Below are 57,237 nucleotides of genomic sequence, written 5' to 3' on the forward strand. Positions count from 1 at the left end.
ACAAAGAAAACATCGTGTTTAATATATTTTTTATCAATGTGACGAAAATGTAAGGTTACGAGATCAAGCTGTAAGTTTATATAAAGGGCAACTATTGTAAAATAAAAACATAAAACAAAACTATTCTGAATGGAGGTTTTAAATATGAAAACTATTGTCGAAGCAAAACAAATAAAAAAAGTCTATGGTGCAAAGGGAAATGTATTTTCAGCTTTGGAGGATATAGACTTAACCGTCATGGAAGGTGAATTCGTCGGTATCATGGGTCCCTCGGGTTCTGGTAAATCAACTTTACTAAATATATTGGCAACAATTGACGAGCCGACTGCTGGTGACATCGTGGTTGATGGAATCAATTTGACAAAGATGAATGAAGAGCAATTATCTGCCTTTCGCCGTGACAAACTTGGTTTCCTTTTCCAAGACTATAATTTATTAGATACTCTAACTGTGAAAGAAAATATTATCTTGCCGTTAGCCTTGGCAAAATTGAACGTTGAGGAATTGGAACGAAGAGCAGATGAAGTGGCAGATAAGTTTGGCATTCGCGACATTTTAAATAAGTACCCGTACCAAATTTCTGGGGGACAAAAGCAACGTACGGCAGCATCACGCGCGATTATTTCAAAGCCAAACATAATATTGGCAGATGAACCAACAGGTGCGTTGGATTCGAAATCAGCAACAGACTTATTAGAAAGTTTAAAGGATCTTAATGAACAAGACAAGGCAACAATTTTAATGGTTACCCATGATGCTTATGCGGCAAGTTATTGTAATCGCGTCCTATTTATTAAAGACGGTAAAATCTTCACAGAACTTGTAAAAGGGAAAAGATCCCGCAAAGAATTTTTCAACAAGGTGTTGGATGTTCTATCCGCACTGGGGGGTGGAGCAAATGACGTTATTTAGTTTAGCAAGGAAAAATATTAAAGGTAATTTCAATAATTATTTTGTCTATTTTGTTACACTCGTCTTCAGCATGGTTATTTATTATACGTTCACTTCCTTGCAATATAGCGAAAAAATTCAGGAAAGCATTGAATTGTCGGATACAATGAGTTTCATGTTTGGGGTATCATCAATTATCTTAATTTTATTCGTAGCAATCTTTATTTTGTACTCCAATTCATTCTTCACAAGAAAAAGGAAGAAAGAAGTCGGATTGTACGCCATACTTGGTTTACGCAAGAAAACCATTGCAAAAATGTTGTTTTATGAAAATTTGATTATGGGAATCATTGCAATAGTTATTGGAATTATTCTTGGAACCTTACTTTCCAAATTATTTGCAATGATTTTAATAAAACTTATGGGTTCAATTGCCGAGGTGGACGTCGGTATTTCCATTTTAGCGATTACCCAAACAGTCATAGTCTTTATGGTCATTATTTTATTCACTTCCGTTCAAGGTTACCGTTTGATTTATCGTTTTACATTAATCGAATTATTCTATGATGAGAAAAAAGGAGAACAAATTCCAAAGGTTTCACTTATTTCGGCTGTTATCGGAGTTATATTGCTTGTCGTTAGTTACTGGCTGATATTAAAACCATTTCCTGACGAATTTACTACGGAATATTTAATAAAAAATTATGGGATTGCTTTTGTTGCTCTCGTCATTGGCACCCATTTATTTTTTCGATCTGTAACGGTCTATTTATTAAGATTATCACAAAAAAATAAGTCGCGTTATTACAGAGGAACTAGAATAATTGAAACATCTCGTTTACTGTTTCGTATTAGGGGGAATGCACGTACCTTTACAGTCATTGCATTGTTGAGTGCTGCCACGATCTGTTTCTTAGGTGCAACTTACAGTGGGTATTACAGCAACGAAAAAAGAGCTAAGGAAGTTGTTCCGTTCAGCTATTCGCATTTGTCAAAAGGTCCAGAATTTGATTCGCAGGTGGAGAGCATAATAAAAGCAGATCATCGACATCCAATAAAAGCCAAACTAGACATACCCGTCATTCAGGTAAAAGGAATACTCTCATTTCAACTGGATTATGACATAAATCCTGTGAAATTAATCTCAGAAAGTACATTTAATAAAGTAGCTAATGCTTTAAATAAGGATGAAACAGTCTCACTATCAGGAAATCAAGCAGCAGTAATCCAGCCAAGGTTTACTGAATATACGAAGTCGGTTTTTAAAGGAGAAAATATAACGATTCAATTGCCTCAAGGAAGCAGCGAACTGCCATTTGTCCATATGGTTGAAAGTAATGTGCTACCTTTCGATTATCCCGATTTCTTTCTCGTAGTCAGTAACGAAATGTTTGCCAAGATAGCCAAAAAAGAGGCACCATTAACTTATAAAGTGTATGAAGTGGAAAATGAAGTAACGGCACAAGCCACTTCAAGGAAAGTAAATAAACTGGTTGGAAACGATTTTCAAGTTTCTTCATCATTTTATACTGAGTATAAGCAAGGTAAAGAAGGAAACGCAATTACTCTCTTTATTTTTGGTTTTTTGGGACTTGTATTTTTAGCGGCAAGTGGAAGTATCATTTATTTCAAACAGTTAACAGAAGCGAATGAGGCGAAAGGACAATATGAAATCCTTAGAAAAATCGGTGTCAATAAAAAGGATATACGTAAATCAATCAAAAGACAGTCATTATTTGTGTTCGGATTGCCACTAACCGTAGGAATATTGCACAGTTGTGTGACATTGTACTTTACTAGCAACTTTATTTCTAATCTAATTGGAATCAATCTTATCTTCCCTATTCTAATGGCTATAGTCTTCTTTGTTATCATCTATGCAGTCTATTACGTATTAACTGTTAATACGTACAATCGCATTGTAAACAAATAAGAGCGAAACATCTCTCGAATGTTCGGTTCGAGAGGTGTTTTGTCATGTATTCCTTTGTTAAAAAAATCCTCATTACTCTGGAATCTAGACCGATTATATTATTGAAGTTCAAATTGAACATCCTTAAATCTTCTAACAACAAAAAATCGAATGATTGGAAATATGATAACTCCCATACAAAATGTATCGCCAATAGAAACACAATTCAGCCTGTAATATCAGAAATGATGCCATATTCTTTCATTAATTTATTTTTAACCATGTAATATTCTTACTCGGTAATTATGTACGGGTTAGCAGTTGTTTTAATATAGTAATTTGCATACCATAAGTAATCAAGTTCTGTTTCAAAAAGCCCCCCCTTTTAATTAATCAATTAAAATCAGACGGCTGTTGGTACAGCTCCACGGGAATTTCACCCCTGCAAGTATTTCTTCCAGCACTACTCATAGCCTGCGACGCTTTGAACGCTCGAACCATGACGGTAGAGGAGTATCATTATCCTAGCTGATGGGTTATCGCCAGCAATCCACCACGATTGCATTAGACTCATAGATAATCGCTCGTTTCTATCGAAAGTCATGGCGTATGAATCAAGTGGCTCATCATCAGTAGAACGTATCTGATTTTTGGTCTATACTGCACGGGGTTATCTTCCGTGCTTTCTTTGTAAAAGAACAATATATGTGAAAGGGAAAACTTAACCATGTAATCAAATCTTGAAAGCTAAAATGCCCTGCATAAGCTTCGAACGTAAACGATCATGTGTGTCTACATCAATGCCCCAATACGTATTACCACGCTCATCATAAAGTTTACGCATAGACAAACTTGCCATATAGCTTCCGTAATGCAAAATAACGTAATTCATCGCTTCTGGATCACCCTTATTTGCAGCTAAAATAATTGGATACGGTAATAAGCCACATTCGTTGTCTTTTGTGTTAGCATCAATCATCCCAGTCATCTGCATGTTCCTCCAAAAATCGCTTTAATCTTTTAAAAGAGCTTGTCCGTCTATACTGAACCGTACTACGAGGAATCTCTAGTAGTTCGGCTATTTCTACATCTGATTTATCAAAAAAATAGTATAGTAGGACTGTCTTACGCTTTTCTATTGGCAAAGTACGCAACGCTTCAGCGAGTAATTTCGGAGTGATTTTCTTTCCAGCCACTTGAAAACTTTGTCCTTCTTCTCCTTCATATTGCTGATCTAAGGTATAGAGTTGATTTTCTACTTGTGGTGTGAGATCAGAAAATGTCATCTCCTTTGCTTGTCGTTGTTGTCTTTCGTTGAAAATATTGATTGCTTCATTCTTCAATACACGTTTACAAAAAGCATTAAATGCACAGCGAACTTGCCACTCGGTACGATCTGGTTCTATCATGCATTTCCTCTCCCTTCGCAACTGCAAAGGTGGGTGATGATTTCCCCTTTCATAACCTTCAACAAGATTTTTTATGAAATGCCAAAAATAAGAGCAATATTTTAAAAAATATTCATTAAATACAAAAAAGCCCAACTGAACATAAGCCAGGTGGGAGTAAAAATTTATACATATTATTAAATGGAAAATTCTATTTCAAAAAGTTGAAAGCCTTAGTTCAAGAAGAAAACAAATTACGACAAAACAAAAAAGTAAAAGTAGTATAAGAGCAAAATCGCGATTATCCTGTGAAGACATTACTCAAAATTTCCGGTATTCCACGTAACACTTATTATTATAAAATTAATACTTTTGAGCACTCAGATAAAAATTCAAAGTGAAAAAGGCTCATTAGTTCTATTTTTGAGAAGCATAAGGGCAGATATGGTTATCGTCGTATCCTCTTTTCTTCTTTAATATTCACCATCCTAAAGAATCTTTGACGCAAAGGGAATCTGCTTAATTATATAACTTAACAAGAAGCAAAGTGGTATCGTGATCAGAATCATAGCTAGAAACATGAAGGATGGTGGAAAGTGGATGACCTTCAATCCAGCAATAACAATAGCGATAATCGGTATATGAATGATGTAAATCACGAAAGAATGGGCTGACAAGAAGCTCCAACCTTTTCCTTGATGAAAAACTCTTTTCCGAAAGAATATGATTAATCCGAGAATGACGCCAACAGAAAATAGAGCTTCCCACAGAGAATAAACCAAAGATGTCCAGTTCCAGCCACCAGAAAACTGTAATCCGTCTACCCCAAATAACAAGACTAAGGGAAGAAGAATCGATGCTCCAATTGCAATTCCAAAACCCGCCCTCCCCATAGAATCAGGAGTATTTCGAAACCAATTACGTTGGTAAGCGATGATACCCAAAATGAATAGCCCGACATATTGCGGGAGATCATAGCCACTTGCTGTAAAAAGTCCAACAAATGATTGAACCTTGGGAGATCCACCGGGTAAATCAAGAGCAGGAACCCACAGTCTTATGGTGAAGTATCCTGCTGCTAATATCATTACAAAGACTGTAAACATCCTGTAGGTGGGTGGTGTACTCTGCCGAACTACTGATAGCTTATTTTTACTCATAAACTTCGCCCAGACTGCGTATAAACAAACGAATACGAAAAGTAGCTCGACGTACCACATCGGGCCATAGGTTAAATTTGAAAAATAGGTTTGCCATGTAAATGGCTCCTGGTTAAGCATATAGACTTCAATTGATTGAACTTGGCTAAGAATGAGAACGTAGAAGATAAACGGAACTAGGAACCGGATGAATCTATCTTTGATAAATCGGGTCGCTCCATTACGTTCAAAAGATGAAGGAACAAAATATCCTGAAATAAGAAAAAACGTCCCCATGAAAAAAGTCTGATTAAAAGCAAGGAATAGAAGGCCCATAACAACCCCAATAGACTCTTGTGATAATATTTCGTTATAGATGGAAAAATACACTAAATGATGTAGCACTACTAACATTGTAAGGGCTGCCCTTAGATTATCAATAAAGTATAACCGACCTTCCTTTTGGAGAGACGAGCTCCCTATATGGCTTGAATTCATAATAATTCTTATGTTCCCCCTATTATTATTTAAAAATATATCTCAACGGAGCAAAGCTGGACGGCTATGTATAATCCGTCCTATTTGCTCATTTTTTTTTACTTTTAGTTGATCCGCCTATTTTCCAAGAGGCTAAACTTATGATCCCGCCAACTACAATAAATATAATGTCCATAACAATTTCAAATCCCCGAAACGTATCAATATAATTTACCAAAAACCAACTTTTCCCACCATTAGTCAAATGATTGATTAATCCGCCTACTCCCTGTATAACGAAAAGCAGACCAAGTCCACTGATAATTTCTTTCATGATGAACACCTCATTAAAAAATTTTTTAATTTAATATGCCTCTAAGACCGATATTAAAAAAAACCGCACCTACTGCTCCTATCGCTACCAAGAGTGAGGAAATCGGAGCTTCATTTAATTTTGATCTAATTTTATTTAGAAATTGTTGCAGTCTCTCTTTAAACATAATATTAACCCCTAACAAAAGAAGAGAAGGAAGCACCATTACAAGATTGTAGCCAATTATAATAGAGATAGAAGAGGAAGGCTCAATTGTTAGGTGATTCATTAACAAAATTGAATAAATGTAAGGCAAAGCAGTTACAAATTCAATTAGAAAAACAATGATACCTAACATGATCATCCCTTTCCTCGTTGTTTTTTTGGGTATAAATGAAATTAAAAGTTTTTTTGTATTATCATTTGGTTTACAGAAGCTAATTAGAGCCATAACTGCTCCAGAAAGGAGATAAAACCAATTGATAAATTCGAATTCAGATAATTTTCCGATTCCTTTCAATAGTGATTCTCCACCAAAGTATAGTAATAAGCCCATGATGAAGTAGCCAAACTGCGTAATAAACAAAAAAACAAGCAAACGAGAAGATAATTGATTAGGCTGTGTCAATAATAAATAGGCTGTTACAGCAAATACACCAGGACTTAATATGTCAATTAATGCGCAAATAGAAATAATTAGCAAAGCTATCGATGTGTCTATTGTTGAAGATGGCATTAATGCTTCAATACTTTCGATCAAATATAGAGTCCCTCCTTTTTATATGTTATAATCTAAATAACACAGTGTGTTAAATTATAATAACACACTGTGTTAATAAAAGGAAGTGATTTTTTATGCCAAGGATTGTTGATCATGAAAAAAAGAGGAAGTCAATTGCTGAGGCCGCTTGGAATATTATTAAGAAAGAGGGAATCGAAAAGGCATCTATAAGAAGAGTTGCTATTGAAGCAGGCATGTCTGCTGGAGCGTTAAGACATTATTTTTCAACTAAGGATGAAATGTTATTATTTATCATGGATTATTACCTGGAAGAAGGGAAAAAACGTTCTCAAAGTAAAAATTGGTCAGACAATCCATTGCAGGCAGTCGCAGAAGTTTTATTGGAGCTTGTACCAATTGGTGAAGAAAAGAAAATCGAAACGAGCGTTTGGTTGATCCTTGCACTTCAGTCACTTACAAGTGATACATTAAAAGAAAAAAATGATGAAATGACTAACGGTATGTATGAATTAGCAAATTCAATGATCGAGATATTAGTCCTACAAGGGATTTTATCTGATTCAACAAATGTAAAATTAGAAAAAAGTAGGCTAGCGGCATTAATTGATGGATTGTCCATTCATGCTCTGTTAAGACCTGATGTTTACACTCCAGAAAAGGTGAAGGAAGTAATCCGTTATCATTTAGAAACACTCTGCGATGAAAGTAAACTGAGTTAATTGATCATGTATCAATAGTATTCTACGAGTTAGTAGATCCGCTGAATCGAATTTAGAACGACTGACCAATTTTTGTTTGACTGCCTAAATCGGTGAATTCCATCGTGACCTCCGGAGAAGGTATGGACTCATTGATATTGCCTTCTGCATCCGAAAAATGCTCGTTATAAACCATCATTTCTGGCTTGATAATTTCTTTATAAATGGTTTTGTTCCAAGATTCCATTCCATGTTCTTCTTGGATTCTTATCAACACATTTCACGCAATAGTGCAATACGCCTCCCGGGCGAAAGTCCATGTTGCAAACGGGCAGTTCCCAACCATCCGTACTCCACCAGCGCTTTAAGTGATCTGGTTCCTTAAATAGTTGAAATAGTGGATCACGTGGCATATCATAAACTCGTTCTAAAACAAGAAACCTTTCGTTCTCTACTCTTGAAACCAATATTTTATATTCATAGCTATTGAGAATATTGGGTAGTGCAGGAGGGGGCTATTTTTTAAAGTAAGGTTGAATCGATAAGGTGAAAGGCGAACGATGTGTTAAAAAAATATCTTTAATGTTCGTTTTATCCATTGTCTTCTTTTCATTATTCCGCTATACTCTTCGTATCATCAAACATAACTTTACCCGTCGTATAATACCGGAGATAGGGTCCGGAAGTTTCTACCGAGCCGCCGTAAATGGCTCGACTACGATCGGGGGCGTGCTTATTTGCTTTCCTGCATTTAGCGCGCCTCCTTTCCGGTAGGGCATGCGACAAATTGTTGCATGCCTTTTCCTGTTTTCGGTGGGGCGGACAAAAATGGAGGCACTCATGAAAAACTTCTTCAATTTCGATGAGCTTGGCACGAACTACCGCCGTGAGATCATCGGGGGCCTGACGACGTTCCTGTCGATGGCATACATCCTTGTCGTCAACCCTCTCACGCTGTCACTCGAGTCCGTTCCGGACCTTCCCGCGGACATGCGCATGGATGCGGGAGCGGTGTTTGTCGCCACCGCGCTCGCGGCGGCCGTCGGTTCCCTCTTTATGGGGCTCATCGCCAAATATCCGATCGGCCTGGCGCCGGGGATGGGCCTGAACGCGTTCTTCGCCTATACCGTCATCCTCACGTACGGCATTCCCTGGCAGACGGCGCTTACCGGTGTTTTATTCTCCGGTATTATCTTCATCATCCTGTCACTGACAGGGTTGCGTGAGATGATCATCAATGCCATCCCGGCGCAGCTGAAGTTTGCGGTCGGGGCCGGGATCGGACTATTTATCGCCTTTCTCGGTTTCCAGAACGCGGGCATCATCGCCAACAATGATGCGACACTCACCGGTATCGGTGACTTGTCCCAGCCTGCGACGCTTCTTGCCATTTTCGGCCTGATTCTCACAGTCGGACTCATGGTGCTGAATGTAAAGGGCGCGATCTTCTTCGGAATGCTGATCACGGCGGTTGTCGGCATGATCTTCAAAGTTGTACCGCTTCCTGACGGCGTCATCGGCGCCATTCCTGACGTGAGCCCGACATTCGGTGCCGCGTTCCAGCCGCTCATGAATGACCCGGCTTCGCTCATGACGATCCAGTTCCTCGTCGTTGTCCTGACGTTCCTGTTCGTTGACTTCTTCGATACGGCGGGAACACTGATTGCCGTCGCACAAAAGGCCGGCCTTATGAAAGGCGACAAGCTGCCGCGTGCCGGCAAGGCGCTTCTCGCGGACTCCCTTGCAACGGTTACCGGTGCGATCTTCGGTACATCGACGACCACTTCCTATGTCGAGTCGACCGCCGGCGTTGCGGCCGGTGCCCGAACCGGGTTCGCGGCCGTTGTCACCGGTGTCCTGTTCCTCGTCTCGCTGCTGTTCTATCCGCTTTTGTCGGTCATCACATCGGCCGTTACCGCACCTGCACTCATCATCGTCGGTGTGCTGATGGTGTCGGCACTCGGCCATATCGAGTGGAACCGGTTTGAAATCGCCGTTCCGGCATTTCTCACGGTCATCATGATGCCGCTTGGCTATTCGATCGCAACGGGGATTGCCGTCGGGTTCATCTTCTACCCGATCACGATGATCCTCGCGGGCCGCCGCAAGGAGATCCATCCGATCATGTACGGCCTGTTCCTGATTTTTGTTGCGTATTTCGTCTTTGTGCAGGGTAGATGAAGAATAAGCCGCTCACTCGCCAGCCGGCGGGGAGCGGTTTTTTTTATCTGTGCCCTTGTCCCTGCCGGACAGTTCCGATAAGATGAGTGGGCATTTGCATGAAGGGGAAAGGATGATTCAATATGACAATGGTGCTGATCATCTTTGCGATCAACGTCGTTTATGTAACGTTTTATACAATCCGGCTCATACTGACCATGAAGGGTTACCGCTATGCGGCTGCCGGGCTCAGTGTGATCGAGATGGTCATTTATGTGGTCGGACTCGGCCTGGTTCTGGATAACCTGAATGAAATAGAGAACCTGATCGCCTATGCATTGGGCTTTGGGCTTGGCGTCATCATCGGTTCCATTATTGAAGAAAAACTGGCACTCGGCTATGTCATGGTCAATGTCATCACGGAAGACATTGAGCGCAAGATGGTCCGGGCAATCCGGGAGAAAGGCTATGGCATCACCGACTGGGAAGCGAACGGGCGCGATGGAGCACGCCACGCGATGCAGATCCTGACGCCAAAGCGCTACGAGCTGAAGCTATACATGCTGATCAAGGAACTGGACCCGAAAGCGTTCATCATCACATATGAAGCCCGCAACATCCACGGCGGCTTCTGGGTGAAGCAGGTCCGGAAAGGAAAGTTGTTCAAATGAGCAAAAAGACCGTCTGGTACGAAGTGCAGGAAGGCGAGACGATCGGGCAATGCCTGGAACGCATGCAGAAAGAGGGCTATATGGCAGCCGGCCGCAAGGAAGAGCCGGTCTTCGAGGAGCGGGACGGGGAACCCGTCCCCGTCCGTCAGCGCATCCGTTTCAAGGGTGTCCGAATGGAAGAATCATAAACAGAAGGGCTGTCCGAAAAGTCGGATTCAGCACATGATATAGCAAACGGCACGGACGCCGGCCCGCGGTAAGCGACCGGAGTCCGTGCCGTTTGCTTTTTTTATCGTATTAATGACTTATTGGACAGCCCCTTTTTTGTGTCCAAAAAAATTCTATAAGATGGATAGCGCTTTCATGCAAGTTGGTGAATAAATACGAACGATTATTATGGAATTAAATTTTATTGTTCGGTTATTGCGTTGACTTCATGAAAAACGGCTGTTAAAATGAAACACGTAAAGAACATTCCCCATATATCCCGAGGAATCGGCCTCGGAGTCTCTACCCCGGCACCGGAATGCCGGGACTATGCGGGAAAGCGGATTTCAGGACTCGGAACGGAAGGTGTGCGATGCATGGAAACGATCATGACGCTACCGTCTTATCTGAACACGTTCAGGTCCCGGATCGACTGCTTTCCTCCTATTAAATAGGAAGCAGTCTATTCGGGGCTTTTATTTATTGGCGGCAAACTGCCGGAAGGAGCGATTGCAATGGACGTGAAAGTGGGCGTCATCATGGGAAGCAAAAGCGACTGGGAGACGATGAAAAAGGCGTGTGCCATCCTCGATGAACTGAAAGTCGGATACGAGAAGAAGGTCGTCTCCGCGCACCGTACGCCGGATGAGATGTTTTCCTATGCTGAACAGGCACAGGAGCGCGGCATTGAAGTGATCATCGCGGGAGCTGGGGGCGCCGCCCACCTGCCGGGAATGGTCGCGGCGAAAACGCTCGTGCCGGTCATCGGCGTGCCGGTCAAGTCCCGGGCGCTGAGCGGCATGGACTCGCTTCTTTCGATCGTCCAGATGCCGGGCGGCGTCCCGGTCGCGACGATGGCGATCGGCGATTCCGGCGCAACGAACGCCGGCCTGTTTGCGGCACAGATGCTCGCAGTGCATGACGAAGCGCTCCGCGGACGCATCCAGGAGCGCCGCAGCCGGCTTGCAGAACAATCCATGGAAAGCACAGGTGATCTCGTATGACGACCATTCTTCCCGGACAGACGATCGGTATCATCGGCGGCGGACAGCTTGGCCGGATGATGGCCCTATCCGCCAAGGAGGCGGGCTTCCGAATCGCGGTACTCGACCCGGCGGAAGACTCTCCGACGGGCCAGGTGGCCGACGTGAAAATCGTCGCACCATATGACGACGAGGAAGCGCTCGACCGCCTGGCGGAAGTGAGCGACGTCATCACCTTTGAATTTGAAAATATCGACTACGAAGGCCTCAAGCGCCTAACCGAGAAGGTATACGTGCCACAGGGTGCGGAAATCATCCGCATCACCCAGGACCGGATCGCGGAAAAAGCGGCGATCCGCGAAGCGGGGGCACCGGTCGCGCCTTATGTGGAAGCAAAGACTTTCGCGGAGCTGGAGGAACGCATCGGGGAGATCGGCTTCCCGTGCGTCGTGAAGACCGCCCGGGGCGGTTACGACGGCAAGGGACAGGTCATTCTGAAAGAGGCGTCCGAACTTGCCGAAGCGGAAGAACTGTTCGTCCATTCCGCATGCGTGGCCGAGAAGTTCATTCCGTTTCAGATGGAGATCTCCGTCATCGTCCAGCGTGGAACGAACGGGGAGTCCCGCTGCCTGCCGGTACAGGAGAATATCCACAAGAACCACATCCTGCACGAGACGATCGTCCCGGCACGGATTGCGGATGCTACGGCCGAAGCCGCCATCACGGCAGCCGGACAGATCGCGGATCATCTGGACCTGATCGGGACACTGGCTGTTGAGATGTTCGTCCTTGAAGACGGCAGCATCCTTATCAATGAGCTTGCACCCCGCCCGCATAACTCGGGCCACTACTCGATCGAGGCGTGCACGGTCTCGCAGTTTGGCCAGCACATCCGCGCCATCTGCGGCTGGCCGCTCCGTACCCCGGAGCTGCACCGCCCGGCGGTCATGGTGAACCTGCTCGGCCAGCACGTCGCACCGGTCCTCGATGCGATCCCGCAACAGCCGGACTGGTCGATTCATCTATACGGCAAGGCCGAGGCCAAGCACAACCGCAAGATGGGTCATGTGACCATCCTTTCAGATGATAATGAAGAAACACTTCGCCGGATTGACGAAAGCGGAATCTGGAACTAATGGAGGCAAAACCTGAATGATTGAACGCTATACACGCCCCGAGATGGGCAATGTCTGGACAGAACAAAACAAATACAATGCGTGGCTGGAAGTCGAAATCCTCGCCTGCGAGGCATGGGCTGAGCTCGGCGACATTCCGAAAGAAGATGTGAAAAAACTTCGCGAGAATGCGTCGTTTGACGTGGCGCGCATTGAAGAGATCGAGAATGAAACCCGCCACGACGTGGTCGCATTCACCCGCGCGGTATCCGAAACGCTCGGAGAAGAGCGCAAATGGGTCCACTACGGCCTGACTTCGACCGACGTCGTCGACACAGCGCTTTCGTACCGCATCAAGCAGGCGAACGAGATCATCCGGAAAGACCTTCACAACTTCATCGATATCCTCGCTGCCAAGGCGAAAGAGCATAAGTTCACCGTCATGATGGGCCGCACGCACGGCGTGCACGCGGAGCCGACAACATTCGGCCTGAAGATGGCTCTCTGGTACGAGGAAATGAAACGAAACCTCGAGCGCTTTGAAGCGGCAGCATCTGTGATCGAGACGGGCAAAATGTCCGGCGCGGTCGGCACATTCGCCAACATCCCGCCATTCGTCGAGGAATACGTGTGTGAGCACCTCGGTCTCGCAGCTGCGCCGGTCTCCACGCAGACCCTTCAGCGCGACCGCCACGCACAGTACATCTCGACACTTGCGCTGATCGCAACATCGATCGAGAAGTTCGCAGTCGAGATCCGCGGGCTCCAGAAGTCGGAGACGCGCGAAGTCGAAGAGTTCTTCGCGAAGGGCCAGAAAGGTTCGTCCGCGATGCCGCACAAGCGCAACCCGATCGGCTCAGAAAACATGACCGGGCTGTCCCGCCTGATGCGCGGCTACATGGTCACCGCTTTTGAGAACGTAGCACTCTGGCATGAGCGCGACATCTCGCACTCCAGCGCGGAACGCGTCATCATTCCGGATGCAACCATCACGCTGAACTACATGCTGAACCGCTTCGGCAACATCGTGAAAAACCTTACCGTCTTCCCGGAAAACATGAAGCGCAACATGGACCGCACGCTCGGACTCATCTACTCCCAGCGCGTCCTCCTGTCGCTCATCGACAAAGGCATGGCGCGCGAAGCGGCCTACGACACCGTACAGCCGCTCGCGATGCAGGCCTGGGAAGAACAGGTCCCGTTCCGCGGCCTCGTCGAATCCGACCCGATCATCTCCGAAAAGCTGTCCAAAGAAGAGCTCGACGACGCCTTCGACTACAACCACCACCTACAGCGCATCGACGACATCTTCGAACGCTGCGGACTGAACGACTGACAGAGAGTAATCCGGAGGGCAATAAATTTTCATGAAATTGATTAAACGCAGCGCAGGGCTCGAAGACTCCTGCGGGAAAAGCGGGACAGCCGAGACCCCGCAGGCGGAACGCCGAGGAGGCTTGGCGCCCGCCCGCGGAAAGCGAAGAGCCCGGAGCGGAGTATCTCCGCACTTCATCTAAACCACCACACACTCACCAATTGGGAGGCCAACCAAAATGAAAAAAGCAAATGTGTACGTGACGCTCCGTGAAAGTGTAATCGACCCGCAGGGGACTGCAGCCATCAACGTCCTCCACGCAACAGGCCATGACAACGTTAAAGACGTCCGCATCGGCAAGTACATCGAACTGACGATCGAAGACACGGGGCAAGATCTCGACACGGCCGTGAGAGAAATGTGTGAAAAGCTATTCGTAAACGCGAACGTTGAAGATTACCGATACGAAGTGCTGGAGGTTGAAGAGGCATGAAATTCGCCGTCATCCAGTTTCCGGGAGCCAGCTGTGACCTCGACCTGTACCATGCCGTAACCGATGTCCTCGGCGAGCAAGCGGAATATGTCCATCACCAGGAAACCGATCTGTCCGCCTATGATGCGATCCTTCTGCCGGGCGGCGCTTCCTACGGCGACGCAGTTCGTGCGGGAGCACTTGCACGCACAGCACCTGTCATGGAAGGCATCATCGGCGCGGCTAAAGACGGAAAGCCCGTCCTTGGCGTGGGCAACGGCTTCCAGGTCCTGACGGAAGCGGGCCTGCTGCCGGGCGCTTTCCTCAAGAACCGTGACCAGAAGTTCATCTGCCGCACCGTCAAGGTCCAAGTCGTGAACAACCGCACGATGTTCACGAGCGAATACACCGAGGGCGAGGAAATCGAAATCCCGATCGCCCACGGTGAAGGCAACTTCTACTGTGACGAAGAGGCCTACGGCAAACTCAAAGAAAACAACCAGATCGTCTTCGTATACTCTGACGGAAACCCGAACGGGTCCGTCGGCGATATCGCGGGACTCATCAGCGAAAAGGGCAATGTCCTCGGCATGATGCCCCATCCTGAGCGGGCTGCAGAGTCTATCCTGGGCTCCAAAGACGGACTGAACGTATTCAAATCGATCGTGAAAGAGTGGAGGGAATCCCATGCCAACCAAGCTTGAGCCGACGGCGGAACAGATCCGCGATGAAAAGATCTATGCACAGATGGGCATGACGACGGAAGAATTCGAAATGGCGGTAAAACTTCTCGGACGCCTGCCGAACTACACGGAAACCGGCCTGTTCTCCAGCATGTGGTCGGAGCACTGCTCGTACAAGAGCTCCAAGCCCGTCCTCCGCAAGTTCCCGACCGAAGGCCCTCAGGTTCTCATGGGACCGGGAGAAGGCGCCGGCATCGTCGATATCGGCGATAACCAGGCCGTCGTCTTCAAGATGGAGTCGCACAACAGCCCGTCGGCGATCGAGCCGTACGAAGGCGCGGCGACAGGTGTAGGCGGCGTTCTCCGTGACGTCTTTTCAATGGGCGCCCAGCCGATCGCTGCGGTAAACTCCCTCCGCTTCGGCGAGCTTGACAACGATCGCGACCGCTGGCTGTTCGAAGAAGCCGTCGCGGGAATCGCCGGCTACGGCAACACGATCGGCATCCCGACGGTCGCAGGTGAAATCCAGTTTGACCCATCGTACGCAGGCAAACCGCTCGTCAATGCGATGGCGATCGGCCTCCTTAACCACGAGGACATCCAGCGCGGCTTGGCTGCCGGCGTGGGCAACACCGTCATGTATGTCGGTGCTAAGACAGGACGCGACGGCATCCACGGCGCGACCTCTTCATCGGAAGAAATTTCGGATGACCCGGGCAAGGAACGCGCGCCGGTCCAGGCGGGCGATCCGTTCACGGAAAAGCTCCTCATGGATGCATGCCTTGAACTCGTCAAATCCGACGCGCTCATCGGCATCCAGGACATGGGTGCGGCGGGACTGACTTCTTCTTCCGCCGAAATGGCTTCGAAAGCGGGCTTCGGGATTGAGATGAACCTTGACCTCGTTCCTCAGCGCGATGAAGACATGACTGCCTACGAAATGATGCTTTCTGAATCCCAGGAGCGCATGCTGATCGTTGTACAGAAAGGCCGTGAGCAGGAAGTCATCGACCTGTTCGCCAAATATGATCTTGAAGCGGTCTCGATCGGCCATGTCACGGACGACAAGATGCTGCGCCTGTTCCACAAGGGCGAAGTCGTCGCGGAAGTCTCTGCTGATGCATTGGCGGAGGATGCGCCGGTCTACAACAAGCCGTCGCGCGAGCCGGAATACTTCCGTGAGTTCCAGGAGATGGAGCAGCAGGAGCCGGAAGTGGACAACTATACGGAAACACTCGTCTCCCTTCTGAAACAGCCGACGATTGCGTCCAAGGAATGGGTGTACAGCCAGTTCGACCACCAGGCCCGTACCAACACAGTCGTTGCCCCGGGTTCGGACGCAGCCGTCGTGCGTGTCCGCGGTACGGAGAAGGGCCTCGCCATTACTGCTGACTGCAACTCCCGCTACATCTACCTTGATCCGGAAACAGGAGGGAAGATCGCTGTCGCGGAAGCGGCGCGGAACATCGTCTGCTCTGGCGGCAAGCCGCTCGCCATCACGGACTGCCTGAACTTCGGCAGCCCGGACAATCCGGAAATCTTCTGGCAGCTGGAAAAGTCCGCGGACGGTATCAGCGCTGCATGTCTCGCACTTGATGCACCGGTCATCAGCGGAAACGTCTCGCTCTACAACGAGCGCGGCGGCAAGCCGGTCTATCCGACACCGACAATCGGCATGGTCGGCCTCGTGGAAAACCTGAAGCATGCCACGACTCAGACGGCAAAAGCGGCAGGGGACCTCGTTTATCTGATCGGCGAGACAAAGACCGAATTCGGCGGCTCCGAGCTTCAGAAGATGCAGAACGCCGGCAAGATCTCGGGCAAGGCGCCTGCCATCGACCTTGATGTGGAAGCAGCCCGTCAGGAATCGCTCCTCGCAGCGATCCGCGAAGGCGTCGTTAGCTCCGCGCACGATGTCGCGGAAGGCGGTGTTGCGGTCGCCCTTTCCGAGAAGCTGTTCGGTACGAAGTTCGGCGCAGATGTTTCCCTTGAAGGATCGGCGGTCTCGGCACTTTTCAGTGAAACCCAGTCCCGATTCCTCGTTACGGTCAAGCCGGAAAATGCAACGCGCTTTGAAGCTCTCGCAGGCGATGCCGTGAAGATCGGCACCATCACAGAAAGCCCACGTCTCGTGATTCGCGGGAAGGACGGCAGTTCATACATCGAAGAAGACGTTACAGCCTTGGAATCTGCCTGGAAAGGGGCTATCCCATGCTTGGTGAACTCAGCGGACTAAACGAAGAATGTGGTGTCTTCGGCATCTGGGGGCATGACAATGCTGCCCAGATGGCGTATTACGGCCTCCATGCCCTGCAGCATCGCGGGCAGGAAGCGGCGGGCATCTGCACGGTGCATGACGACCATCTGCTTGTCGAAAAAGGTGAAGGTCTCGTCAACGACGTGTTCCATGGCGACCGGCTCAACAAGCTGCCGGGCCATGCGGCAATCGGGCACGTCCGCTACACGACGGACGGCGGCCGCGGCATCGAAAATGTCCAGCCCCTTGTGTTCCGCTCGACGACGGGCAGCCTGGCGATTGCCCACAACGGCAACGTCACGAATGCTTCCGAGCTGAAGCGTCACCTGGAGCGTCAGGGGAGCATCTTCCAGTCGACATCCGATACGGAAGTGCTTGCCCACCTCATCAAAAAGAACATCAGCTATCCTCAGAACGAACGCCTTAAAAAAGCACTTGCACAGCTTCAGGGCGCTTTCGCTTTCGTCCTGCTGACCGAGGATGCCCTCTACGTGGCACAGGACCCGAACGGCATGCGCCCGCTGTCCCTCGGCTGCATCGGCGGGGAAACGTGGGTCGTCGCATCCGAGACGTCCGCGTTCGACCTGATCGGCGCGGAGACAGTGCGCTCGGTCGAGCCGGGTGAGCTTGTCATCATCGATGACAGCGGCATCCGGAGCGACCGGTTTGCCCCGAAGGCACAGCGGGCAATCTGCTCGATGGAATACATCTATTTCTCCCGTCCCGATTCCGACATCGACGGCATCAATATCCATATGGCCAGGAAGCGCCTCGGCAAGCGGCTGGCCCAGGAAGTCAAGATCGAGGCGGACGTCGTCACGGGCGTGCCGGATTCCAGCATTTCCGCTGCGATCGGATTTGCGGAGGAAAGCGGCATCCCGTACGAAATGGGCCTGATCAAGAACCGTTATGTCGGCCGGACATTCATCCAGCCGTCCCAGGAACTCCGGGAGCGCGGCGTCAAGATGAAGCTGTCCCCGGTCCGCCAGGTTGTCGAGGGCAAGCGGGTCGTCATGGTCGACGACTCGATCGTCCGCGGCACCACCTCGAAGAAAATCGTCAAAATGTTGCGTGATGCAGGAGCGAAGGAAATCCACGTTGTCATTAGCGCTCCGCCGCTGATCGCCCCGTGCTTCTACGGCGTCGACATCAGCACTGATTCCGAGCTGATCGCAACAGGGCGCACTACGGAGGAGATTTGTGAACTGATCGGGGCGGATTCGCTCCAGTTCCTGTCGACGGAAGGGTTGGTAGAGGCGGTCGGCCGGAACGATGAAGATCCGAACCGGGGCCACTGCCTCGGCTGCTTCACCGGCCAATACCCGACGGACATCTTCGGCGATACCAAACTGCCGCACGAAAAGGAACTCGTATAATAGGAGGCCACTTGCATGTCAAAAGCATATGAACAGGCCGGCGTGAACATCGAAGCCGGATATGAATCGGTCGAGCGGATGAAATCCCATGTCGCCCGTACAGAGCGAAAGGGTGTTATGGGCGCGTTCGGCGGATTTGGCGGGATGTTCGACCTGTCCGAGCTCGGCTACAGCGAACCGGTCCTCGTCTCAGGGACGGACGGAGTCGGCACGAAGCTGAAAGTCGCCTTCATGGCGGACAAGCACGACACGATCGGCGTCGACTGCGTCGCCATGTGCGTGAACGATATTGTCGCGCAGGGCGCGGAGCCGCTTTATTTCCTCGATTATGTTGCACTCGGCAAGGCCGTTCCGGCACGGGTCGAGGCCATCGTCAAGGGTGTCGCGGACGGCTGCGTCCAGGCCGGATCGGCGCTGATCGGCGGCGAGACGGCTGAGATGCCGGGCCTCTATGCAGAAGATGAATACGACCTCGCGGGATTTGCGGTCGGAGCGGCCGAGAAGAAGGATATTGTGACCGGTGAAAAGGTTGCCGAAGGCGACGTCCTCGTCGGCATCGCATCCAGCGGCGTCCACTCCAACGGCTACTCGCTCGTGCGTAAAATCGTCTTTGAACAGTTGGGCGTCAAGGCGGACGAGCCGGTTTCGGGCTATGAGGAACTCGGTAACTCGGCCGAAGCGCTGCTCACACCGACAAAGATCTATGCAAAGCCGGTGCTGGAGATGGCCCGCAGCCTGGACGTGCACGGCATGGCGCATGTGACGGGCGGCGGTTTCTACGAGAACGTTCCGCGCATGCTGCCGGAAGGCCTTGCCGCGGAGATCGATCTCGGCTCCTGGGAAGTGCTCCCGGTGTTCCGCATGCTGAAGGAAAAGGGACAGCTTGCCGACCGCGATCTGTACTCCGTCTTCAACATGGGCGTCGGATTTATCGTCGCACTGCCAGAATCGGAAGCGGCGGAAGCCATTCGGATTGCGGAAGCTCACGGTGAGAAAGCGTCTGTCATCGGTCGTGTCGTGGCGGGCGAAGGCGTCCGGTTCAACGGCGAACATGACGGCACGCTTGCGGGAGGTCCGAAGGCATGAGCCGGAAACCTCGCATCGCCGTCTTCGCGTCCGGAAGCGGCTCGAACTTTGAAGCGATCGCCCAGGCGGCTACAGCCGGTGAACTGGAAGCGGAAGTCGTGCTTCTCGTCACCGACAAGCCGCTGGCGAAAGTGATGGAACGGGCGGAACGTTTCCGCATTCCGTCCGTCGCCTTTAATCCGAAAGCCTACAAGGACAAAGCGGATTATGAGCGAACCGTCCTCGGCAGGCTACGTGAAGAGGGTGTGGACTGGATCGCCTTGGCCGGCTACATGCGCCTGATCGGCCCGACGCTGCTTGATGCCTATCCAAACCGCATCGTGAACATCCACCCGTCGCTCCTCCCGGCATTCCCGGGCAAGGACGCGATCGGCCAGGCGATGGACGCCGGCGTGGAAGTAACCGGAGTTACAGTCCATTATGTTGACGAGGGCATGGACACCGGCCCGGCGATTCTTCAGCGCGAAGTACCGGTCGTCGCGGGAGACCGCGAAAAGACCGAAGCGGCGATCCATGCGGTGGAACACGACCTTTATAAGGAAGCCCTGCGGAAAGTGTTGGCGGAGAGCGCGGTCACGGAATAAGGGAGCGTGTCACGGGCGAAAGTGACGAATTAGCGTCTGAAAGTGACGAATCGCCCTGTGAACGTGACGAATGCAGCCCTGAAAGTGACGAACCGCCATCCGAAAGTGACGAACCGCTCCGCTTCTGAATCAAACGACTTTACAACAGCCGCCGGCACCCAAACAGCCGGCGTTCTGATTTACATAAGGAGGCTCCAACCGTGAAAAAACGAGCACTGCTCAGCGTATCGGACAAATCCGGCGTCCTCGAGTTCGCAAAGGAACTTGAAGGCCTCGGCTATGAGATCCTGTCGACCGGCGGGACGATGAATCATCTGAAGGAAAATGGCGTTGCCGTCACCGCGGTCGGTGACGTGACCGGCTTTCCGGAAATCCTCGGGGGACGCGTCAAGACGCTCCATCCGTATATCCATGGCGGCCTGCTCGCCAAGCATGATGACCCGGCCCACCAGGCCGAGCTGGAGGAGCACGGCATCCTTCCGATCGACATCGTCTGCGTGAATCTGTATCCGTTCAAGTCGACGATTTCAAAACCGGACGTGACAGTCGAAGACGCCATCGAAAACATCGATATCGGCGGCCCGACGATGCTGCGCGCATCTGCGAAGAACCATGCGTATCTCACAGTGCTCGTCGACTCGGCGGATTATCCGGCTGTTCTCGAAGAGCTGAAGAATGACGGCGCGACCACACTTGAAACCCGCCGCCGCCTTGCGGCAAAAGTGTTCCGGCACACGGCAGCTTATGATGCACTCATTTCCGGCTACCTCACTGATCTCGCAGGAGAGGAATTCCCGGAAAGCGTCACAACGACGTACGAGCTCAAGCAACCGCTCCGCTATGGTGAGAACCCGCACCAGAAGGCAGCCTTCTACAGCCGACCGCTCGGCGGGGAGTTCTCGATCGCCCGCGCAGAACAGCTTCACGGCAAGGAACTTTCCTACAACAACATCCAGGACGCCAATGCCGCAATTGGCATCGTCCGTGAATTCAGCGACCCGGCAGCCGTAGCGGTCAAGCACATGAACCCTTGCGGAGTCGGAACGGCGGCAACGCTCTCCGATGCGTTCAAGGCAGCATACGATGCTGACCCTGTCTCGATCTTCGGCGGAATCATCGCCCTTAACCGCGAAGTCGATGCGGCAACGGCCGAGCAGCTGGCCGGCATCTTCCTTGAGATCATCATCGCGCCGGGCTACACGGACGAAGCGTTCGAGATCCTTACACAAAAGAAAAATATCCGCCTCCTGAAACTGGACGGGGCGGATGGCAAACGCGACGAGTATGCAACTGTCTCAGTCGAGGGCGGCCTCCTCAGGCAGAACCCGGACATCGCTTCTCTGGATGATGCGGAGATTAAAGTTGCGACGAAGCGCGAACCGACGGAAGAAGAATGGGAAGCGCTGAAACTTGGCTGGAAAGTCGTCAAGCACGTGAAGTCAAACGCCATCGTCGTATCGGACGCCAACCGCACACTCGGCGTCGGTGCAGGCCAGATGAACCGTGTCGGTGCGGCGAAGATCGCACTTGAGCAGGCAGGCGACCGCGCAAAAGGCGCAGGCCTCGCATCGGATGCCTTCTTCCCGATGGACGATACTGTCGAAGCGGCTGCCAAAGCCGGCATTACGGCGATCATCCAGCCGGGCGGTTCCAAGAAGGACGAAGACTCCATCAAGAAGGCCGACGAATACGGCATCGCGATGGTGTTCACCGGCATCCGCCACTTCAAGCACTGATTGCTGCCGAATATGAAGCAAACACCACCATCAAGAAAACAACCTGCCGGATGTGCAGGTTGTTTTCATAAGGAGTGAACCCAAATGGATGTACTCGTCATCGGAAGTGGCGGCCGCGAGCACGCGCTTGTCCGCCAGTTCGCTAAATCCCCTTCAGTCGGCAAAGTCTATGTCGCACCGGGCAATGACGGCATGCGGGATAACGCTGAGGTCGTCCCCCTTGGCGTCATGGAATTCGAAAAACTTGCCGAGTTCGCTAAAGCAAAGGACATCGCTCTTACTTTCGTCGGACCGGAACAGCCGCTTGCCGGCGGCATCGTTGACCATTTCCGTCAGGCAGGTCTCCGCGTCTTCGGACCGGACAAAGCGGCCGCCCAGCTGGAGGGTTCGAAGGCGTTCGCCAAGGAACTCATGAAGAAATACAACATCCCGACCGCCAAGTACGAGACCTTCACCGATGCGGAAGAGGCCAAGGCTTACATCCGCGAACAGGGCGCACCGATCGTCATCAAGGCGGACGGACTTGCCGCAGGCAAAGGTGTCGTCGTAGCGATGACTATTGATGAAGCGCTTGAGGCGGTTGACGATATGATCGGCGCAAGGAAGTTCGGCGATTCGTCCGCCCGTGTCGTCATCGAGGAATTTCTCGACGGGGAAGAGTTCAGCTACATGTCCTTTGTTCACGGCGGCAAAATCTTCCCGATGCCGATCTCACAGGATCATAAACGCGCGTTCGACAACGATGAAGGCCCGAACACGGGCGGAATGGGTGCGTATTCCCCGGTTCCTCATCTGCCGGAAGAAGCGATCCGGCTCGCACATGAACAGATCGTCGCAGCGACTGTCCGTGCGATGGATTCGGAAGGCACACCGTTCACCGGAATTTTGTATGCCGGCCTGATCCTGACCGAAGACGGCCCGAAGACGATCGAATTCAATGCCCGGTTCGGCGACCCCGAAACCCAGGTCGTCCTGCCGCAGCTGAAATCCGATCTGGCGGAATTCCTGGTCGGTCTGCTTGATGGCAATCCTGCAGAACCCGTGTGGGAAGAAGGCGCCCGACTTGGTGTCGTCATTGCAGCGGACGGATATCCCGGAGATGTCCAAAAGGGGAATATGCTGCCGGATCTCGAGCAGATCGATGGGGAAGGACTCGATGTCTTCCATGCGGGCACTAAAGCGAAAGGTGACCGCTTCGCAGGAAACGGCGGCCGTGTGATCCTCGTTTCCGCGGAAGGCGAAACGCTCCGGGAAGCAAGCAAAAAAGCATATGCCGCGCTCGACTCGATTGAATGGAACGGATTCTTCTACCGCTCCGACATCGGCAGACGCGCGATGCAATAACAAAGAAGCCGTCCCGTGTTGGGGCGGCTTTTGTATTTATGTGGAATTATTAATTTCTCCACTTACAACATTCAGAAAAATACGATAGAATAGGTCTAACGGGGGAGCAGGGGAAAAGAGGACGGATCCCGGGAGTCAGATGGATTGCATCGGATCTTTTTTCTGAGTCTGACCGGATTCACCGCTATTTTTGTAAGCGGATTCATCCTTGCCGGACGGGATGTTCTTTTCCGATCCGGCTCCGTCAAAGCCGCCGTACGAGAACGCCTGGATTTTCTCTCCTTCATCGCCGGAATTCCCGGAGCCGTGCCCGCCTTCCGATGCAGATGCTGGCAGCATGCCGCCGCTTACTTCCGGCTTCAGCATGGCATCCATGCCGCCATTCATCATTTCCTTCATCGGGCAGTAGCGGGCGATGCCTTCGGCCGTCTTGCAGGCGCCGGACAGAACAAGAATCGGGCCGGCCATGCTCTGCGGGTCCCGGACCATGCGGGAAGTTCCCCATGCAAGCATTGCCAGGCCGGAGCTGATGCGGAGATAGGCGCTTTTCGTTCCGACGTTGATCGTTTGGTCAGTTGGTTTCATATGGAATTCTCCTTCCGAACACACGGTTTCGGCCGCGTGTCTTTTTTTCACTTTCACACTGTGATAAGATGAAGTAACAGATAGATAAGTCAGGGGGCAGCGACGATGGCTCACGCACCATGGAAAATCAGAGAGCTCCGTAACCACACTGCAGTCATCGACGGCAGACGTGCGCCGGATCTCCTCATTACGAATGCTACATACCTGCACGGAATCCTGAAAAAATGGATCTCGGGAAATATTTGGATCTCCGGTGACCGGATCGTATATGCGGGCACGGACATGCCGAAAAACACGGAAGGCACAGAAGTTGTCGATGCCTCCGGCAAAGTGATCGTGCCGGGCTATATCGAGCCGCATGTGCATCCATACCAACTATATAATCCCCTCTCTTTCGCGGATTATGCATCCCGTCGGGGAACGACGACCTTCATCTCAGACAACAGCGTGCTGTTTTTGACGATGGAGAATTGGAAAGCGTTTGCAATTCTCGATCAGTTAAAGGAATTGCCGTTTTCATTTTACTGGTGGTCCCGGTTCGACTCGCAGACGCAGATGGACCGCGAAGAGGAACTGTACACAACGCAGTCGGTCGGCGAATGGATTGCGCGTCCGGACGTCATTATGGGCGGCGAACTTACCGCGTGGCCGAAGCTTCTTGCGGGTGATGATCAGATGCTTTACTGGATCCAGAACGCCAAGCAGGCCGGTATGAAAATCGAGGCTCATCTTCCGGGTGCTTCCGAGCGTACGCTCGCTCGGCTTCGCCTGCTCGGGGCGAATGGCGACCATGAAGCGATGACGGCAGAAGAAGTGGAAAGGCGCATCCTCCAGGGATACGCAGTAACACTCCGCTATTCTTCGATCCGTCCTGACCTTCCGGAGATGCTGAAAGGGATCCTCGAGAAGGACCTCGACATCTTCGATCACCTCATGATGACGACAGACGGCTCGACGCCTTCTTTCCATGAAGATGGTGTGATGGATAAGTGCATCCGTGCCGCGCTGGATGCCGGCGTGAAAACGGAAGACGCATACGCGATGGCGACCTACAATATCGCGCGCTACTACGACATGGAAAACCTTCACGGCCTGATTGCGACGGGCCGCTATGCCGATCTTAATTTCCTCGAGAGCCCGGACAATCCGGTTCCGACAGATGTCCTGTCCAAAGGTGTCTGGCTTAAACGGGACGGAGAAGACGCCTATGAATTCCCGGAAATCGACTGGTCGTGGATTGAGCCTTACAACCCGCCGTACGAGCTGGATGAAAACGACTTCCAATTCTCATTCCCGTTCGGGGTCGAGATGGTGAACGATGTCATCACGAAGCCGTACAGCGTGGATGTTGATCCATCCGATCAGAAACTGCCTTCCGGTCAGGACCAGAGTTTCCTCATCCTGATTGACCGTGAGGGGAACTGGCGGGTGAACACACTCATCAAAGGCTTTGCGGACAATGTCCTGGGCTTCGCTTCCTCCTATTCGAACACGGGCGACATCATCATGATCGGCAAGAACATGGCCGATATGAAGCTGGCCTTCGACCGCCTGAAGGAGATCGGCGGCGGGATGGCGCTTACGGAAAACGGCAAAGTCGTCGCGGAGCTGCCTCTCCCGCTTGGCGGTATTTTATCCAATGCACCGATGGAACAGCTGATCAGCGAAGAGAAAAAGATGAAAGAGGAACTGAAAGTGCGCGGCTATAAGCACGGTGATGCCGTCTACACGCTCCTGTTCCTCCAGGCGACTCATCTTCCATATGTGCGCATCACCCAAAAAGGGATTTACGATGTCATGAACGGCAAAGTGATGTTCCCCGCACTCATGCGATAGGACAAGGCCTGCATATACATGGATGAGAGTGTACATGTATAGGGGGAACTGATTTGAAAAGAAGGAACTGGATCGCGGCGGCAGCCGTCGCGGTCCTGCTCGCAGGCTGTGCGGAAAGTACGGCTGAAGAAAATGATGACCGGGATGTCCCGGTAACCGAAAAAGAAGAAAAGCCGGATGAGGCGATTGCGGAAATCACGTATACCGAACCGTTCACGGGTCTGGAATCTGAAGATATCCCGGACATGAGACCGGTGATCGCGACTATCAATAACCACCCGAAGGCCCGGCCGCAATCGGGCCTTTCGGAAGCGGACGTCGTCTATGAGATGCTGGCAGAGGGGGACATCACACGTCTCCTGGCGCTTTACCAGTCTGAGCTTCCGGAGTCGATCGGTCCCGTGAGGAGTGCCCGCGATTATTTCGTGGAACTTGCCGCGGCCCACGATGCGCTGTACTTGGCACACGGCTACAGCCCGGATGCGGAGGCTCTTCTCGGGACGGGCGTTGTCGATCATCTGAACGGCATGCGGTATGACGGCACGCTGTTTATGCGCTCGGCCGACCGTGTTGCGCCTCACAACTCATACATTACCGGCGACGCAGTGATGGAGGGCGCGAAGGACAGCGGCTTCCGGATGGACCGGCCTGACCCGCCGGATTGGGCGTTCGATGCAGCACCACAGCCCGGCGGAGAACCGGCCGGGGTGGCGGAAGTTAGCTACGGGGGAGATGCCGCTTTCACGAGCCGCTATGCATTCGACCCCACAGAGGCCTTGTATTCCCGGGAGTCGGGCGGAGCAGAGACGGAAGATTTGGATGACGGCGAGGCGGTCCGCCTGTCGAACATCCTGGTGCTCAAGGTCCCACACCGCACCGTCGACGGCAAGGGACGCCGCGCCCTTGATTTCGGAGCGGGCGGCATAGCGCTCCTCTTCAGGGACGGCAAGGTCTATGAAACCCAGTGGGAAAGCCGCGACGGGATCCCGACCGTCATGGACGGGACAGAGCCGTTCCCGCTTGCCCCGGGCAAGACCTGGATCCATTTCGTACCGGAATCACCTGTTTCACATGTCATCTATACGCCGTAACCAATACAGTAGAAATAAAGGAGGTGCCGACCATGGCACTCGAAAAACTGCGCGGCCCGCAGACCGACGCCCTGTTCGAGGCGATTCTCGAACTGCGCGATCTGGATGAATGCTACCGCTTCTTCGATGACCTCGCGACGATCAGTGAGGTCCAGTCGCTCTCGCAGCGGCTGAACGTGGCGCGGATGCTGAAGATGGGCTACACATACGAAAACATCAAAAACGAAACCGGCGCTTCCACCGCCACCATCTCGCGTGTCCGCCGCTGCTTTGATTACGGCTCCGGCGGCTACGTTGAGATTCTGGCACGCATGGAGGAAGAGGATAAAGAAGAGGAGAAGGCGTGACAGGTACGCCCACGCCCCGACTCTGTGCATTGGGAGATGAACAATGAGTAAGCCATTACTTTTTCCGGAACTAGAAACGGAAAGGCTGATCTTAAGAAATATTAGGGAAGAAGATACGGATTTTATATACAAACATTTCAGTGATGAGAAGGTTTGTGAGTATCTTTACGATGAAGTGAATTTCACAAGTAGAGAAGAAGCGGCCGAGCTGGTGGAATTCTTTTCCAACCCCGAAATCAACGGGTACAACAGATGGGTGCTGGTAAAGAAAGATACTGGTGAACGGGTTGGAACTTGCGGCTTTCATTTATGGGATAAGACCAATCATATTGCTGAAATTGGTTATGACTTATACCCGGAATATTGGGGCAAGGGATACATGAAAGAGGCACTGACCGCAGCGATCGGGAGCGGTTTCCGGAATCTGCAGTTGAACCGGATAAATGCGTTTGTTGCTTTGGAAAACCGCAGGTCATGCCATGTATTGACGGGCCTCAATTTTAAAAATGAAGGAATTTATAGAGACAAGCACTTTTATAAAGGGAAATACTATGACCACTATTCTTTTTCGCTGTTAAAAAGAGAGTGGAAATAGAGTCCAGTTTTAAGGGCGGAGACCATGTCTTCGTCCTTGTTTTTTTCGAAGGAGGAACAGCCATGCGGAACCTTGAAATGGTCGCATACCGGAGAGAATGGGCAACAGAGTTTAAGGAAACAGCCCGCAAGCTTAAAAAGATTCTGGGAGAGAATCTGACGGACATCCATCACATTGGCAGCACATCTATCCCGGGAATGGCCGCCAAGCCGGTGATCGATATTCTTGTGGAAGTGCGTGACATTGGGGAAGTGGAGACATTCAATGATCAGATGGAGCTTGAGGGATTTGTGGCGAGGGGAGAGCACGGGGTATGCGGAAGACGTTATTTTGTCAGGGCAGAGGGGAACGTCCACACCCATCATGTCCATATGTTTGCCAACGGCTCGGACCAGGTAAAGCGCCATCTGGCATTCAGAAACTATCTCAGGAAACATCCGGTTGAAGCGGAGCGATACCGCAGCCTGAAGATGCGGATTGCTGAAGAAGGTGTGAAGGATGTGAAGCTCTACCAGGAGCGGAAGGCACCGCTGATCCGGGAATTGCAGGCAAGTGCGGAGAAGTGGATGGAAGCCCGCAACGCCAAGACGCCCTGACTCAAATCGGTCGGGGCGTCTTTTTCTCGATATCCGCAATGACTGAATTCACAATATGAAGCGAATCCCATTCTCCGCCTGAAACGCTGATGATCGGATAGTCTTTCGGGTACAGCGACTTCCGGATGTCTTCAGCCGGAAGGCCTTTTTTGTGGAGGATTTCAATCTCGCTATAGATGTACTCAAGATGGTCCAGCTTTTGTCGAAGTTTCTCTTGGCCGTCAGCGACATAGCCCGCATGGCAGCAGAACAATGCCCCGAAGTCGAGCGCAAGCAGCCTGCGGATGGAATCCATCCGATCGGGAATCGATTCGTCCGCCATGATCACCTTCGTCTTTGGCGCCACGAACAGGTCGCCGGAGAAGAGTGTTCCTGTCTGCGGATCAAAGAGGCTGATGTGGTCCTCTGCATGCCCAGGCGTTTCGATCACCGTCCACTGACGCGTGCGGGAACGGATCGTTTTTGGAACTGGCCGAGCCGTGAAGGGCTTGCGCTTTCCCCATACTGCCTCGCGGTACGCCGGATACGGGGTGTCCTCTGCGCATGTGGCAATTCCTTTTTCATCGATAAAGACGGGGACGTCCCGATGTTCAAGCAGCGCCGGCACATTTCCGGAATGGTCTTCGTGGCTATGGGTCAGGACAATCTGGTCGAAAGATGCCTGCTGCAGATAGGGCAAAATATCGGCTTCAAGGGACTGCGGGCCCGTGTCGATCAGCATACCGTCGGTGAGGAAGGAAAAGACTTTCCCCATGATCGGGTGTGTCAGTTCGAGGCAGGTAACGTCGTCATGCTCATATGTTTGGAGCAAACTAATCACGACTCCTTTTTGATGAATAGTCATTCATTTTTTATTGATTCGGGAAAGTTTGACGGATTCCTGCTTTAATAGAGGAAGTAGGAGTTAAAGGGGGACATGGAGGATGAAGATTGCAGGGAAGACAGTTGACGAATGGACAGGGGAACATCCGGTCATCGGTGAAATTGCAAAGGCGGAGGAAGTGTTCTGGGAAAACCCGATATACGGGTCTGTTCATGAGAGAGAGACAGGCCTATCGATCAGTGATGTAAAGGACGCAGAGGCACGCCTCAAACGGTTTGCACCGTACATCGCAAAGGTGTTCCCGGAGACGGAGGCTTCCGGCGGCATCATAGAATCGCCTCTGAAAGAGATTTCTGAAATGAAGAAGTGGCTGGAAGGGCAGGCCGGAGTAGAGATTCCGGGACAGCTGATGCTTAAGTGTGACAGCCATCTGCCGATTTCCGGTTCCGTGAAGGCGCGCGGCGGCATCTATGAGGTGCTGAAGCATGCGGAGGACCTGGCTTTGGAGCATGAACTACTCAAGGAGTCGGATGATTACTCGGTGCTCGCCGAACCCCGCTTCCGCGAGTTCTTCTCCAAGTATTCGATCACGGTCGGCTCGACCGGGAACCTGGGCCTCAGCATTGGCATCATGAGTGCCAAGATGGGGTTCCGCGTGACTGTCCATATGTCGAGTGATGCGAAAGAGTGGAAAAAGAACATGCTCCGCGAAAAGGGCGTAAATGTCGTAGAGCATCCGGATGATTACAGCAAGGCGGTCGAAGAAGGGCGCCGCCAGTCGGAAGCGGACCCGAACGACCACTTCGTCGATGATGAGAACTCGAAGACCCTGTTCTTCGGCTATTCGGTCGCAGCTTTGCGTCTGAAGGGGCAGCTTGAGGATCAGGGAATCGAAATCGGCGAGGAGCGGCCGCTGTTCGTTTATCTGCCGTGTGGTGTCGGCGGTGGACCGGGAGGCATTGCGTTCGGGCTCAAGCAGGTGTTCGGCGACCATGTCCACTGCTTTTTCGCGGAGCCGACCCATGCGCCTTGCATGCTGCTCGGCCTCGTTACCGGAAAGCATGACGAAGTGTCGGTCCAGGAATTCGGCCTGGACAACAAGACGGATGCGGACGGCCTCGCGGTCGGCCGCCCGTCCGGGTTCGTCGGCAAAGTGATGGAGCGGCTGCTCGCCGGTTCGTTTACCGTGGATGACGACAAGCTTTACCGCCTCCTCGCGAAGATGAGCGAACTTGAAGGAATCCGGCTGGAGCCGTCCGCATTGGCGGGGGTGCCGGGAGCGGTGCATGTCACCAAGTCCGGATTCGAAGTCCCGGTTCATCCGGGGATGATGGATCGGATGGACCGTGCCGTCCATATCGCCTGGGCGACCGGCGGGGGGATGGTGCCGGAAGATGTGATGGAGTCGTATATTAATAAGGGAAGATGATGGATGTAACGCCGGCTGAGTGCCGGCGTTTTTTACATTCGGCTTGGGGAAAGCGCGCATGAAACCTATGCGGGGCCATACGTTCTTTTAACAATTTCCCCAAATATGATGAAGCCGCTTAACATCTTTGTAGGCTGTTTTGAATACAATTCTCGGTAGAGGTGATGTAAAGTGCCGAGAGTGAAATATAGGGAAAAGGACATTGATTTAATTGCACGAATGATGCGGGCAGAGGCTGAGGGTGAAGGGCAGCTTGGGATGCTTATGGTTGGGAATGTCATTGTAAATCGAACTGTGGCTGATTGTTTGGATTTTAGGGATGTAAGAACCATAGAGGATGTAATTTTTCAGGTTCAAGGTGGAAATTATTCCTTTGAAGCAGTACAAAAAGGTAATTTGTTTTATAGTCCGGCAAGAGAGGTAGAGAGGAGATTGGCACGACAAGTAGTAAACTATTGGGGGCAACATCCTTCTAAGTATGCTCTTTGGTATTTTAATCCGTATGCCCCGTGTCCACCTTCATGGTATGGTCAACCATTTTCAGGACAATTTAAACAACATTGTTATTATGAGCCACAGGCCAATACATGCGAAAGTGTTTATAGATACTAAAAAAAGCCTGGTGAGGTTGTTACTTGTTCTTCACACTTACGAGAAGTTATATGTAGTATGATTTTGGCTGTATACGTGATATCGAAGTTCACCAAATCACTCCTCTAGAGACGCATGCAATATCTGAATCAACCACAAGTGAAATATGTTGGATTCGAAAAGACAGCTCAATCCCTTATGGCTCAGGTGGATCACTTTTTCATTATCTAATGGGAGTTTGACCTGGCCCGGGACGCATTTGAAAGCTGCTGATGCGCCCAGCTGGCTCTTAACAGAAAGATCCGGCTGGGCTTCTCTTTTTGAGGAAGACGGGCTAGCGGGGGCATTGAACCCCCGCCATCCCGACATCAGGCGCTATGTCGCTTTGCTTTCGGACGAAAGATCTCTCTCCCGTCTCACTCCACAAGAATACCCATACTGAAACACTCCTTTCAGCGGCACCCCAAAACAGCCGCCGGATGGAGTCTTTTTTGTTATAATGGGGGGACGCAAACTATAGACAGGTGGTACTGCATCATGGAGTTTCTAGAATGGCGGCATGTGTTTAAACTGGACCCGGCCAAGGAGATCAGTGACGAAGCACTTGAGCGGGTGTGCGAGTCGGGCACGGACGGCCTGATCGTCGGCGGAACCGACAATGTGACACTGGATAATGTGCTCGCGCTCCTTATGCGCATCCGCCGGTATTCGGTGCCGGTCGTCCTCGAAGTGTCGGACCCCGAGGCGATCACCCCGGGCTTCGACGGTTTCCTCATTCCGACTGTCCTGAACACCGACGACGCCTCCTGGATCAAGGGCCATCAGTTCGAAGCGATCCGCGAGTACGGCGACCTTATGGACTTCAGCGAGATTCTCTCAGAGGGCTACGTCATCCTGAATCCTGACTGCAAGGCGGCCAGGCTTACCGGGGCAAAGGCGCCCCTCGAGACGGAGGACGTCATCGCCTATGCGCGACTCGCGGAGCATTTCTTCCGCCTGCCCGTCCTATACCTGGAGTACAGCGGCTCGTACGGCGATCCCGAGACGGTGAGCCGCACGGCGCGGGTGCTGAACAACACCCGACTCGTCTATGGCGGCGGCATCCGCGGAGCAGAACAGGCCGCCGAGATGGCGCGATACGCAGACACGGTCGTCGTCGGAAATATCATCTATGAAGACCTGAAAGCGGCTTTGAAAACCGTCCGCGCAGTGAAAGAAACGGAAAAGACTATTTGATATAAAAATAGAGCAGACTGGAGGCGAACTCCCGTCTGCTCGCACGCTTCATCAGAAAGGAGCCACCCATGGAAACCATTTCAAACAATCTCCTCAATGGCATGAACCCGGAACAGGCGAAGGCGGTCCGCACCACCGAAGGGCCGCTTCTCATCATGGCCGGAGCGGGATCTGGCAAGACGCGGGTCCTGACTCACCGGATCGCCTACCTGATCGTCGAAAAACAGGTGTATCCTTCGAAAATCCTCGCGATCACATTCACGAACAAGGCCGCACGCGAAATGCGCGAGCGGATCGACGGCCTGCTCGGGCCTGGCACGGGCGAGCGCATGTGGGTATCGACATTCCACTCGATGTGCGTCCGGATTCTGCGCCGCGAGATCGACCGGATCGGCTACTCCAAGAACTTTTCGATCCTCGACGGCTCCGATCAGCTGACCGTCATCAAGAACATCCTGAAAGAGCAGAACCTCGACCCGAAACAATACGAGCCGCGCTCGCTTCTCGGGACGATTTCAAACGCGAAAAATGAACTGATCGATGCAAAGACGTTCCAGGAACAGGCGAATGCGTTCAACCCGTTCGAGAAAACGGCCGGCGAAGTGTATGCCGCTTATGAAAAGCGCCTCAAAAAAAACCAGTCGCTCGACTTCGATGACCTGATCATGGTCACGATCAAATTGTTCGAACAGATGCCGGAAGTGCTTGAGTTCTACCAGAACAAATTCCAATACATCCACGTGGACGAGTATCAGGATACGAACCACGCGCAGTACAAACTGGTCCGCATGCTTGCCGACAAGTTCAAGAACCTGTGCGTCGTCGGCGATTCCGACCAGTCGATCTACAGATGGCGGGGGGCCGACATCGGCAACATCCTGTCGTTCGAGAAAGACTATCCGGCCGCAAAAGTCATCATGCTCGAGCAGAACTATCGTTCCACACAGCGGATCCTGAAGGCGGCCAACGACGTCATCAAGAACAACTCGAGCCGTTATGACAAAAATCTCCGGACGGAAAACGCCGAAGGGGAGCACATCTACGTCTACAAAGCGTCCGATGAAAAGGACGAGTCCCAGTTTGTCGTCTCGAAGATTCTCGAACTGCAGGAAAAGGAGAACCGCAAGCTTACCGACTTCGCCGTCCTCTACCGGACAAACGCCCAGTCCCGGATGATCGAGGAATACCTCGTCAAGTCGAACTTGGATTACACGATCGTCGGAGGCACGAAGTTCTACGACCGCAAGGAGATCAAGGATCTGCTTGCCTATCTCCGGCTGATCGCGAACAACGACGACGATCTGTCGCTCGCACGCATCATCAATGAGCCGAAGCGGAGCATCGGTGCAACGACGTTCGATAAGATCGCGACCTATGCGATCCAGAACGACCTGTCGATCTTTGATGCGCTCAAGGAAGTCGACTTTATCCCGGGCTTACAGCCGCGCGCCATCAATCAGGCAGCCGATTTCCGCGACCTGATCGCAGGGTTCACGCAGATGCAGGAGTTCCTGTCGGTCACCGAACTCGTTGAGGAAGTGCTTGAGAAGTCCGGCTATCGCGCGATGCTGAACAATGAAAAGACGATTGAGTCGGAAAGCCGCCTCGAGAACATCAACGAATTCCTGTCTGTCACTGAGTCGTTCGAAAAGCGCGCGGATGAGGACGAGGGCGACAAGTCGCTCGTCGCATTCCTGACCGACCTCGCGCTGATTGCGGACATCGACTCCCTTGATAAGGAAGAAAATGCGTCGAACGAGCAGATCGTCCTCATGACGATGCACTCTGCGAAGGGCCTTGAGTTCCCGGTCGTCTTCATCATCGGGATGGAGGAAAACGTCTTCCCGCACTCCCGCTCGATCGGGGACGAGGACGAGATGGAAGAAGAGCGGCGGCTGGCCTATGTGGGCATCACACGGGCGGAGGAGAAGCTTTACCTCACGTCCGCCCAGTATCGCACGCTTTACGGACGGACAAGCTATAACAGCCCGTCCCGCTTCATCAATGAAATCTCCCAGGATATCATCGAAACTGTCGGCGCCGGCGGCTCACAGCCGGACTACAGCCGCACGCCGATTTCCGGCGGATTCGGCGGCCGTCCTGCGGCACGCCCTGCCGTCCGGCGACCGGCAGCCCGCAAAAACGGCGCATCCGTCGGCTGGAAAGCCGGCGACAAGGCGAAGCACAAAAAGTGGGGCGAAGGCATGGTCGTCAGCGTCCGCGGCGAAGGGGAAGACAAAGAGCTCGACATCGCCTTCCCGGAACCGGTCGGCGTCAAGCGCCTCCTCGCCAAATTCGCCCCGATCGAAAAGGCTTAATTAGGCGCGGAGCTGCCAATAGGGGGTCTGGAGTTGTCACATGGCCTCCGGATATGCCGCATAGCTGGCCGATTTGCCGCATGGCATGCCGAATTGCCCTAAGGCCGCGTGATTTGCCGCATGGCTGGCAGATTTGCCACATGGCATGCCGAATTGCCACATGGCACCCGAATTTGCCACATGGCTGCTCCGCCAGCTCCACTTTGCATCAGATCGATTTCTTATATCGTCGTTCCGGAGGGATCCGTTATGGAAGATCAACTTCAACTTGAACAGCGCGTGAAGGAGCTTCATAAGCTCCTCAACGAATATGGCCATGCCTACTATGTCCTCGACAAACCGCTCGTGCCCGACTCGGAGTATGACGCTCTGATCAACGAGCTTATCGAACTTGAGGAACGCCACCCGGACCTCATCATGCCGGACTCTCCGACGCAGCGGGTGGGCGGAGATATTCTGCCGGGCTTCAGCAAAGTCGTCCATGATACGCCGATGCTGAGCCTTTCCAATGCATTCAACGAGGAAGACCTCCGCGAATTCGACCGGCGTGTACGGGCGGATGCGGGGGACGTCACATACGTGTGCGAACTGAAAATCGACGGCCTGGCCATTTCGCTCAAATATGAGAACGGCCGTTTTAAACAGGGCTCGACCCGCGGCGACGGAACGGTCGGAGAAGACATCACGGCGAACCTCCGGACCATTCGGGCCATCCCGCTGAAGCTGTCAGAAGACGTCACCATCGAAGCCCGCGGCGAAGCGTACATGCCGAAGAAAAGCTTCATGAAGCTGAACGAACACCGCGAGGAAGAGGGGCTGGATGTGTTTGCGAACCCCCGGAACGCAGCAGCCGGGTCGCTCCGGCAGCTTGATCCGAAAATCGCCGCCAAGCGAAACCTCTCCGTCTTTATGTACGGTGTCGGCGGCGACGGAGCGGCGTACGGGCTGGATGCCCATTCCGAGGCGCTCGACTACCTCGACAGGCTCGGTTTCCGGACGAATCCGGAACGCCGCCGCTGCAAAGACATCGATGAAGTCATCGCCTACATCGAATCCTGGCAGGACCGCCGCCAGGACCTCTCCTATGAGATCGACGGCATCGTCATCAAGGTCGACAGCTTTTCCCGGCAGGACGATCTGGGCTTCACGGCCAAAAGTCCGCGATGGGCGACCGCCTACAAGTTTCCGGCGGAAGAAGTTGTCACCGACCTTCTTGATATCGAGCTGACCGTGGGCCGGACGGGGGCCGTCACACCGACAGCGATTCTCGAGCCGGTTCGCGTCGCGGGGACGACCGTCGCGCGTGCTTCCCTGCACAACGGCGACCTGATCCGCCAGAAGGACATCCGGATCGGTGACCGGGTCGTCGTCAGGAAAGCCGGCGACATCATTCCGGAGATTGTCATGTCACTCGCCGACCAGCGTGACGGCGATGAAGAAGAGTATCAGATGCCGACGGAGTGCCCGGCCTGCGGAAGTGAGCTTGTCCATCTTGAAGATGAAGTCGCACTCCGTTGCGTGAACCCGCAGTGTCCGGCACAGCTCCAGGAGTCGGTCATCCACTTTGTCTCGCGCAATGCCATGAACATCGAGGGCCTCGGCGAGAAAGTCGTCGCCCAGCTATTTAACGAAGGCCTGATCAAGGATGCGGCGGACCTTTACAGCCTGACAGAGGCACAGCTGCTGGAACTCGAGCGGATGGGTGAAAAGTCCGCGTCAAACCTTGTTTCCGCGATCACCCGCTCCAAGGAAAACTCGCTCGAGAAGCTGCTGTTCGGCCTTGGAATCCGCCACGTCGGGCAAAAGGCCGCACAGACTCTTGCCCAGGAATTCGGGACGCTTGACGCGCTGAAGGAAGCGAACGAGGAGCAGCTGACCGCCATCCATGAGATCGGCGACAAAGTTGCGGATTCCGTCGTGTCCTACTTTGACAATGAAGATGTGCACACCGTTCTCGATAAGCTCACGGCGGCGGGCATCAACACCACCTATAAAGGGCCGCGCAAGCAGGACATCCCGGAAGACGGGCTGCTCGCGGGCAAGACCGTTGTCCTTACGGGCAAGCTTGAACACTTCTCACGGAGCGAGGCGAAGGCGGCGCTGGAGTCCCTCGGGGCGAAAGTGACCGGCAGTGTCAGCAAAAAGACCGACCTCGTCGTGGCGGGTGAAGACGCCGGATCCAAACTTGAGAAGGCGGAAGAACTCGGCATCGAAGTGTGGGACGAAGCGGCCCTCACCCAAGCAATCCAGTGACCAAAGGGGATTTCCACCATTGAAGATCAAGACAATCACCGCGGCCGCAATCGCCGCGCTCCTGCTTTCTGGCTGTATGCCGCAGAGCGAAGAGCCGGAAGAAGCCGAGGTAAAAGAGGAGCAGGAGACCCGGGTCATCATTCCGACCCATCAGCTGAAGGATGAATACTACCGGATGCTCCTGCCATACAAGAAAAGTGCCTCATACGGCCTTGTCGTCAGCATGCTGAATTCGCAGTACAACATCGCGGAAGTCGAGGGCGGCCTCATGCGCCTGTCGCAGCAGCAATTCCCGACCGACGAGTACTATTACCAGGAAGGCCAGTACCTCGACCAGTCGACGATCCTTTCCTGGATCGGCGGCAAGGACGAGGAAAACAATCCCGAGGGCCTGAACCCGGCCGGCAATGAAGCCCCGCGCTACATCGCGCATGTTCTTGAGCAGAACTATCTGAAGCGGACATCCGAGGACAAGATCCGTCTTGAAGGGGTATCGATCGGGATCGCCCTGAACACGGTCAATACGATCACCGGGGATACGCTGCCGGCCGCGCAGGTCGAAGAAAACGGGAAAGTCGCAGCTGCGACTATCGTCAAGCGGATACGCGGCATCGAAGGCCTGAAGGAAGTGCCGGTCGTCGTCGGCCTGTTTAAGCAGAGCCCGAAAACATCGATCGTCCCGGGCAACTACTTTGCGGTCGGCATCGCGGAAAAAGGCAAGGACGTGCTGTCCGGCTGGAATCCGATAGATGAAGAGTTTGTCCTGTTCCCGACAAGCTCCAGCGAAGACCGCTACCGCAACGTCGACACAAGCTTCAGGAACTTCAAGCAGGATGTCGAAAAGTACTTTTCATCCTTCGTCAACGTGATCGGGACCGGTTTCTATAAAGACGGGCAGATCGTCTCAATGGACATCGATGTGCCGATCGAGTTTTACGGCAATGCGGAAATCATCGGATTCACACAATATCTGACCGGATTGCTCGTGGACCACTTCCCGGACATCCATATCGAGGTGAGCATCACCTCCACGAAAGGGCCCGAAGCGCTCATCGTAAAAGAGCGCGGAGAAGCGGAGCCGTACACCCATATTTATCACAACTGATGCAGCCTTTCATGATATGATAGCGGAGGCATAGACTAAGGACATTTGCACGATTGGAGGAGACAGTTATGGCAGCGATCACGAAGGATCAGGTGAAGCATGTCGCGAATCTCGCGCGCCTCGCCATTACCGAGGAAGAAGCTGAACACTATACAGAAAAACTTGCATCGATCATCGAGTTTGCCGAGCAGCTGAACGAAGTGGATACATCGGGCGTTGCACCGACGACGCACCCGGTGCCGCTTGTCAACGTGCTCCGGAAAGACGAGCCGGCCAAAGGGCTCGACCGCGACCTGATGCTGAAAAATGTACCCGAGCATGAAGATGGCATGGTCAAAGTGCCATCCATCCTGGGCTGACGGACAGAGGAGGAAACCAGAAAGATGACGCTATTTAATCATTCCGCTAAAGAGCTCCAGCAGCTCCTACATAGCAAGGAAGTGTCCGCCGTTGAACTGACGGACGAAGCGTTCCGCCGCATCGGCAAAGTCGACGGCGACGTCAAGGCATTTCTTGCGCTCAACGAAGAGCAGGCGAAGGCGCGCGCCGCGGAGCTCGACAACACCCCTGCGGACCAGCGCGGCCCGCTCCACGGCCTGCCGGTCGGCGTGAAAGACAACATCGTGACCGAAGGCCTCGAGACGACATGCGCAAGCCGCATGCTCGGCGGATTCGACCCGATCTATAATGCAACGGCTGCGAAAAAGCTTGACGATGCCGGCCTGATCACAGTCGGCAAAGTCAACATGGACGAGTTCGCCATGGGCGGATCGACTGAAAACTCGTACTACAAAAAGACGGCAAACCCTTGGAACCTCGACTACGTCCCGGGCGGCTCGTCCGGCGGTTCCGCCGCTGCGGTGGCAGCAGGGGAAGTTCCGTTCACACTCGGCTCCGACACGGGCGGCTCGATCCGCCAGCCGGCAGCATACTGCGGCGTCGTCGGCATGAAGCCGACCTACGGCCGCGTTTCGCGCTACGGCCTGGTCGCATTCGCTTCATCGCTTGATCAGATCGGCCCGATCACACGCACGGTCGAGGACAACGCGTTCCTCCTGTCGGCGATCTCCGGCCATGACCCATATGACTCCACATCGTTCGATATCGATGTACCGGACTTTGCATCGGCTCTGACAGGCGACATCAAGGGACTCAAGATCGGCATCGCTTCCGAATACCTCGGCGAAGGCGTCGGGGAAGCGGCCCGCAACGCCGTCAAAGACGCCATCAAGGTTCTGGAATCGCTCGGCGCTGAAGTGGAGGAAGTATCGCTTCCTTACACGAAGTACGCGCTTCCTGCCTACTACCTGCTCAGCTCGTCCGAAGCGTCCTCGAACCTCGCGCGCTTTGACGGAATCCGCTACGGCTACCGCGCGGAAGACACTGCCAACCTTGAAGAGATCTACAAAAAGACGCGCTCCGAAGGCTTCGGCGACGAAGTGAAGACACGGATCATGCTCGGCACGTTCGCCCTCAGCTCCGGCTTCTACGACGCGTACTACAAAAAGGCGCAGAAAGTCCGCACGCTCGTGCGCGATGACTTCACGAATGCATTCGAGAAATACGACGTCGTCATCGGCCCGACTTCGCCGACAGCTGCGTTCAAGCTCGGCGAGCAGATCGATGATCCGCTCACGATGTACGCGAACGACATCCTGACAATTCCGGTCAACCTTGCCGGCGTCCCGGCGATCTCGGTCCCTTGCGGATTCGACAATGGCCTGCCGCTCGGTCTCCAGATCATCGGCCGCCACTTCGATGAGTCGACCGTCTACCGCGTCGCGCACGCGTTTGAGCAGGCGACCGACTTCCACAAGCGGATGCCGGAAATTCGGGAGGGATTGGAACAATGAACTTTGAAACCGTCATCGGACTTGAAGTCCACGTTGAACTAAAAACAGACTCGAAGATTTTCTCTCCGGCCCCGAACCATTTCGGCGCGGGACCGAACATGAATACACACGTCATCGACCTCGGCTACCCGGGTGTCCTCCCGGTGCTCAACAAGCGCGCCGTCGAGTTTGGCATGAAGGCCGCATTGGCCCTGAACTGCCAGATCAACCAGGAGACGAAGTTCGACCGGAAAAACTATTTCTACCCGGACAACCCGAAAGCTTACCAGATCTCCCAGTTCGACAAGCCGATCGGCGAACACGGCTGGATCGAGATCGAAGTCGAGGGCAAGAAAAAGCGCATCGGCATCACGCGCCTCCATCTCGAGGAAGATGCAGGCAAGCTGAACCATACCGACAAAGGCTACTCCCTCGTCGACTACAACCGCCAGGGCACGCCGCTGATCGAGATCGTTTCCGAGCCGGACATCCGGACGCCAGAAGAGGCTTACGCGTATCTCGAGAAGCTCAAGTCGATCATTCAGTACACAGGCGTTTCCGACGTGAAGATGGAAGAAGGCTCGCTCCGCTGCGACGCCAACATCTCGCTGCGCCCGTACGGCCAGGAAGAATTCGGCACGAAGGCGGAGCTGAAGAACCTGAACTCGTTCAACTTCGTCAAGAGGGGCCTCGAGCACGAACAAAAACGCCAGGCGGAAGTTCTTCTTTCCGGAGGCATCATCGAGCAGGAGACCCGCCGCTTCGACGAGTCGACCGGCAAGACGATCCTCATGCGCGTCAAGGAAGGCTCCGATGACTACCGGTACTTCCCGGAACCGGACCTCACCGATATCGTCATCGACGATGAATGGATGGAGCGTGTCCGCGCGGAAATTCCGGAACTTCCGGATGCCCGGAAAGAACGCTACGTGAGCGAACTTGGCCTCCCGGCATACGACGCGATGGTCCTGACGCTCACAAAGGACATGTCCGACTTCTTCGACGCGACGGTACAGGCCGGAGCGGACGCGAAGCTCGCTTCCAACTGGCTCATGGGCGAAGTCTCCGCCTACATGAACACAAACCAGAAGGAACTCTCGGACACAGGCCTCACGCCGAACAACCTCGCGGGCATGATCAAGCTTATCGAGGAAGGCACGATCTCCTCGAAGATCGCGAAGAAAGTGTTCAAGGAGCTTGCCGACAACGGCGGCGAAGCCGAAAAGATCGTTAAGGAAAAAGGCCTCGTCCAGATCTCCGACGAAGGCGAACTCCTGAAAGTCGTCACTGAAGTGCTGGACAACAACCAGCAGTCGATCGATGACTTCAAGGAAGGGAAAGACCGCGCCGTCGGCTTCCTCGTCGGCCAGGTCATGAAAGCGACGAAAGGCCAGGCCAACCCGCCGCTCGTCAACAAACTCATCAACCAGGAAATCCGCAAACGCTGATTCCGGAGACCGTCCTTTGGGGCGGTCTTTTTGTTATGGATAGGGGGCGGCAGCATGGGGTGAATGTGCAGACTCGGGGTCGGAATGTGCAGACTGGGGGACGGAACATGCAGACTCGGGGGCGGAACGTGCAGACTCAAGCGGGGATCGTGCAGACTCGGGAACGGAACATGCAGACTCGGGCAACCAACGTGTAAACTCACGGGCAGCATATGGATTCACGCCTCTTGGGTCATATCTATTAGTCTTTATCAAGTTCGCGGGAGCCTTGGTGTACTTTCGGAAGAGGATGGTGTACTTTCGCGCCGGCTTGATGTACTTTCCGGCGGGCTTACTGTACTTTCACGGCCTGATTGTGTACTTTGATGGCCGAAAATCCGCCGCAGCAAACACTCCCGAGGGGAGCTTTTCAATTGGGACAAATCTCTTAGTCTTGAAGGCGTCCTCAAAGAAATCCTGACCATAAACAGCCCTTCCGTCACGGTTTAACCTCACCGCCTTGGTCAATAGAGAAGGAGAGGCATTCTTTGAAAGGAGAGGTTCACATGAAGAAGCTATGGTACGGGGGAATGGCGAGCGGGTTGCTGGCGGCAATCTTGGCCGGCTGCGGAGGACAGGACCAGGGGACGGATAACGGAGAAACGGACACGGGTATCGAGGACACCGAAAACACGGAGACCGTCCAGGAAGATACAGGTTACAATCCGGCAGATGATGTCATTGTCGAGTTGGAAGATGTGGAAGGGGAGCCGGTGGGCCAGGTAACCCTAAGTGAAGTGGACGAAGGTTCTGTCCATGTGGAACTCGCAGTCGAGAATCTCCCGGCCGGGACGCACGCGTTTCATGTTCATGAAAAGGGAAGCTGTGAAGCACCGGACTTTGAGTCAGCGGGCGGCCACTATAATCCCGGCGACACTGAGCACGGCAAGGACAGCGAAACCGGCCCGCATGCCGGTGATTTCGACAATATAGAAATCGGTGAAGACGGTACGGCAAATGTAGAATTTGATACGGACCAGATCTCCCTGCAGCAAGACGCTGACAACACACTGTTCACTGAAGAAGGCACATCGCTTGTGATTCACGCAGGGGAAGATGATTACTCTTCGCAGCCATCCGGGGATGCGGGTGAGCGGATTGCCTGCGGCGTCATCCAGCAGTGATTCAGAAATTAAAACGGAATGATGGTTCCTTTGACTGAAATTCAGTAAACTGGATTCAGGAGGGGATGTCAGATGAAAACCGAACAGCAGTACTTTGAAGAGGGCAAAACGCTCGCCGACTATATGGAGGGCATGACGACCCACAAGGAAAACAGCGAAAAAGTATACGAAGGATTCAAATTGCCGCAGGATGACGAGTTCATCAGTCTCCTCAATGAAAAGCAGCCGCATATTCTGGTCATCACCGAAGACTGGTGCGGGGATGCGATGATGAACAACCCGATACTCCGTCACATCGTCGAGGCGGCCGGCATCGAGGCACGCATCGCTTATCGTGATGCGGACACGGAACTGATCGACCGGTGGCTCACAAACGGCGGCCGCTCGATTCCGGTTTACCTTCTTCTGGACAAGGACGGAGATGTCCTTGCCAAGTGGGGCCCGCGCGCGCCGCAGGTGCAGGAATACGTGATGGAGCAGCGTGAGTCACTCCCGCCGAAGGATGCTCCGGACTTCGAGGAAAAGCAGAAGGAACTGTTTAAGAATCTCTACGTCGAGTACACGTCCAACGCGGATTATTGGCTTTGGGTGTACGAAGATATCCGCCGTACGTTCATGGGCGCACTCCAGAAGCAGGACTGAACATCAGGCTTGCACGTTCAGCCGGACAGGCATATGATGGATGAAAGAAAGGGGAGTCGGCTGTTGCCGGCTTCTTTTTGGTGACCAACGCAACATTTGACGGCACCCGCCGTCATATCCTATATAAGAACCCAAGAAGCGAGAGGACAACCATGACCAAACGTGCACGAATCATTTATAATCCGACATCCGGCCGCGAAGTCTTCCGAAAACACCTTCCGGAAGTGCTTGTCCGGCTGGAGGAGGCAGGCTATGAGACGTCCTGCCACGCCACGACCTGCGAAGGCGATGCGACAGAAGCTGCCAAGACCGCTGTCGAGCGCGGCTTTGACATCATCATCGCTGTCGGTGGCGACGGCACCCTGAACGAAGTCGTGGCAGGGGTGAGCTGCTACGAGAAGCGTCCGAAAATCGGCCTGATCCCAATGGGAACGACAAATGATTTTGCCCGCGCCGTCCATATCCCGCGCGACATCGATGACGCGCTTGATATCATCATCGCCGGCGATACGATCCCTGTCGACGTCGGGATCGTCAACGACCGCCATTTCATCAATATTGCAGGGGGCGGCAAGATCACCGAGCTGACTTACGAAGTGCCGAGCAAGCTGAAGACCGTTCTCGGACAGCTTGCCTATTACCTGAAGGGCATCGAGATGCTGCCTTCCATTAAAGCTTCACGCGTCCGGATCGAATACGACGGGGAAGTGTTCGATGATGAGGCCATGCTCTTCCTCGTCGGCCTAACCAACTCCGTCGGCGGATTTGAGAAGCTGTCGCCCGATGCCAGCATCAACGACGGCCGGTTCAGCATGTTCATCCTGAAAAAGTGCAATCTGTATGAATTCATCCGTGTCGTCAGCCTCGCACTCCGCGGCGAGCACTTAAGCGACCCGCTTGTCATCCATGCGAAGCCGACGAAGATCGAAGTCACATCGGATGAGAAAGTCCAGCTGAACCTCGACGGCGAATTCGGCGGCATGCTGCCAGCCCGGTTTGAAAACCTCCACCGCCACATTGAAATGTTCGTCCCGATCAACGAGATTAAAGAACAGGACAGAGTGTAATTGGATGACCCCCGCTTCGGCGGGGGTTATTTGTTTGGGTAGTTCCATCCACACAACAAAAAAGATCCGGCACCCGGCCGGATCTTTTCGTTTCTTTTATAGCGCGTCAATCGCCATGTCCTGTTTTTCCGCGAGATCGGGGATATCGTTGACGGCAGCCCAGCGGATATGGAGCGTAAGTCCCTGGTCCTTGCCCTCGCCGGTGACGGTGTGTTCCCATTCATTGGGGCCGTCTCCCTTGTATTCCAGCTGGAAGATCGTGCGCTCGTATTTCCGGTCGCGATGACGGGGGAAGTACGTGTTTTTCGCGAGCTTGCCGATGAGGACCAGGTCATCCTTCTGGATACCTGTCTCTTCTTCGATTTCGCGATAAAGCGCATCCATCAAGAGTTCGCCGCGATCGATCGTTCCGCCCGGCACTTGCATACCCGACTCGGGATTGTCCTTCATCGTGTAAACGAGCAACTGCTGGTCCGGCCCGTCTCCGCGAGTAATATAAGCCAATACTTTCTTTCTGAGTTCAACCATCATAACGGCCGGCACCTCCTGTAAGTAGTTCATACATTGTACCTAATTCTTAGAAATTTCGCAACACTAAGTGTCATGATTCTGTCACTTGACCTTAACTGAATGTTCATAGCAAGCTCGAAAAACTGCCTCATTCATCGCGTTATTCCCTCATAAACCAAGGGTATACTGGATGAAGAAAGAGAGGGATGCCCCGTGTATAAGAAACAGGAACGCTGGCTAATGTGGCTCGCATTCGCCGTGGCAGCCATTATGCTGCTGTCAATTGCGGGCAGAATCTTCGGGGGATGACTATGTGTACATACCCTAATTCAGTGCATTTGAAACGAGGGGGGAAACAGGATGGGAAATGAAGAATCGGTGTTTTTTTCGAGGGTGCTCACAGAGCTGACCCTGAGCTTCCACATCATCTACGCCACGATCGGCGTCGGCGTACCGCTTATGATCATGATTGCCCAGTGGGTGGGCATAAGGAAAAATGACGAACACTACATTCTCCTCGCACGCCGTTGGGCGAGAGGATTTGTCATCACGGTTGCCGTCGGGGTCGTGACCGGGACCGCCATCGGTATGCAGTTGTCCCTGCTATGGCCGAACTTCATGGAGCTGGCGGGACAGGTCATTGCACTGCCGCTGTTCATGGAGACGTTCGCCTTCTTCTTTGAAGCGATCTTCCTTGGGATTTATCTCTACACATGGGACCGGTTCGATAACCAGAAAAAGCACTTGCTGCTGCTTGTCCCGGTCGCGCTCGGGGCCTCTTTCTCGGCAGTCTTCATCACGATCGTCAATGCATTCATGAACGCACCGCAGGGCTTCGACCTGGTGGACGGCGAACTCGTCAACATCCAGCCGCTTGTCGCGATGTTCAACCCGGCGATGCCGACAAAGGTCGCGCACGTCGTCATCACCGCCTATATGACATCTGCATTTATCCTGGCGGCCATCGCGGCGTTCCGGTTGCTTAAGGGCTCGGATCACGTGTACCACAAGAAGGCGCTGTTCCTCACAATGAAACTCGGCCTGATCTTTTCGATCGGCGCTGCCGTCATCGGCGACTTCTCGGGGAAATACCTTGCCGAATACCAGCCGGAAAAGTTGGCTGCCGCCGAATGGCATTTTGAAACCGAAGGCGAGGCGCCGTTGATGCTGTACGGTGTACTCGATGGCCAGGAAGTCAAATACGCCATCACGATCCCGTATGCCCTCAGCATACTTGCGCACTCGGACCCGACGGCCGAAGTGATCGGGCTGAACGACTTCCCGGAAGATGAAATCCCGCCGCTGTATATCCACTATCTGTTCGACACGATGGTGACGATCGGTGTGCTCATGATCATGGTTTCCGGCCTGTACTGGCTCGGCAAGCACATGAGATGGCGGTTTATCCACTCACGTTTGTACCGCTGGCTGATCGTCGCGGGAGGACCGCTGACAGTCATCGCAATCGAAGCCGGCTGGTGGTACGCGGAAGTCGGGCGCCAGCCGTGGATCCTTCGTGACATTATGAAAGTGCCGGAGGCCGCCACAACAAGCGGCCATGTCGACACGATGCTTTACCTGTTCGCAACACTCTATCTCATCCTCGGTGTCGGCAGCGTCGTCGTGCTGAGGCGGATGTTCCGCAACAACCCGGTCGAACGCGAAATCGCCGACCGAGAGGCGGAAGTCCGTGAAGGAACAAGGAAAGGCGGTGATCACCGATGAGCCTTGAAGTGCTCGGCATCACGGTCCTTATGACGTTCCTGTTCGGCTATATCATCGTCGGCGCCATCGACTTCGGAGCGGGATTCTTCAATGCCTACAGCCTGCTGACGGGGAAGGAGCACATCCTGACAAACGTCATCCAGCGCTACCTGTCCCCTGTGTGGGAAGTGACAAACGTCTTCCTCGTGTTCTTCTTTGTCGGGATGGTCGGATTCTTCCCGTCGACGGCGTTCTACTACGGCACGACGATGCTCGTCCCGCTTAGTATCGCGCTGATCCTGCTTGCGATACGCGGATCGTATTACGCGTTTGAAACGTACGGCGCCAGTGGACATAAGGGTTACTCATTTATGTACGGCCTTGCCGGCATTCTGCTTCCTGCGTCACTCTCGATCGTCCTGACGATCTCTGAGGGCGGATTCATCGACATGGTCGACGGCCAGCCGGTACTGGACTACGGTGCACTGTTCACGAGTCCGCTCACCTGGTCGATCGTCTTCCTGTCAATTGCGGCAACACTCTACATCTCGGCGGTGTTCCTCACCTGGTACGCCGACAAGGCGGGTGACCGCGAGGCGACGGAACTTCTCCGGAAGTACGCGCTCATCTGGTCGCTGCCGACGATCATCACGGCAGGCGGCATCGTCTGGGAGCTCCGCAGCCACAACGCCGAACACTACAACCAGCTGCTCGGCCTCTGGTGGATGTTCGCACTGTCCGGCGCGCTCTTTATCGGCACGGTCTACCTGCTCTGGAAACGGCACAACTACGGCCTCGCGGTCTGGCTACTGATCGGCCAGTTCGCGCTCGCCTTCTACGGATACGGCATCGCGCACTACCCGTACCTGCTGTATCCGCACCTGACGATCCACGACAGCTTCACGAACCCGGCGATGGCGACCGCACTCATCATCGCCTTCATCCTCGGGCTCGGGCTGCTCATCCCGTCGCTGTACCTGCTCCTGCGACTGTTCCTGTTCAACAAGGACTACGTGAAAGGGCGCAAAAAAGACGAACACGCCTAAAGGGCGAAGGAGGCAAAACCAATGGATGAATTCCTCATGTTCTACGCACCGTTCATCGTGCTGATCGGCGCGATTATCCTCGCCTTCATCGTCGCCCCGATGGACGGAGCGGCGACAAGGCCACCGAAGGTAAAGAAGAAGTGAGAAGAAGCCGTCCCGTGGTATGGGGCGGCTTTCGTTGTGGAGAGAAGGGGAAGGGGACGGTTTTTCTCCCTACCCGTCGGACAAACTGACTTTCTCTAATAAAAACTGCCACACTCTGATAAAATAAACCCAACTGTATTGAATCGGAGGAAATTAATTATGGCTTACGCAGTCCAACAAAACGACCGTCTAATCGGCGAAATCACCGACCTGACCCATGACGGCTCGGGTGTGGCAAAGATCGACGGCTATCCGCTTTTCATTCCAGGGGCGCTTCCCGGCGAAACCGTCGAATTCAAGGTCACCAAAACCCTCAAGAAATATGGCTTCGCCAAGCTCCTCAACATCGTCGAGCGGTCCGAAGACCGTGTTGAGCCGCCGTGCCCGGTATTCCCGGAGTGCGGGGGCTGTCAGATCCAGCATCTGTCCTATGAGGGGCAGCTGGAGCGCAAGCGCAAGATGGTCCGAGACGTCATGGACCGGATCGCGAAGCTTCCGGACGTCCCGGTCCATCCGGTGAAGGGCATGGAGCATCCGTGGCGCTACCGGAACAAGTCCCAAATCCCGTTTGCGGAGCGGGACGGCAAGGTCGTCGCAGGATTTTTCCGCCGCGGCACCCACACGATCATGGACACCGAGACATGCCTGATCCAGTCGACCGAGGCTGACGTCGTCATGCGCACGATCAAGCACAGCCTGCACGAGCTCGGCATCAAGGCGTATGACGAACAAAAGGACAAAGGCTTCCTGCGCCACGTCGTCATTAGGAAAGGGAAGGCGACCGGCGAGACGATGGTCGTTCTTGTTACCCGGAACCGCAAATTAAAGAAAAAGGACGAGGTCGTCGAACTCATCCGCAGCGTCGTGCCGGATGTGACATCGATCGTCCAGAACGTGAATGACAGAAAAACGAACGTCATCATGGGAGACGAAACGATTTCGCTCTACGGACCGCCCGTCATCACCGACAAAATTGGCGGTGTGACATTCGAAATCTCCGCCCGCTCGTTCTACCAGATCAACCCCGACCAAACGGAAGTCCTGTACTCACAGGCACTCGATTACGCCGACCTCAGCGGGAATGAAACGGTTATCGACGCCTACTGCGGCATCGGTACAATCTCGCTGTTTCTCGCGAAGCAGGCGAAGGAAGTGTACGGCGTCGAAATCGTCGCGCAGGCCATCGAAGACGCCAAGCGGAACGCCGAGGTGAACGGCTTCACGAATACCCGGTTCGAAGCAGGAGCGGCCGAAGACGTCATCCCACGCTGGTACAAGGAAGGCAAACGGTTCGATGTCCTCGTCGTCGACCCGCCTAGGAAAGGCTGCGACGAGCACCTGCTTCGTACAATCCTAGAATACCGCCCGAAACGCCTCGTCTACGTCAGCTGCAACCCGGCCACACTCGCCCGCGATCTTCGCATCTTGGAAGATGGCGGCTACAAAACGAAGGAAGTCCAGCCGGTGGACATGTTCCCGCAATCGAGTCACGTGGAAGCCGTCACATGGCTGGAGCTATAAGTTTTGTGACCATATCAAACATTTCGGGTCTCCTCATGAGGAGCCCGTTTTTTTAATGCAATTTAGTAATTGAGAAGCAGCTTCCGAATCCGGAGGCTCTTTTTTGAGATGATTTTTAAAAAGGGTTGTAAAACAGTCCCTCAAGTGTATAGAATGTATATATAGTATATAAACAATATGAGTTAAGAGGTATTTGCATGCAAATTGTTATCACGAATCATTCCAAGGAACCGATTTACAAGCAAATCTATGATCAAATCAAGACACAGATTTTGACAGATGAACTGACTGGGGGGCAGCCCTTGCCTTCAATGCGTGCGTTGGCCAAGGAGTTGGATGTCAGTGTCATTACGACGAAACGGGCCTATGAGGAACTTGAAAAAAGCGGGTTCATTTATTCCGTAGTCGGAAAAGGTTCATTCGTTTCTGAACAAAGCAATGAAATGATTGTAGAGCGAAAAAGAAAAGTAATTGAAGAACAACTGATCACCGCCATTCAAAACAGCAAAGAAATAGGGATCGGACTTTCTGAGTTAACTGAACTGCTTGCGATCCTGTACAAGGAGGAGGATGAAGGATGGAAAATGTAATTGAGCTGCATCAGGTCAATAAGTCGTTAAAGGGGTTTGCTCTAACAGATCTGACCATTTCGGTCAAAAAAGGATTTGTAACTGGGTTCATTGGTGCGAATGGGGCCGGGAAATCCACTACGATTAAATTGATGATGAATTTGTTGCAGCCGGATAGTGGGGACATTAAGATTTTTGGATTGGGTTATAAAAAACACGAACAGGAAATCAAACAGCGGATTGGGTTTGTTTATGACAGCAATGTTTTTTATGAGCATCTTACCCTTAGTGAGATGAAGAAAATCATCAAGCCATCTTATAGAAATTGGGACGATGCTGTTTTCCGCAATTATGTTGAGAAGTTTGAATTGCCCCTACAGAAGAAGTTGAACACTTTTTCGAAAGGGATGATGATGAAGGCTTCTTTAACATTCGCCTTATCGCACCATGCAGATTTAATCATCATGGATGAGCCCACGTCCGGATTGGACCCGATCTTTCGCAGGGAGCTATTGGATATTCTGCATGACCTGATGCAGAGCAGTGAAAAAACAATCCTGTTCTCGACGCATATCACAACAGACCTGGATCGGATTGCGGATTATATTACCTTCATTCATCAGGGAAAGCATATATTCTCCAAAGAGTTTTATAAAATCGAAGAAGAATATGTCATTGTAAAAGGGGACAGAAGTTTGCTGGATCCGGATACAGAACAAGATTTCATAGGAATCCGAAAGTCGAATTACGGATTTGAGGCATTATCCGCCAATAAAACACGTGTTGAATCTCTGTTTGGCGATCTGGCTGTTCTGGAAAGGCCGACCTTGGAAGAGATTATGCTATTTACAATGAAAGGGACAAAAAAACATGCTGAAGCTTATTCGTAAAGACTTGTTACTGCAGAAAAACATGTTGGTGGGCATGCTGTTGTTGCTGGTGGCAGCGATTAATTTCACTCCCTCAACCATCTGGGTAGGGATTGTGTTTTGTGTTGCGATTATCATGCAGATGTTTTCCGCAGATGAAAAGTCTTCTATTCACCTCTTGCTAAATTCCTTGCCCTATAGCCGAAAACAAATTGTCGGTTCTAAGTACGCTGGCGCAGTCGTCATCATGGCTCTTTTCTTAATGACTACGTTTTTGGGTCACTTCATGATTTACAGGGAAGTCTTTCCTTGGTCTCAGCTATTATTTATTGCTTGTGTCGTATTCTTGTTTATTTCATTTGCTTTTCCGTTTTCGTATCTGTTTAAAAGCCAGTATCTATTTATAGCTTCCGGGGTTCTATTCGTTTTGTATTTAATTATTGCCAATCAATTTGTTCCTAACCTAAATGATATCCTCAGAAATTTCACCGGAAGTATCGTTTCGATTGATAACCATATCATTTACTTATTGGTGGGTCTGGGCGTGTTGCTGCTTTATCTGTTTTCTTGGTTGCTGTCGATCCGTATTTACAGCAAAAAGGTATTCTAGGAAACTTCATTAAAAAGAAATCAAATAAGCGGCCTCAGCCTGACGAACTCAGACTGAAGCCGCTTGATCATTTTTTACTGAGTCTCCGGGAAAAACACCTGCGCCGTTTTGATATCAACAAGCGAAGGCCCGCCCGTATTCAATGCTTCTTCCATCACCGATTCAAGCTCCCCATCAGACTCAGGCCGCAACCCTTTCCATCCACACGCTTCCGCAAGCTTGACGAAGTCTGGGTTGGTCAGGTCGGTTCCGATGTCGATCGTTCCGCTGACTTTGATTTTGTCTTTCTCCATCTGCAGGGATTCGTTGTTCAGGACCACGACTGTGATATCGAGTCCATAGCGGATGGCGGTCATCAAATCGGCGAGCACCATCTGGAGTCCTCCGTCACCGACAATCGCGATGACCTGTTTATCCGGATGGATCAGTTTGGCGGTCATGGCGGCAGGGAGGCCGAAGCCCATGGTCCGCCAGTAGCCGGAGAAGACGGTCGTCTGGTTGGTCTGCCGGAAGTTGCGGTTCGTCCATACGGTGTTGTCTCCTGTATCCAGCGCGAGGATGGCGTCCGGCGCGACGGTGCGGTCAAGCGCACGAATGATTCGGGACGGATGGACGGGGTACCCTTCGGAATTGCCCTCATCTTCGTTGTCCTGAGCCCATTTTTCTTTGACTTCCTGGCATCGTGCCACCCAGTCGTCGGAACGGGAGAAGCCTTCAAGATGCTCGTTTAATAAAGGAAGCACCTCTTCTGTCGTACCGGCGATCCCAAGTTCAACCGGGATGTTCTTCTCAATCTGGTTAAAGTAGCGGTCGATCTGGATCACGCGTGCATTGGTAGGGACATGCCCTTCAGGCCACCAGGTGGTGCCTGCGAGCAGGACCACATCGGCTTCTTTGAATAACTCGGAAGCATACGGATTGCCGCCTTCGCCGATGCCTTGCAGCATGTGTGGAGCGGACTCTTCAATCAGGCCCTTACCGCCGAGGCTCACCAGGATGCCGGCTCCCCATAACTCGGCAAGTATCTGAAGTTCTTCTGCAGAACCGGCCGCTCCTGACCCGGCAAGAATCATTGGCCGTTTAGCCGACTTCATGATGACGGCTGATTTTTCCAGGCTTTCCTTTGTAAAGACAGCGGTGCCTTCGAGAACTTGGGCGAGTGGGCGCGGTGTTTCTGTCGTCTTTTCCATGAACAGATCCTTCGGTACCGACAGATGGGTGACGTCCCGTTGCCTGAGCGCGGTGCCGACCGCTTTTTCGAGGAGATCAACTGCGGCATCTGGGCTCGCCAGGTTCGCGGAATAGGCGGCGAATGGTTTTACGAGGTCCTGCTGGTTGATGAACTGCGGAGTGGCCGTGCCGAATTTGTCTGTAGGGGCCTGTCCGGTAAGCGCAAGGACAGGGGCGCGGTCGGCATGGGCGTCTCCCAGACCGTTGAGCAGGTTTGCCGCTCCAGGCCCCATTGTTGCTGTACAGACACCCAGACCGCCTGTCAGCTTCGCTTCAGCAGAGGCCATGAAGGCCGCCGTCGACTCGTGTTTGGTTGTAATGAACTGGATCTCATCCTGTTTGGCCAGCGCGTCGATGAACCCGATCGTGGCATCACCCACGACCCCGTAAATCCGCTTCACACCGTACATGGACAATTGTTCAAGCAACAGCTCTGCAACGGTCCGTTCTGTTTTTGTCATCATTATTAACCTCCCTAAAGGTACAGGCATACTTGTAACAGGATTCCACTAATGGAACCAAGGCAAACTTGTCCCCAATGCACGCTGTGTGGAGTATAGAAGCGCCAATCTAAGAAATTCCGGACCAAGAAAAATCATGCTACACTATATGAAATCAATAAATAATGAGGAGCATCAGCATGACACAACATCAGATGGCGGTACTGCGCATAAACGGCAAGGCAAAAAAGGGCTTGGAGAATACGGTCAATGTGAGGGATCTCCCGGCTTTTTCTGTCGATGAGCCCGAGCGTCTCGGCGGCACGAACACAGGTCCGAATCCGCTCGAGTATTTCCTCGGCGCGCTTTCGGCCTGCACGTCCATCATGACCTCCTATGTAGCCAAGGAGCAGAACTTCAACTATGAGGGGCTCGAGTACGATGCTTCCGGAACACTGGATCCGCGCGGTTTCCGAGGCGTAGAAGGCGTCCAGACTTATTTCCAGTTCGTCGAGCTGAATATAGTGGTCGAGACCGGGGAAGATGAGGATGCTTTGGAACGTCTTAAAGAGGCGGTAGAAAAAAGATGTCCCCTATACAATCTTCTAAAAGACGCTGGTGTTGAAGTGAACAGCCATTGGACGATTAAAAATAACGGCTAACATTGATGCATGTAAATTAGCCGGATAAGTGACCGGCCTATCCGGTCGCCTGGCTGGAATTTTCGGTAGTTATTTTCGGTAGTTAATTGATACGATTCAACAATAATTGATTGGATTGTATCTGCAATGAGAGGACTGGAGTAAGAAATGAAAGAGAATTTCTGGCGTGATTTACCACGTCCATTTTTTGTGCTTGCCCCGATGGAAGATGTGACGGATGTCGTGTTCCGCCACGTCATCGCTGAAGCCGGCAGGCCGGATGTGTTTTTCACCGAGTTCACGAACTCGGACAGCTATTGCCATCCGGAAGGGATCAACAGTGTTCGCGGCCGATTGCTTTTCACTGAAGACGAGCAGCCGATGGTGGCGCATATCTGGGGGGACAAGCCCGAGTATTTCCGCCAGATGAGCATCGGTATGGCGGAAATGGGATTCAGCGGTCTTGATATCAATATGGGCTGCCCGGTGCCGAATGTTGCCACGAGAGGGAAGGGCAGCGGACTGATTCTGCGACCGGATACTGCAGCGGAGCTGATCCAGGCGGCCAAAGCTGGGGGACTCCCCGTCAGCGTGAAGACCCGCCTCGGCTTTAATGAGGTCGACGAGTGGCAGGAATGGCTGACCCATATCCTCGAGCAGGATATCGCGAACCTTTCGATTCATCTGCGGACGAGAAAGGAAATGAGCCAGGCCGATGCGCACTGGGAACTCATTCCGGAAATCAAGAAACTGCGTGACCGTGTGGCACCGGATACGTTGCTGACGATCAACGGGGACATCCCTGACCGCCAGAAGGGCCTGGAGCTCGTCGAGCAGTACGGGGTGGACGGCGTCATGATCGGCCGCGGTATCTTCAAGAATCCATTCGCCTTTGAACAAGAGCCGAAGGAGCACAGTACGAAAGAGTACCTCGATCTCCTGAGGCTACACCTTGATCTGCACGATCAATATATCGGCCAAATACCACGTTCCGTCACCGCCCTTCACCGCTTCTTCAAGATCTACGTCAAAGGATTCTACGGAGCCGGAGAGCTGAGGAACCAGTTGATGCAGACGAAATCGACAGACGAGGTTCGGGCACTGCTGGATCAGTTTGAATCAAAAGACTGAAACACAAAAGAGCCTTTTCTCAATGAGAAGGCTCTTTTGCCATTATCGGCATGAAAGGCAGAGGATTTACCTATGAAACAGTACGATGTGATTTTATTCGATGTGGACGATACGCTAATGGACTTCGACAAGTCCGAGCAAGCGGCATTCGGCAGTGTGTTCGGGAAATATGAGCTGCCGGATGGACTTGAGCGATACAGGAAAAGCTACCGGACCATTAGCGAAGTCCTGTGGCGCGATCTGGAAAACGGGAAACTGGGCCTGGGGGAACTGGGTTCAGAACGGTTCAGGAGATTATTTCTGGAGCATGAGCTGGATATGGATGCAGTCGTTTTTAATCAGGATTACTTAGGTTTCCTTGGAGAACAGATGCATCTGGTCCCGGGAGCCGAGAAGGTCATCGAAGCCCTATCCCACAAACGCCTGGCCATCATCACAAACGGGTTCAAGAATGTGCAGACCTCCAGAATCGGGCGTTCTCCATTTAAAGATTCGTTTGAGCAGATCATCATCTCGGAAGCCACGGGATTTAGAAAGCCGCAAAAAGAAATCTTTGATTATGCGTTTGAGCAGCTGCATATCACGGACCGTTCTTCTGTCCTGATGGTCGGCGACTCTCTGACTTCTGATATTCAGGGCGGACTGAACGCCGGGGTGGACACGTGCTGGTTTAATCCGGCCAACAAGGAAAACCAAACACCGATCGTTCCTACGTATGAAATCAGTAGGCTAGAAGATCTTTTGGACATTGTCATCTGATGCGAGCCCCAGCAATGGGGTTCGTTTTTTTATTGGTCCGTCTTCAACTGGATTTGTGGTTGTGTGATAATTGGAATAGATTACTAGAGAAAAGGGGGTGCCGGTTTGAATAGCGTTACGGAAACCATCAAAACAGAGTCCATCCAATCCTTCCAATCAACCATTGGGAAGATGGAGAAAGGCCTGGCGCAGATGAAGGAGAAAGGCGCCAATACAACACTGATCGAGAAGCGGCTCCATGCGATGAGGATCGGGCTGGCCGTGTTGGAGAACGTCTGGTACCGACAATCCCATTCATACGGGCAAGAGGCATTAACAAAAGCCCGAGATGTGCTCCGCGGTCTGATTCCATCCCTCGAAAAGGCATATGCTAATTCCAAGACCGGCAGCCCCCAGCGTACATTGCTCGAACGCAGGCTGAAATCACTGGAGCTTGCGATACAGGCAATCGATGAACAATGCAGAGAATGTGATGTCTAAATAAACGATAGGAAATCGTATCAGAAAAGAGGGGGAACCGGATGGAGGAAGAAGTCAGGCACTTGCCGCCACCGCATAGGTATGCGGTCTGTTCAAATGATGAGGTCCCGATCAAGTCGTTCTATCAGGATATTTTCAGTGATGTCTTTATCTTCTTCCATCCGTTCATCAAGCCAGTGACCTTACCGCTTGAACAGTATTTTTCAGACCCTCGACTGGGAAAGCAAGAGATCATGCGGCACTGTGAAGCTGTCGGGTGGCAGGAGTTTCTTTCGCTGTCCGGAATCAAATCGGTTCGCCAACTGGATATCGGCCTTCGCACTGGGATCAGCGGACTAAAAGAAAAATATGCTGACGAACAGCTTGCTGAAAGAGTCTTTGCAGTGTGCGCGGAGCACCGTCTGGTTCCGCCAACTGAAGGGTTCTTGCCGGAGCTGCTGATCAATGACGTATTGGGTGCCGTGAAGAAAGAGGGGTACGAGTGGCTCTGGGTTGGCGACGAATTTTGCACGGAGCGGAAACTTGAATATATTGATGACCTGATCACGGGTGACATGATGGAAAGGAATAATCTGTTTACGCATGAGCAATCTCTCCTCATCACGACCCATTGGGACAGCCATTTTTCAATGATCTGCTCAAATGATGGAAAGAGGCTGGAGCGGATCGTCCAAAACTGTAACTTGGAAGGCTTCTACTGCGACGACCGGACAGAAATCTACTGGAGCGTCAGAAATTGATCCATAAACAGGGGACTAAGGGGCGATGACATGGCGGAGCTGTGGGACATCTATGATGCGGAAAGAATGAAAACAGGCAGGACGATGACGCGCGGCGGCGAATTCAAAGAGGGAGACCTTCATCTGGTCGTTCATGTGTGCATCTTCAACCGGGAAGGAAAGATGCTGATCCAGCAGAGGCAGACGTTCAAGGAAAGCTGGCCCGGCATGTGGGACCTGACGGCGGGTGGAAGCGCGACAGTTGGCGACAGTAGCCAGATAGCCGCGGCAAGGGAGCTCGAGGAGGAGTTGGGAATCCGACTCGACCTGGAAGGGGTACGCCCACAGTTGACCATCA

57 protein-coding genes, 1 pseudogene and 2 riboswitches (1 of these 60 only partly in view) are annotated in these 57,237 nt (G+C 52.5%); of the genes and pseudogenes, 48 read left to right on the plus strand and 10 right to left on the minus strand.

Annotation, left to right across the window (positions count from 1 at the left end):
- Positions 1-144 precede the first annotated feature (144 nt).
- Positions 145-912, plus strand: coding sequence for an ABC transporter ATP-binding protein (locus tag AC6CHQ_RS11720; RefSeq protein WP_498081600.1), 768 nt, complete (start codon positions 145-147; stop codon positions 910-912).
- Positions 899-2,824 (plus strand): ABC transporter permease, encoded by a 1,926-nt coding sequence (locus tag AC6CHQ_RS11725; protein WP_095312439.1) that lies wholly within the window; start codon positions 899-901, stop codon positions 2,822-2,824. Before AC6CHQ_RS11720 ends, AC6CHQ_RS11725 begins: the two co-directional genes overlap by 14 nt.
- Positions 2,825-3,536: 712 nt before the next feature.
- Here AC6CHQ_RS11725 and AC6CHQ_RS11730 read toward each other — a convergent pair.
- From AC6CHQ_RS11730 to AC6CHQ_RS11750, 5 genes are all read right to left on the minus strand, one after another.
- The gene (locus tag AC6CHQ_RS11730; RefSeq protein ID WP_017795849.1) at positions 3,537-3,791 is read right to left on the minus strand and encodes a helix-turn-helix domain-containing protein; all 255 of its coding nucleotides are present in this window, start codon (positions 3,789-3,791) and stop codon (positions 3,537-3,539) included.
- Complete coding sequence (locus tag AC6CHQ_RS11735) at positions 3,775-4,212, minus strand: RNA polymerase sigma factor (protein WP_088053195.1); 438 nt, start codon at positions 4,210-4,212, stop codon at positions 3,775-3,777. Before AC6CHQ_RS11735 ends, AC6CHQ_RS11730 begins: the two co-directional genes overlap by 17 nt.
- Positions 4,213-4,679: 467 nt before the next feature.
- Positions 4,680-5,828 carry an acyltransferase family protein gene (locus tag AC6CHQ_RS11740; protein WP_498081601.1) on the minus strand — a complete coding sequence of 383 codons (1,149 nt, stop codon included), beginning with the start codon at positions 5,826-5,828 and terminating at the stop codon, positions 4,680-4,682.
- Between the two features lie 88 nt (positions 5,829-5,916).
- Positions 5,917-6,141 carry a hypothetical protein gene (locus tag AC6CHQ_RS11745; RefSeq protein WP_251239693.1) on the minus strand — a complete coding sequence of 75 codons (225 nt, stop codon included), beginning with the start codon at positions 6,139-6,141 and terminating at the stop codon, positions 5,917-5,919.
- A 25-nt stretch (positions 6,142-6,166) separates the two neighbouring features.
- Entirely contained in the window at positions 6,167-6,880 is a 714-nt protein-coding gene (locus AC6CHQ_RS11750; protein WP_251239692.1) for a GAP family protein, read from the minus strand.
- 95 nt (positions 6,881-6,975) lie between these two features.
- On the opposite strand from AC6CHQ_RS11750, the gene AC6CHQ_RS11755 reads away from it, so the two are divergent.
- Entirely contained in the window at positions 6,976-7,581 is a 606-nt protein-coding gene (locus tag AC6CHQ_RS11755) for a TetR/AcrR family transcriptional regulator (RefSeq protein ID WP_251239691.1), read from the plus strand.
- 30 nt (positions 7,582-7,611) lie between these two features.
- Here the strand turns inward: AC6CHQ_RS11755 and AC6CHQ_RS11760 are convergent.
- A pseudogene (locus tag AC6CHQ_RS11760) lies at positions 7,612-8,030 on the minus strand (SRPBCC domain-containing protein); the annotation flags it as partial.
- Positions 8,031-8,196: 166 nt separating this feature from the next.
- A riboswitch (purine riboswitch) is annotated at positions 8,197-8,298 on the plus strand.
- Between the two features lie 102 nt (positions 8,299-8,400).
- On the opposite strand from AC6CHQ_RS11760, the gene AC6CHQ_RS11765 reads away from it, so the two are divergent.
- The 15 genes from AC6CHQ_RS11765 (at position 8,401) to purD (ending at position 23,549) form a co-directional block, all read left to right on the plus strand.
- Entirely contained in the window at positions 8,401-9,741 is a 1,341-nt protein-coding gene (locus AC6CHQ_RS11765) for an NCS2 family permease (RefSeq protein ID WP_251239690.1), read from the plus strand.
- Between the two features lie 122 nt (positions 9,742-9,863).
- Complete coding sequence (locus AC6CHQ_RS11770; protein ID WP_157293513.1) at positions 9,864-10,391, plus strand: DUF2179 domain-containing protein; 528 nt, start codon at positions 9,864-9,866, stop codon at positions 10,389-10,391.
- On the plus strand, positions 10,388-10,579 hold the full coding sequence (locus AC6CHQ_RS11775) for an NETI motif-containing protein (protein ID WP_251239689.1): 192 nt from the start codon (positions 10,388-10,390) through the stop codon (positions 10,577-10,579). The genes AC6CHQ_RS11770 and AC6CHQ_RS11775 overlap by 4 nt, the downstream gene beginning before the upstream one ends.
- Positions 10,580-10,849: 270 nt before the next feature.
- A riboswitch (purine riboswitch) is annotated at positions 10,850-10,949 on the plus strand.
- 164 nt (positions 10,950-11,113) lie between these two features.
- Entirely contained in the window at positions 11,114-11,602 is a 489-nt protein-coding gene (gene purE, locus AC6CHQ_RS11780; RefSeq protein WP_251239688.1) for a 5-(carboxyamino)imidazole ribonucleotide mutase, read from the plus strand.
- Positions 11,599-12,717 (plus strand): 5-(carboxyamino)imidazole ribonucleotide synthase, encoded by a 1,119-nt coding sequence (gene purK / locus AC6CHQ_RS11785; protein WP_498081602.1) that lies wholly within the window; start codon positions 11,599-11,601, stop codon positions 12,715-12,717. The genes purE and purK overlap by 4 nt, the downstream gene beginning before the upstream one ends.
- A gap of 16 nt (positions 12,718-12,733) precedes the next feature.
- Complete coding sequence (gene purB, locus AC6CHQ_RS11790) at positions 12,734-14,032, plus strand: adenylosuccinate lyase (protein WP_498081603.1); 1,299 nt, start codon at positions 12,734-12,736, stop codon at positions 14,030-14,032.
- A gap of 217 nt (positions 14,033-14,249) precedes the next feature.
- Positions 14,250-14,504 (plus strand): phosphoribosylformylglycinamidine synthase subunit PurS, encoded by a 255-nt coding sequence (gene purS / locus AC6CHQ_RS11795; protein ID WP_092055022.1) that lies wholly within the window; start codon positions 14,250-14,252, stop codon positions 14,502-14,504.
- Entirely contained in the window at positions 14,501-15,187 is a 687-nt protein-coding gene (gene purQ / locus AC6CHQ_RS11800) for a phosphoribosylformylglycinamidine synthase subunit PurQ (RefSeq protein ID WP_251239685.1), read from the plus strand. The genes purS and purQ overlap by 4 nt, the downstream gene beginning before the upstream one ends.
- The gene (purL, locus tag AC6CHQ_RS11805; RefSeq protein ID WP_251239684.1) at positions 15,171-17,402 is read left to right on the plus strand and encodes a phosphoribosylformylglycinamidine synthase subunit PurL; all 2,232 of its coding nucleotides are present in this window, start codon (positions 15,171-15,173) and stop codon (positions 17,400-17,402) included. The genes purQ and purL overlap by 17 nt, the downstream gene beginning before the upstream one ends.
- A complete protein-coding gene (gene purF / locus AC6CHQ_RS11810) occupies positions 17,378-18,799 on the plus strand; it encodes an amidophosphoribosyltransferase (RefSeq protein WP_251239683.1) in 1,422 nt (473 codons plus the stop codon). Before purL ends, purF begins: the two co-directional genes overlap by 25 nt.
- 15 nt (positions 18,800-18,814) lie before the next feature.
- Positions 18,815-19,885 (plus strand): phosphoribosylformylglycinamidine cyclo-ligase, encoded by a 1,071-nt coding sequence (purM, locus tag AC6CHQ_RS11815; protein WP_498081604.1) that lies wholly within the window; start codon positions 18,815-18,817, stop codon positions 19,883-19,885.
- On the plus strand, positions 19,882-20,469 hold the full coding sequence (gene purN / locus AC6CHQ_RS11820; RefSeq protein ID WP_498081605.1) for a phosphoribosylglycinamide formyltransferase: 588 nt from the start codon (positions 19,882-19,884) through the stop codon (positions 20,467-20,469). The genes purM and purN overlap by 4 nt, the downstream gene beginning before the upstream one ends.
- 57 nt (positions 20,470-20,526) lie before the next feature.
- Entirely contained in the window at positions 20,527-20,673 is a 147-nt protein-coding gene (locus AC6CHQ_RS11825; RefSeq protein WP_251239681.1) for a hypothetical protein, read from the plus strand.
- Entirely contained in the window at positions 20,670-22,205 is a 1,536-nt protein-coding gene (gene purH / locus AC6CHQ_RS11830; RefSeq protein ID WP_251239680.1) for a bifunctional phosphoribosylaminoimidazolecarboxamide formyltransferase/IMP cyclohydrolase, read from the plus strand. The genes AC6CHQ_RS11825 and purH overlap by 4 nt, the downstream gene beginning before the upstream one ends.
- A gap of 84 nt (positions 22,206-22,289) precedes the next feature.
- A complete protein-coding gene (gene purD / locus AC6CHQ_RS11835) occupies positions 22,290-23,549 on the plus strand; it encodes a phosphoribosylamine--glycine ligase (RefSeq protein WP_498081606.1) in 1,260 nt (419 codons plus the stop codon).
- A gap of 135 nt (positions 23,550-23,684) precedes the next feature.
- Here the strand turns inward: purD and AC6CHQ_RS11840 are convergent, their stop codons facing one another.
- Entirely contained in the window at positions 23,685-24,134 is a 450-nt protein-coding gene (locus AC6CHQ_RS11840; RefSeq protein WP_424237767.1) for a YgaP family membrane protein, read from the minus strand.
- 105 nt (positions 24,135-24,239) lie between these two features.
- On the opposite strand from AC6CHQ_RS11840, the gene AC6CHQ_RS11845 reads away from it, so the two are divergent.
- From AC6CHQ_RS11845 to AC6CHQ_RS11865, 5 genes are all read left to right on the plus strand, one after another.
- Positions 24,240-25,970, plus strand: coding sequence for an adenine deaminase C-terminal domain-containing protein (locus tag AC6CHQ_RS11845; protein WP_092055002.1), 1,731 nt, complete (start codon positions 24,240-24,242; stop codon positions 25,968-25,970).
- Between the two features lie 53 nt (positions 25,971-26,023).
- Positions 26,024-27,061, plus strand: a complete 1,038-nt coding sequence (locus AC6CHQ_RS11850) for a DUF3048 domain-containing protein (RefSeq protein WP_498081607.1) — start codon at positions 26,024-26,026, stop codon at positions 27,059-27,061.
- A 32-nt stretch (positions 27,062-27,093) separates the two neighbouring features.
- Positions 27,094-27,408 (plus strand): YerC/YecD family TrpR-related protein, encoded by a 315-nt coding sequence (locus tag AC6CHQ_RS11855; RefSeq protein ID WP_092054999.1) that lies wholly within the window; start codon positions 27,094-27,096, stop codon positions 27,406-27,408.
- 43 nt (positions 27,409-27,451) lie between these two features.
- Complete coding sequence (locus tag AC6CHQ_RS11860) at positions 27,452-28,003, plus strand: GNAT family N-acetyltransferase (RefSeq protein WP_498081608.1); 552 nt, start codon at positions 27,452-27,454, stop codon at positions 28,001-28,003.
- Positions 28,004-28,065: 62 nt separating this feature from the next.
- Positions 28,066-28,599: a GrpB family protein gene (locus tag AC6CHQ_RS11865; RefSeq protein ID WP_498081609.1), complete on the plus strand. Its 534-nt coding sequence runs from the start codon at positions 28,066-28,068 to the stop codon at positions 28,597-28,599.
- Position 28,600: 1 nt separating this feature from the next.
- Here the strand turns inward: AC6CHQ_RS11865 and AC6CHQ_RS11870 are convergent, their stop codons facing one another.
- Positions 28,601-29,410 carry an MBL fold metallo-hydrolase gene (locus tag AC6CHQ_RS11870; protein ID WP_498081610.1) on the minus strand — a complete coding sequence of 270 codons (810 nt, stop codon included), beginning with the start codon at positions 29,408-29,410 and terminating at the stop codon, positions 28,601-28,603.
- A gap of 112 nt (positions 29,411-29,522) precedes the next feature.
- On the opposite strand from AC6CHQ_RS11870, the gene dsdA reads away from it, so the two are divergent.
- The 12 genes from dsdA to AC6CHQ_RS11930 all read left to right on the plus strand — a co-directional run bounded on the left by dsdA (position 29,523) and on the right by AC6CHQ_RS11930 (position 44,506).
- Positions 29,523-30,851, plus strand: a complete 1,329-nt coding sequence (gene dsdA, locus AC6CHQ_RS11875) for a D-serine ammonia-lyase (RefSeq protein WP_498081611.1) — start codon at positions 29,523-29,525, stop codon at positions 30,849-30,851.
- A gap of 171 nt (positions 30,852-31,022) precedes the next feature.
- Positions 31,023-31,463: a cell wall hydrolase gene (locus tag AC6CHQ_RS11880; protein WP_498081612.1), complete on the plus strand. Its 441-nt coding sequence runs from the start codon at positions 31,023-31,025 to the stop codon at positions 31,461-31,463.
- Positions 31,464-31,976: 513 nt separating this feature from the next.
- A complete protein-coding gene (pcrB, locus tag AC6CHQ_RS11885; RefSeq protein WP_498081639.1) occupies positions 31,977-32,678 on the plus strand; it encodes a heptaprenylglyceryl phosphate synthase in 702 nt (233 codons plus the stop codon).
- A 68-nt stretch (positions 32,679-32,746) separates the two neighbouring features.
- A complete protein-coding gene (pcrA, locus tag AC6CHQ_RS11890) occupies positions 32,747-34,996 on the plus strand; it encodes a DNA helicase PcrA (protein WP_498081613.1) in 2,250 nt (749 codons plus the stop codon).
- 249 nt (positions 34,997-35,245) lie between these two features.
- Positions 35,246-37,249: an NAD-dependent DNA ligase LigA gene (gene ligA / locus AC6CHQ_RS11895; RefSeq protein ID WP_498081614.1), complete on the plus strand. Its 2,004-nt coding sequence runs from the start codon at positions 35,246-35,248 to the stop codon at positions 37,247-37,249.
- A 19-nt stretch (positions 37,250-37,268) separates the two neighbouring features.
- On the plus strand, positions 37,269-38,354 hold the full coding sequence (locus AC6CHQ_RS11900; RefSeq protein WP_498081615.1) for a CamS family sex pheromone protein: 1,086 nt from the start codon (positions 37,269-37,271) through the stop codon (positions 38,352-38,354).
- A 68-nt stretch (positions 38,355-38,422) separates the two neighbouring features.
- On the plus strand, positions 38,423-38,713 hold the full coding sequence (gene gatC, locus AC6CHQ_RS11905) for an Asp-tRNA(Asn)/Glu-tRNA(Gln) amidotransferase subunit GatC (protein ID WP_092054980.1): 291 nt from the start codon (positions 38,423-38,425) through the stop codon (positions 38,711-38,713).
- Positions 38,714-38,737: 24 nt separating this feature from the next.
- Positions 38,738-40,207: an Asp-tRNA(Asn)/Glu-tRNA(Gln) amidotransferase subunit GatA gene (gene gatA, locus AC6CHQ_RS11910; RefSeq protein ID WP_498081616.1), complete on the plus strand. Its 1,470-nt coding sequence runs from the start codon at positions 38,738-38,740 to the stop codon at positions 40,205-40,207.
- Positions 40,204-41,634 (plus strand): Asp-tRNA(Asn)/Glu-tRNA(Gln) amidotransferase subunit GatB, encoded by a 1,431-nt coding sequence (gene gatB / locus AC6CHQ_RS11915; RefSeq protein WP_498081617.1) that lies wholly within the window; start codon positions 40,204-40,206, stop codon positions 41,632-41,634. The genes gatA and gatB overlap by 4 nt, the downstream gene beginning before the upstream one ends.
- Before the next feature lie 545 nt (positions 41,635-42,179).
- Positions 42,180-42,797: a superoxide dismutase family protein gene (locus AC6CHQ_RS11920; RefSeq protein ID WP_251239668.1), complete on the plus strand. Its 618-nt coding sequence runs from the start codon at positions 42,180-42,182 to the stop codon at positions 42,795-42,797.
- Positions 42,798-42,869: 72 nt separating this feature from the next.
- Entirely contained in the window at positions 42,870-43,439 is a 570-nt protein-coding gene (locus AC6CHQ_RS11925; protein WP_498081618.1) for a thioredoxin family protein, read from the plus strand.
- Positions 43,440-43,591: 152 nt separating this feature from the next.
- On the plus strand, positions 43,592-44,506 hold the full coding sequence (locus AC6CHQ_RS11930; protein ID WP_498081619.1) for a diacylglycerol kinase: 915 nt from the start codon (positions 43,592-43,594) through the stop codon (positions 44,504-44,506).
- Positions 44,507-44,602: 96 nt separating this feature from the next.
- On the opposite strand, the gene AC6CHQ_RS11935 is transcribed toward AC6CHQ_RS11930, so the two are convergent.
- Positions 44,603-45,037, minus strand: coding sequence for an NUDIX hydrolase (locus tag AC6CHQ_RS11935; protein ID WP_498081620.1), 435 nt, complete (start codon positions 45,035-45,037; stop codon positions 44,603-44,605).
- Positions 45,038-45,376: 339 nt separating this feature from the next.
- Here AC6CHQ_RS11935 and AC6CHQ_RS11940 point away from each other — a divergent pair, with 339 nt between their 5' ends.
- The 7 genes from AC6CHQ_RS11940 to AC6CHQ_RS11970 all read left to right on the plus strand — a co-directional run bounded on the left by AC6CHQ_RS11940 (position 45,377) and on the right by AC6CHQ_RS11970 (position 51,479).
- Positions 45,377-46,741 (plus strand): cytochrome ubiquinol oxidase subunit I, encoded by a 1,365-nt coding sequence (locus AC6CHQ_RS11940; protein WP_251239662.1) that lies wholly within the window; start codon positions 45,377-45,379, stop codon positions 46,739-46,741.
- Positions 46,738-47,766 (plus strand): cytochrome d ubiquinol oxidase subunit II, encoded by a 1,029-nt coding sequence (locus tag AC6CHQ_RS11945; RefSeq protein WP_498081621.1) that lies wholly within the window; start codon positions 46,738-46,740, stop codon positions 47,764-47,766. The genes AC6CHQ_RS11940 and AC6CHQ_RS11945 overlap by 4 nt, the downstream gene beginning before the upstream one ends.
- A 21-nt stretch (positions 47,767-47,787) precedes the next feature.
- On the plus strand, positions 47,788-47,910 hold the full coding sequence (gene cydS / locus AC6CHQ_RS11950) for a cytochrome bd oxidase small subunit CydS family protein (RefSeq protein ID WP_498081622.1): 123 nt from the start codon (positions 47,788-47,790) through the stop codon (positions 47,908-47,910).
- A 159-nt stretch (positions 47,911-48,069) separates the two neighbouring features.
- Positions 48,070-49,431, plus strand: a complete 1,362-nt coding sequence (gene rlmD / locus AC6CHQ_RS11955; protein ID WP_498081623.1) for a 23S rRNA (uracil(1939)-C(5))-methyltransferase RlmD — start codon at positions 48,070-48,072, stop codon at positions 49,429-49,431.
- A gap of 197 nt (positions 49,432-49,628) precedes the next feature.
- Positions 49,629-50,021, plus strand: coding sequence for a GntR family transcriptional regulator (locus AC6CHQ_RS11960; protein WP_498081624.1), 393 nt, complete (start codon positions 49,629-49,631; stop codon positions 50,019-50,021).
- Positions 50,009-50,890 (plus strand): ABC transporter ATP-binding protein, encoded by an 882-nt coding sequence (locus AC6CHQ_RS11965; protein WP_498081625.1) that lies wholly within the window; start codon positions 50,009-50,011, stop codon positions 50,888-50,890. The genes AC6CHQ_RS11960 and AC6CHQ_RS11965 overlap by 13 nt, the downstream gene beginning before the upstream one ends.
- Complete coding sequence (locus AC6CHQ_RS11970) at positions 50,871-51,479, plus strand: ABC-2 transporter permease (protein ID WP_498081626.1); 609 nt, start codon at positions 50,871-50,873, stop codon at positions 51,477-51,479. The genes AC6CHQ_RS11965 and AC6CHQ_RS11970 overlap by 20 nt, the downstream gene beginning before the upstream one ends.
- A 74-nt stretch (positions 51,480-51,553) precedes the next feature.
- On the opposite strand, the gene AC6CHQ_RS11975 is transcribed toward AC6CHQ_RS11970, so the two are convergent.
- Entirely contained in the window at positions 51,554-53,170 is a 1,617-nt protein-coding gene (locus AC6CHQ_RS11975) for a thiamine pyrophosphate-binding protein (RefSeq protein WP_498081627.1), read from the minus strand.
- Positions 53,171-53,349: 179 nt separating this feature from the next.
- On the opposite strand from AC6CHQ_RS11975, the gene AC6CHQ_RS11980 reads away from it, so the two are divergent.
- The 6 genes from AC6CHQ_RS11980 to AC6CHQ_RS12005 form a co-directional block, all read left to right on the plus strand.
- Complete coding sequence (locus tag AC6CHQ_RS11980; protein WP_498081628.1) at positions 53,350-53,811, plus strand: OsmC family protein; 462 nt, start codon at positions 53,350-53,352, stop codon at positions 53,809-53,811.
- A 147-nt stretch (positions 53,812-53,958) separates the two neighbouring features.
- Complete coding sequence (locus tag AC6CHQ_RS11985) at positions 53,959-54,921, plus strand: tRNA dihydrouridine synthase (RefSeq protein ID WP_498081629.1); 963 nt, start codon at positions 53,959-53,961, stop codon at positions 54,919-54,921.
- A gap of 72 nt (positions 54,922-54,993) precedes the next feature.
- Positions 54,994-55,680, plus strand: coding sequence for a YjjG family noncanonical pyrimidine nucleotidase (locus AC6CHQ_RS11990; protein ID WP_092054931.1), 687 nt, complete (start codon positions 54,994-54,996; stop codon positions 55,678-55,680).
- 105 nt (positions 55,681-55,785) lie between these two features.
- Positions 55,786-56,160, plus strand: a complete 375-nt coding sequence (locus AC6CHQ_RS11995) for a hypothetical protein (protein WP_498081630.1) — start codon at positions 55,786-55,788, stop codon at positions 56,158-56,160.
- 41 nt (positions 56,161-56,201) lie between these two features.
- Positions 56,202-56,900, plus strand: a complete 699-nt coding sequence (locus AC6CHQ_RS12000) for a DUF2711 family protein (RefSeq protein ID WP_092054921.1) — start codon at positions 56,202-56,204, stop codon at positions 56,898-56,900.
- Positions 56,901-56,930: 30 nt separating this feature from the next.
- On the plus strand, positions 56,931-57,237 hold the 5' portion of the coding sequence (locus AC6CHQ_RS12005; protein WP_092054918.1) for an NUDIX hydrolase. 236 nt of this gene lie beyond the right edge of the window; only the first 307 of its 543 coding nucleotides appear in the window; its start codon is at positions 56,931-56,933; its stop codon lies off the right edge, out of view.

Source organism: Bhargavaea sp. GQ12 (assembly GCF_059758705.1).

Excerpts from the sequence above, each read along its gene's own strand:
- AC6CHQ_RS11720 (WP_498081600.1), top strand. The coding sequence starts at position 145 with ATGAAAACTATTGTCGAAGCAAAACAAATAAAAAAAGTCTATGGTGCA.
- AC6CHQ_RS11725 (WP_095312439.1), top strand. The coding sequence starts at position 899 with ATGACGTTATTTAGTTTAGCAAGGAAAAATATTAAAGGTAATTTCAAT.
- AC6CHQ_RS11730 (WP_017795849.1), bottom strand. The coding sequence starts at position 3,791 with ATGACTGGGATGATTGATGCTAACACAAAAGACAACGAATGTGGCTTA.
- AC6CHQ_RS11735 (WP_088053195.1), bottom strand. The coding sequence starts at position 4,212 with ATGATAGAACCAGATCGTACCGAGTGGCAAGTTCGCTGTGCATTTAAT.
- AC6CHQ_RS11740 (WP_498081601.1), bottom strand. The coding sequence starts at position 5,828 with ATGAATTCAAGCCATATAGGGAGCTCGTCTCTCCAAAAGGAAGGTCGG.
- AC6CHQ_RS11745 (WP_251239693.1), bottom strand. The coding sequence starts at position 6,141 with ATGAAAGAAATTATCAGTGGACTTGGTCTGCTTTTCGTTATACAGGGA.
- AC6CHQ_RS11755 (WP_251239691.1), top strand. The coding sequence starts at position 6,976 with ATGCCAAGGATTGTTGATCATGAAAAAAAGAGGAAGTCAATTGCTGAG.
- AC6CHQ_RS11765 (WP_251239690.1), top strand. The coding sequence starts at position 8,401 with ATGAAAAACTTCTTCAATTTCGATGAGCTTGGCACGAACTACCGCCGT.
- AC6CHQ_RS11770 (WP_157293513.1), top strand. The coding sequence starts at position 9,864 with ATGACAATGGTGCTGATCATCTTTGCGATCAACGTCGTTTATGTAACG.
- AC6CHQ_RS11775 (WP_251239689.1), top strand. The coding sequence starts at position 10,388 with ATGAGCAAAAAGACCGTCTGGTACGAAGTGCAGGAAGGCGAGACGATC.
- purE (WP_251239688.1), top strand. The coding sequence starts at position 11,114 with ATGGACGTGAAAGTGGGCGTCATCATGGGAAGCAAAAGCGACTGGGAG.
- purK (WP_498081602.1), top strand. The coding sequence starts at position 11,599 with ATGACGACCATTCTTCCCGGACAGACGATCGGTATCATCGGCGGCGGA.
- purB (WP_498081603.1), top strand. The coding sequence starts at position 12,734 with ATGATTGAACGCTATACACGCCCCGAGATGGGCAATGTCTGGACAGAA.
- purS (WP_092055022.1), top strand. The coding sequence starts at position 14,250 with ATGAAAAAAGCAAATGTGTACGTGACGCTCCGTGAAAGTGTAATCGAC.
- purQ (WP_251239685.1), top strand. The coding sequence starts at position 14,501 with ATGAAATTCGCCGTCATCCAGTTTCCGGGAGCCAGCTGTGACCTCGAC.
- purL (WP_251239684.1), top strand. The coding sequence starts at position 15,171 with ATGCCAACCAAGCTTGAGCCGACGGCGGAACAGATCCGCGATGAAAAG.
- purF (WP_251239683.1), top strand. The coding sequence starts at position 17,378 with ATGCTTGGTGAACTCAGCGGACTAAACGAAGAATGTGGTGTCTTCGGC.
- purM (WP_498081604.1), top strand. The coding sequence starts at position 18,815 with ATGTCAAAAGCATATGAACAGGCCGGCGTGAACATCGAAGCCGGATAT.
- purN (WP_498081605.1), top strand. The coding sequence starts at position 19,882 with ATGAGCCGGAAACCTCGCATCGCCGTCTTCGCGTCCGGAAGCGGCTCG.
- purD (WP_498081606.1), top strand. The coding sequence starts at position 22,290 with ATGGATGTACTCGTCATCGGAAGTGGCGGCCGCGAGCACGCGCTTGTC.
- AC6CHQ_RS11840 (WP_424237767.1), bottom strand. The coding sequence starts at position 24,134 with ATGAAACCAACTGACCAAACGATCAACGTCGGAACGAAAAGCGCCTAT.
- AC6CHQ_RS11845 (WP_092055002.1), top strand. The coding sequence starts at position 24,240 with ATGGCTCACGCACCATGGAAAATCAGAGAGCTCCGTAACCACACTGCA.
- AC6CHQ_RS11855 (WP_092054999.1), top strand. The coding sequence starts at position 27,094 with ATGGCACTCGAAAAACTGCGCGGCCCGCAGACCGACGCCCTGTTCGAG.
- AC6CHQ_RS11860 (WP_498081608.1), top strand. The coding sequence starts at position 27,452 with ATGAGTAAGCCATTACTTTTTCCGGAACTAGAAACGGAAAGGCTGATC.
- AC6CHQ_RS11865 (WP_498081609.1), top strand. The coding sequence starts at position 28,066 with ATGCGGAACCTTGAAATGGTCGCATACCGGAGAGAATGGGCAACAGAG.
- dsdA (WP_498081611.1), top strand. The coding sequence starts at position 29,523 with ATGAAGATTGCAGGGAAGACAGTTGACGAATGGACAGGGGAACATCCG.
- pcrA (WP_498081613.1), top strand. The coding sequence starts at position 32,747 with ATGGAAACCATTTCAAACAATCTCCTCAATGGCATGAACCCGGAACAG.
- ligA (WP_498081614.1), top strand. The coding sequence starts at position 35,246 with ATGGAAGATCAACTTCAACTTGAACAGCGCGTGAAGGAGCTTCATAAG.
- gatC (WP_092054980.1), top strand. The coding sequence starts at position 38,423 with ATGGCAGCGATCACGAAGGATCAGGTGAAGCATGTCGCGAATCTCGCG.
- gatA (WP_498081616.1), top strand. The coding sequence starts at position 38,738 with ATGACGCTATTTAATCATTCCGCTAAAGAGCTCCAGCAGCTCCTACAT.
- gatB (WP_498081617.1), top strand. The coding sequence starts at position 40,204 with ATGAACTTTGAAACCGTCATCGGACTTGAAGTCCACGTTGAACTAAAA.
- AC6CHQ_RS11920 (WP_251239668.1), top strand. The coding sequence starts at position 42,180 with ATGAAGAAGCTATGGTACGGGGGAATGGCGAGCGGGTTGCTGGCGGCA.
- AC6CHQ_RS11925 (WP_498081618.1), top strand. The coding sequence starts at position 42,870 with ATGAAAACCGAACAGCAGTACTTTGAAGAGGGCAAAACGCTCGCCGAC.
- AC6CHQ_RS11930 (WP_498081619.1), top strand. The coding sequence starts at position 43,592 with ATGACCAAACGTGCACGAATCATTTATAATCCGACATCCGGCCGCGAA.
- AC6CHQ_RS11935 (WP_498081620.1), bottom strand. The coding sequence starts at position 45,037 with ATGATGGTTGAACTCAGAAAGAAAGTATTGGCTTATATTACTCGCGGA.
- AC6CHQ_RS11940 (WP_251239662.1), top strand. The coding sequence starts at position 45,377 with ATGGGAAATGAAGAATCGGTGTTTTTTTCGAGGGTGCTCACAGAGCTG.
- AC6CHQ_RS11945 (WP_498081621.1), top strand. The coding sequence starts at position 46,738 with ATGAGCCTTGAAGTGCTCGGCATCACGGTCCTTATGACGTTCCTGTTC.
- cydS (WP_498081622.1), top strand. The coding sequence starts at position 47,788 with ATGGATGAATTCCTCATGTTCTACGCACCGTTCATCGTGCTGATCGGC.
- rlmD (WP_498081623.1), top strand. The coding sequence starts at position 48,070 with ATGGCTTACGCAGTCCAACAAAACGACCGTCTAATCGGCGAAATCACC.
- AC6CHQ_RS11960 (WP_498081624.1), top strand. The coding sequence starts at position 49,629 with ATGCAAATTGTTATCACGAATCATTCCAAGGAACCGATTTACAAGCAA.
- AC6CHQ_RS11965 (WP_498081625.1), top strand. The coding sequence starts at position 50,009 with ATGGAAAATGTAATTGAGCTGCATCAGGTCAATAAGTCGTTAAAGGGG.
- AC6CHQ_RS11970 (WP_498081626.1), top strand. The coding sequence starts at position 50,871 with ATGCTGAAGCTTATTCGTAAAGACTTGTTACTGCAGAAAAACATGTTG.
- AC6CHQ_RS11975 (WP_498081627.1), bottom strand. The coding sequence starts at position 53,170 with ATGACAAAAACAGAACGGACCGTTGCAGAGCTGTTGCTTGAACAATTG.
- AC6CHQ_RS11980 (WP_498081628.1), top strand. The coding sequence starts at position 53,350 with ATGACACAACATCAGATGGCGGTACTGCGCATAAACGGCAAGGCAAAA.
- AC6CHQ_RS11985 (WP_498081629.1), top strand. The coding sequence starts at position 53,959 with ATGAAAGAGAATTTCTGGCGTGATTTACCACGTCCATTTTTTGTGCTT.
- AC6CHQ_RS11990 (WP_092054931.1), top strand. The coding sequence starts at position 54,994 with ATGAAACAGTACGATGTGATTTTATTCGATGTGGACGATACGCTAATG.
- AC6CHQ_RS12000 (WP_092054921.1), top strand. The coding sequence starts at position 56,202 with ATGGAGGAAGAAGTCAGGCACTTGCCGCCACCGCATAGGTATGCGGTC.